The organism is Streptomyces sp. NPDC041968 (genome assembly GCF_055589025.1).
The window spans coordinates 1062255-1117440 of record NZ_JBVJCB010000001.1; the positions used below are offsets into that span (position 1 = coordinate 1062255).

Below are 55186 nucleotides of genomic sequence, written 5' to 3' on the forward strand. Positions count from 1 at the left end.
CTCGTCTCGTCCTCGCAGCACCTCTCCAGCCCTCATCGCCCCACCGCCGCCCGGCACGCGGTTGCTCCGCCGTGCCGTGCGACCCGACCCCTCCCCTGCGGGATCGCACGCTCCCCGCCCTACGGGATCCGGAGACCCCATTCATGACGATCGACGCAGCCCGTGCTGCCGAAGGCCGACAGGGCGGCGACTCGGCCGCGCTCGCGGCCGCCATCGGCGCCCGCTTCGAACGCCTGCCCCTGTGCCGCTGGCAGGTGATGGTCCGGCTCGTCGTCGGCGCCGTCACCTTCTTCGAGGCGTTCGACCAGCTCCTGATCGCCTACGCGCTCCCGGACCTGCGGGACGAGTGGAGCCTCGGCACGTCGCAGGTCACCGCCCTGATGACCGTCGGCTCGATCGGCATGCTGGTCGGCGCGCTGGCCTCGGGCAGGCTCGCCGACCGGATCGGGCGGGTGAAGGTCATCGCCGGCTGCATCGCGTTGTCCGGCGTGTGCAACGTGCTCCTGACGCTCTGCACCTCGCCCGAGCCGTTCATGGCGATCCGCTTCGTCCAGGGCATGGCGATCGGCGGCGAGGTGCCGATCGCCGCCACCTTCATCGCGGAGATCACCCGCGCCCACAAGCGGGGCCGCTTCGTCCTCCTGTACGAACTGGTCTTCCCGGCCGGCCTGACCGCGGGCGCGCTCCTGGCCGCCTGGCTGGTGCCGGTGCTCGGCTGGCGCTGGGTGTTCGCCCTGGCGGCGATCCCGGGCCTGCTCTGCTTCGCCCTCGCCCGCTGGGTGCCGGAGTCGCCGCGCTGGCTCGCCGACCACGGCCGGCACGAGGAGGCGCTGGCGACGATGGCCTCGATCGAGGAGAAGGTCGAGAAGATCACCGGGACGCCGCTGCCCGAGCCCGCCCCGGCGCGGCCGGCCCCGCCCGCCCCGGCCAAGAGCGGCCTGCGTGAACTGCTGAGCGGCCGGTACGGCAAGCGCACCCTCGTCATCGGCCTCCTGTGGTTCACGGGGTACTTCGCCAACTACGGCATCACGTCCTGGCTGCCGACCATCTACGAGGACCACTTCGACCTCGACCTGTCCACGGCACTCCTCTACTCGACGGTGACGAGCTGCGCGGGACTGGTCGGCTGCCTGGTCGTCGCCCTCACCGTCGACCGGGTCGGCCGCCGCAACACGGTGGTCTGGTGCATGGCGGCGGCCGCGCTCTGCCTGCTGCTCCTGGGCCTGGCGGGGGGTGACTCGGCGACGAGCATCCTGGCCTGGACGTCCCTGGCCGCGGTCTTCCTGTTCGGCTCCAACATCTGCCTCTACCTGTACACGCCGGAACTCTTCCCCACCCGGATCAGGGCGCTGGGCTCCAGCGTGGGCGGCGCGATGAACCGCATGGGCGTCATCCTCGGCCCGATCGTCGTGGGCGCCATCTACGCGGGCGGTGCCATGGGCACGGTGTTCGTGACCCTGGCGGCCGTCGCCCTCGTCGGTTCGTTGACGGCGGCGGCCTGGGCGGAGGAGACGAGCGGGCGCACGCTGGAGGAGGTGGCGCCGTAATACATGACGGAGGGTGTCATGGTGCGGCGCGAGGCTGACACCGGCGGCCACCACCGGCCCGCCGGAAGGAGCCCCAACCATGTCCGCACCCAACCTCTTCCTCGTCTACGTCAGCGACGTCGAGCGCGCGACCGCGTTCTACGCCGACCTCTTCGAGATCGAACCGGTCGTGACCACCCCCCGGTACGTGCCGTTCGAGGTCGCCCCCGGCGTGCTCTTCGCGGTCTGGGGCGGCCGGGCCGACCTGGTCAGCCCGCAGACGCCGCGCACCTCGGAGGTCGGCCTGATGGTCCCGGGCTCCTCGGCGGCCGTCGACGACCTCCACGCCGCGTGGGTCGCCAAGGGCGTCACCGTGGTCGAGGCCCCGCACGACGAGGTCTTCGGCCGCACCTTCGTCGCCGCGGACCCGGACGGCAACCTCATCCGGGTCTCCCCCGTCGACTAGCCGGCCCTCACGCCGGCCGTCTCTCACCCCAGGGCGCGGACCCCAGCTCGCACCAGACGTACTTGCCCCGGTCGCCCTCCCGCGACAGCGACACACCACACGGCACCGTCTTCGTCGACGCCGAAGCTCAACTGAGCCACTTCCGAACACTGTTTCGTAGGGTAGAAGAAGTGGCCTTCGAGCCCGAACGATCCCGTGAGTTCATTCACCGGTTGGCGAAGGAGCTGTGACCCCGATGACACGCGGCGCATGGAAGAAGTCGTCGTACTCCGGCGGCGGCGAGGGCAACGCCTGCGTAGAGGTCGCCCCCGGCCACCCCCGCACCGCCGTCCGTGACTCCAAGGCACCCGCCCGAGCCGTGCTCACCTTCCCCGCCCCCGCCTTCGCCGCCTTCCTCCGCACCCTCCGGAACCCCGCCGGGGAATAAGCGGAGACCCCCTCCTGTTACGTCGCGCAGCGAACCGCGAACGTCGTCACACCACACAGGAGGCACCTCACCATGGCCGCAGACGCCGCAGAGGAGATCCGGGGCCCCGCCCACGGCACCGCACCCGTCCCCCTCTCCGTACTGGACCTGGTGACCGTCGGCGCCGGCCGTACCGCCACCGACGCCCTGCGCACCAGCGTGGACATCGCGCGCCTCGCGGAGCACCGCGGCTTCCACCGGTACTGGGTCGCCGAGCACCACTCGATGCCCGGCGTCGCCTCCTCCTCCCCCGCGGTGATCCTCGCCCACCTCGCGGCCCACACCGACCGCATCCGCCTCGGCTCGGGCGGCGTCATGCTGCCGAACCACGCCCCCCTGGTCATCGCGGAGCAGTTCGGGACGCTGGAGGCGATGGCGCCCGGCCGCGTCGACCTCGGTCTCGGCCGTGCCCCCGGCACCGACGGGGCCACCGCCGCCGCCCTGCGCCGCACCGAGCGGCTGAACGAGGGCGCCGACGACTTCCCGCAGCAGCTCGCCGAGCTGATCCGGTTCCTGGACGACGACTTCCCGGACGGGCACCCCTACCGCCGTATCCACGCCGTGCCGGGCCCCGTGCAGGCCACGTCACCCGGGGGCGTGCAGTCGGCGCACCGGCCGCCGGTCTGGCTGCTCGGCTCCTCCGGCTTCAGTGCCCGGCTGGCCGGCACCCTCGGGCTGCCGTTCGCCTTCGCCCACCACTTCTCCGCGCAGAACACCGTCCCGGCGCTGGACCTGTACCGCGAGTCCTTCCGGCCGTCCGCGGTCCTCGACGCGCCCTACGCCCTCATCGGCGTCTCCGCGCTCGCGACCGACGACGAGAAGGAGGCCCGCCGGCAGGTGCTGGCCGCCGCGCTGAACATGGTCCGCCTGCGCACCGGGCGCCCCGGACTCGTGCCGACGCCCGAGGAGGCGGAGGCGTACGACTTCAGCCCGATGGAGGAGGAGTTCGTGCGGTCCTGGAACGCGAACGTCATCCACGGGACCGCCGACGAGGTCCGTGCCGGCCTGGACGACCTCCACAAGCGCACCGGCGCCGACGAGCTGATGCTGACCGCCAACGCCCACGGCGGCGACGTGCGCCTGCGCTCCTACGAGCTGATCGCCGACGCCTACGGTTTGCCGACGCCGGCCTGAACCCCGGCCGCCCCGGGCCCGGCGGAGCCCAGCAGCGCGGAGATACGATCCGGCGCCACCGGTCGGGAGTACAGCCACCCCTGACCGGTGTCGCAGCCGATGCGGCGCAGGCGGGTCGCCTGGTCGGAGGTCTCCACGCACTCGGCGGTGACGGTGAGACCGAGCCGGTGGGCGAGCTGGACCATCGCCTCGACGATGACCTCGTCGGCCGGGTTGGCCGCGGTCGCGTCCACGCCGGCGCCCGGTACCCCGGCGCCTTCGGCCCCGTCGTACTGGAAGCCCCGGACGAAGGCGCCGTCCAGTTTCAGGACGGACACCGGCAGCCGGCTGAGGTAGGCGAGGTTGGAGTACCCGGTGCCGAAGTCGTCGATGGCGATGTGGACGCCCATGTCGCTGAGCGCCTTGAGGGCCTGGAGGGGGCGGCCCGCCGACCCCATCACCGCGGACTCGGTCAGCTCCAGCTGGAGCAGGTGGGGGGCCAGGCCCGTCTCCTCCAGGGTCGCCGCGACGTCCGCCACCAGGTCGGAGTCCCAGACCTGGCGGACCGCGACGTTGACGCTGACGAAGATCGGCGGGTCGTCCGGGTGGGCCAGCTGCCAGCGGCGGGCCTGGTGGCAGGCGGTGCGCAGGATCCAGCGGCCGAGGGGAACGATCGAACCGTCCTCCTCCGCCAGTGCGATGAACCGATTCGGCGCCAGTACGCCGAACTGAGGATGATTCCAGCGGATGAGCGCCTCGACGCCCCGCACCCGGCCGTCCTCCATGCCGACCAGCGGCTGGTACTCCAGGGCGAACTCGCCGCGTTCGATGGCGGGCCGGAGGGTCGCGGCGAGGGCCTGGCGGGTCATGCGGCTGGCGTTGCGCTCGGGGTCGAAGAGCGTCCAGCGGGCCCGGCCGTCGGCCTTCGCCCAGTACAGGGTCGTGTCGGCGGCCTGCATCAGGGCGGTGGGCGTGGTGCCGGCCGTGTGGCGTTCGACGACGCCGACGGACGCGGTAACCGAGAGCCGCCGGTCGGAGACCTCGAAGGGCGCCTGGAGGGCCGCGAGGACCGACTCGGCCAGGTCGGCGAGCTGGTCGGTGCCCGTGGAGTCCTCCACGAGCAGGGCGAACTCGTCACCGCCGAGCCGGGCCACCAGCGGAGCGCCGGAGCGGGTGTGCGCGGCCTCCTCGGCGCAGCGGGTGAGGCGTTCGGCGACGGCGGCCAGCAGCCGGTCGCCGACGCGGTGGCCGAGCGTGTCGTTGACGGCCTTGAAGCCGTCCAGGTCCAGATAGCACACGCCGATCCGGCCGGTGCCGCCGTGTTCGTAGGAATCGACCTCCAGCGCGGCCGTCAGACGCTCGAAGAACAGGGCGCGGTTGGGCAGCCGGGTCACCGGGTCGTGCATCTGGAGGTGGCGCAGCCGTTCCTGGAGCTCGCGCCGGGCACTGATGTCGGCGACCGACAGCAGCAGGCCCGGCGCGTCGCCGGAGTCGGCCAGCGGTTCGACCGTCACCTGCGCCCAGAGCGAGCGTCCGTCGGCCCCTTTCAGGCGCCGGGTGCAGCGCAGCCGGGGCCGGTGCCCGCGCAGCACCTCGCGGTACGCGTGCCAGGTGCCGGCGTCGCAGGCGAGATCGACGAGGTCGGCCGCCGCACGGCCGGCCAGCGCGGCCGGATCGGTGCCGAGCAGGGTGCCCAGCGTGTCGTTGGCGCTGACGACCAGGCCCTCGGCGTCGACGACGGCCATGGCCAGGGGCGCCGCCGAGAACGCCGAGCGGTAGGCCGCGGGCTCCGTCTCCGCACCCGGCGTACGAGGAGCCAGATATTGATCACCCTCTGTGACGGCCGACCGGCCGAGGTCTGCCACGGGCGCCGGCCCTTCGGAGGTTCCGTTCACCGCTCGCTCCCGCAGTGCCTCGATCTCTGTTCGTGCTCTGTTCGTGCAGGAAAGTGTGCCGATCATAGAGGCTGCCACGGGGCCCTTCCAGCCGCCGCCCCACCTTCCCGACCGCCCGACCCCCCTGCCAGATCGTTTCTGCTCACACCTGGACGGGTTCTTCATGCCTCCGACCAGTTGTGACGTTCTGTAAGTGACTCGGGGGTGTCGGTCCGACGACTTCCGGCAGATTTCCGGGCGGCTCACCCATCCGGTGCAGGCGAACAGGTCGTAGTAGGACAATCATGCACAAGCTGGGTGCGGTGTCCCGTCGACCGCGCCCGGAGGTTCATGTGCCGCGCCAGCTCCCCCTGAGGCGACTTCCCCGGGAGGCCCTCGAGGCGCTCGGCGCGGGCCGCCGGGCGGCGGGGCCCCGGTCCCGGCTGCGCACTACGGCGGCGGTCTGCACGACGATGTCGGCGCTCGCCGCGACGTCCCTGATCACGGCCCCCTCGGTCGCCGAGCCCTTCTCGCCGGAGCCCTGCGCGCTCCAGCGCACGGAGGTGCACCACTCCGAGGGCCTGGACACCTGGAACACCGCCTATCCGCGGCCGGCCCGCGCGCTGGACGCGGTGATGGTGTTCCTGTCCTTCCCCGACTCCCAGCCGCTGACGGCGCCGGCCGAACTGGCCGCCGACCACTTCCCGGCCACCACCCGCTTCTTCCAGCACGCCTCCTACGGCAGGTTCACGCTGCGGCCCCATCCGCTGGGCGACTGGATCCCGATGCCGCACGCGTCGACGGCGTACGACATACGGCGCGACTGGAACCCGCGGCACCGGGCCGCCTACCTGCGCGACGCGATGGCGGTCGCCGACCGGCACGTCGACTTCTCCCGCTACGACATCGTCTACTTCGTCGCCGACCCGGACGCGCCCGGCGTGGACTCCGACGCCACGAAGGTCGTCAACCTGGACACCCCGATGCGGGCGGACGGCACCGACGTCCGGCGGATGGTCACGGTCTTCGAGAACCACCCGCCGGACCGGCTGGTCCTGGCCCACGAGACGGGGCACGTCTTCGACCTGCCCGACCTGTACCACCGGCCGGACGACGGCGAGGGCGACTGGGACACCCACGTCGGCGACTGGGACCTCATGGGCAGCCAGTTCGGACTGGCGCCGGACCTCTTCGGCTGGCACAAGTGGAAGCTGGGCTGGCTGGAGCCCCGGCAGGTGGCCTGCGTACGGGGCAGCGGGCCGACCCGGCTGACGCTGGAGCCGCTGGGGGCGGGACCGGGCATGGCGGTGGCGGGCGCCGCCGGGGCACCCGGCTTCGGGCTCGGCCGGGGCACCAAGCTGGCGGTGGTGCGCACCGGGGCGGACAGCGCGCTCGCCTTCGAGGCGCGGGGGCCGGTCGGCAACGACGTCGCCGCGTGCCGGGCGGGGGTGCTGGTGTACCGGGTGCGCAGCGGGGCGGAGTCGGGGGGCGGGCCGATCCAGGTGGTCGACGCCCATCCGGACACCGAGGCCTGCTGGGAGGACTCGGTCTACCCACCGCTGGCCGACGCCCCGGTGGGCCTCGGCGAGAGTTTCACGGTGCCGGGCGAGGGCGTACGGGTGGAGGTGGAGGGGCGGACGGCGTCGGGGGCGTGGACGGTGCAGGTCACGCCGGGGTGAGCGGCGCTCCGGGCCGCGCCGGCCGAGGGGGGTGCGGGTGGCGGAGCCCCCGCCTCGCGCGGCGGAGCCGCGCAGATACAACGATGGCGAGACCGGTTCGCGCTTCACGCGAACAAGCCTCGCCATCGACAACGTGCGCCGCCAGGGACTCGAACCCCGGACCCGCTGATTAAGAGTCAGCTGCTCTAACCAACTGAGCTAGCGGCGCCTGCTGACGTCGTAGACCTTAGCACCCTGGTCGGCGGAGGGAAAAACCGAAATCCGCACGGCGGCGCGGGCGGCCCGCACGGCCGCCCAGAGCAGGATCTCGGGACCCGGCAGCCACGGCTGCCGGGTGTCCGGAGCCACCAGCCAGCGGGAGCCGGAACGGGCGGGCGGGCCCACCGGCGCCGGCACGGTCACCGCGTCCCCGGCGCCGTGGCACAGCAGCGGCGGCACCGCGCCCGCACGTCCGCCCGAGCGGCCCCGCGCACTCCACTCCTCCCACTCCAGCAGCGACGGCAGCCGCTGGGCCGTACCCGGCGCGGTGAACAGCAGCATCCGGCCCCGGTACTCCGCGACCGGGCCGGATCCCGGGCCCTCGTCCCACATCCGGTCCAGCATCCGGCGCCCGAAGACCGCCGGGGCGCTCACCACGTCGAACACGGAGCCGCAGGGCAGGACGACCGGGGCCGCGGGCCGCTCCTCCCAGAACGCGAGCGTGCCGCGGGGGTACGCGGTGGCCGAGGCCAGCCAGGCGGCCCCGTCGGCGGTGACGTCCGAGGCGTGGGGGGTGGCGTTGAGGGTGACGTCGCGTGTGCTGCTCATGCCGACTACATCTACCGGGCGTGAGGAGGCCACTCCGCTGGGTTGCGGGAAACCGGGACAGAAGGGCGGGGCGAGGAGTATCTTGCTCACCCGCTTGGCATATGCGGCGGGACTGGGCCCCGGCTAGTCGGGGGCGTCGCCGCCGCGCAGCAGGTCCCGGCCGAACTCCACCATCTTCTTGGCGTAGTCCTCGGTCCATTCGGCGCGTTCGGCGATGTCCGCGGTCGTCAGCCGGTCGAAGCGGCGCGGGTCGGCGAGCTGGGCCGCCGCCGTCGCCTGGTACTCCATCGCCCGGTCGGCCGCCGCGCGGAACGCCTGGGTCAGTTCGGTCGCCCGCTCCAGCAGGACCCGGGGGTCGTCGATCGACTCGAGGTCGAAGAAGTGTTCCGGGTCGGCGGACGCCTCCGCCGGCTCGAAGAGCAGGGGCGCGGGGCGTAGCCGCGGTTCGTTCCGACGCGGCGTGGGCTCCGCCATGTCTTCTCCTCCTCGTACGTCACGACGGCCCTCCCCGCACGGGCGGGGGCACCCCGGTGGAGTGGGCCACCGTCCATTGTCCCGCCCCGTGCAAGTAGGCGTCCGGCCCGGCGGGTGCCGGACCGGACGCGGGGTGGGACGGTGCCGCCGTGCGCCGTTCGCTAGCCGGCGTAGGTCTCGAACTCGGCGACCCGGGGCGAGCCGCTGGAGGCGGTGATCTCCAGGGTGATCTTCTTCAGCGAGGTCGCGGCGAAGCTGCTGACGCCCGCACCGCTGCCGGAGGCCAGGACCGAGCCGGTGTCGTGGTTGATGATCCGCCAGGAGCGGATGCCGCCCTCGGAGCCCGCCGCCTCGCGGATGACGGCCTTGGCGACGGTGGTGGCGGAGCCCCACTTCACGGAGACGGAGCCGGTGGCGCCGGCCGGGGACCAGTAGGTGCTCGCGTTGCCGTCACGGACGTTGCCGTAGCTGGTCCCGGCGGCCTTGGAGGAGCCGTCGGCGCCGGCCCCGAGGCTGAGGTTGGTCCCGGTGGGCGGGTCGGTGGGGTCGGGGTCGGTCGGGTCCGGGTCCGGGTCGGTGGGTCCCGGGTCGGTCGGGCCCGGGTCCGTCGGGTCCGGGTTCTGCGGCGTACAGCTGCCGTCCGACACCTTCAGGCCCTTGTTCGCGCCCGCCGTCTGGCTCACCACGCTCGGCACGCAGTTGGCCGCGTCCAGGCTGTAGGCGTACGGGATGCTGACGCTGGTGTTGGACTGCGGGTTCGGCCCGGCGGGGTTGGTGTCCCCGCTCCGCTCGGACCAGGTCACGTTGTCGAAGATGTTGCCGCTGACCTGCCAGTAGCCTGCCGCGTCGGTGTAGAAGGTGCCGAGGACGTCCTTGGAGTCCTCGAAGTAGTTGTTGTCGACCTTGGCCTTGGCGCCCGCCCGGGAGTTGATGCCCGACTCGTTGAGGCTCACGTAGTGGTTGTTGTAGACGTGGGCGATGCCGCCGCGCAGCAGGGGTGCGCGGGAGTCGATGTTCTCGTACTTGTTGTGGTGGAAGGTGACGAAGCCGTTCGAGACGTCGCTCTCGCTGGAGCCGATGAGGCCGCCGCGGCCGGAGTTGCGCAGGACGCTGTAGGAGAGGGTGACGTACTTGGTGTCGTCCTTCATGTCGAAGAGGCCGTCGTAGCCCTCCGACTCCCCGCCCGAGGCCTCCAGGGTGGTGTGGTCGACCCAGACGTTGCGGACACCGCTCTCCATGCCGATGGCGTCGCCGCCGTTGGAGGTGGGCGAGCCCGACTTCTTGACGTTCCGGACGGTCACGTTCTGGATGACGATGTTGCTGGACTCCCGGATGTGGATGCCCAGTTGGTCGAAGACCGCGCCACTGCCCACGCCGACGATCGTGACGTTGCTGATCTGCTTGAGTTCGATCACGCCGGCGGCAGTACTGCAACTGTCGCCGGAGACCTTTGCGGTGTTGCCGTGGTTGATGGTCCCCTCGACCTGGATGACGATCGGGGTGCTGCTGCTGGCGCGGCCGCACAGGGCCTGGTGGATCGCGGTGCCGGTGGTGGCCCGGACCGTCTGCCCGCCCGCACCGCCGGTCGTACCGCCGTTCTGCGTGGCGTAGCCGGTCGCACCGGTGGCGGCCGACGCCTCCTGGGGCATCGACAGAACCACGCCGGTCGCGGCGGCCACGGCCAGGGTGGCCAGCGCCGCGTTGAGTCGCAGGGTGACTGCTCGGCTCATCCTCGGTATCCCCAATCGCCTTCACATGCCGGAACGAACAGCCTGTCGTGATCACGTCAACACAGCAGGCGGGAAAGCGCTTTCTCGGCGTGAATATAGGGGTCCCTCCAGGGGCTGACAAGAGATCTGACGCGTTCACGCTGACAACCGCTGTACAGCCGGATGAACGCGAGGTGCACTCGGCATCCCGCGAGAGAGCCTCGATGTGCATGTCCGCGGATGCTGCGGTACGATCATCCTGCAAGGTCACAGGGGGTCAAACCCCGGCGACCGGCAGTGCGTTGGTGGTCCAAGGAAAGACGCCCCACTTCCCGTGGGGAAATGCAGGTGCAAGGCCTGCCCAGCGCTCCACGAGAAGCCCGGTCCCGCTCCAGCGGGACCGGGCTTCTTCCGTGTCGGCCGGATCAGGCCTGGACCACCGGCTCCCGGGTGAACAGCGCGCCCAGCTCCGGCGCGTTGACCCTGCGGTCGGCCAGGCGCAGGCCCTCCCAGACGGTGACCTGGTTGGCCGTGAGGACCGGCTTGCCCAGCTCCTTCTCCAGGGCCGGGATGTGCGCGGCCGTGTGCAGGGCGGTGTCCGGCAGGAGGACCGCCTCCGCGTCCGGGCGGTCGGCGGCGCGGGCCAGGGCCAGCACCTGAGCCTCGGTCCAGGTGCCGACCTCCGCCGCCGTGATGACGCCGGAGCCGACGACGTCGACCGCCTCGATGCCGGCGGCGCTCAGGAAGTCCGCGAAGAGCCGCGCCACGTCGTCGGGGTAGGTCGCCCCGATCGCCACCCGCCGCGCCCCGATCTCCCGCGCCGCGTGCATGAAGGCGAAGGAGGTGGAGGAGGCCGGGAGGCCCGCCGCCCGGGCCAGGGTGCGCACCTGCTCGTGGGCGCCCTCCCAGCCGTGCACGAAGCTCCCGCTGGTGCAGGCCCACACCACGGCGTCGGCACCGGCCAGCCGCAGCTCCGCCACGCCCGCCTCCAGGCGCTGCGGTGAGCCCATCTCCAGCAGCGCGTCCACCCGGTGCGCGTCCTCGCCGATGTCCGTGTGCACCAGGTCCACCCGGATGTCGCTGCCCAGGAGCTGCTCGATGCGTGGGTAGTCCTCCTCGCCGGAGTGGCCCGGGTACAGGAATCCCAGTGCTGTCATGTCCACCCTTCCTGCTGCTGTTCCGTGTCCGGGCCGTCGCCGACGCCCGGCATGTCCGCCACTGCGGGACCGGCCGGCCCCGGCACCACGGGACCGCTGCGCGCCGACGGGTCGGTCAGCGCCTGATACGGCCCCACGGCACGGGTACCCAGCCGGCGCAGTGCCGCCCACATCGTCACTTGGTTGGCCGAGATCACCGGGATGCGCAGCTCGGCCTCCAGCTGCGGGATCACGTCGTAGGTCGGCAGGTTGGTGCAGGAGATGAACAGGGCGTCGGCGGCCCCCGGGCGCGGCACCGCCCGGCGGGCCATGGCGGCCACGTCGCGGTAGGGGACCTTCCAGATGTGCCGGGTCAGCCCCATGAAGGCGCAGCCGGTGACGGTGACACCGGCCTCGGCGACGTACTCCTCCAGCGCCCGGGTCACCGACACGGTGTACGGCGTCACCAGCGCGACCCGGCGCACGCCCAGCTCGGCCAGCGCGTCCAGTAACGCGCCCGAAGTGGTCACGGACGGGACCGCGCCCGCCCAGGTCATCGCCTCGCACATGGCGCGCTCGCCGGCCATGCCGCCGACGAAGCTGCCCGAGGTGCAGGCGTAGGCGACGACCTCGGGGGTTATGGCGTTCAGGGTGCGCACCGCCTCGCCCAGCGTCTCGTGCTCGCTCACCAGCCGGGCCAGGTCCAGGCTGACCTCGACGGGCACGAAGGGGGTCCGCGTCATGTGCAGCGAGACCTCGTCGGGCACCCAGCGCCACAGTTCGCGGTCGAGCGCGAAGTCGAACGGGGCGACCACGCCGACCCCGCGTTGCGGAGCCGGTCCGCCGAGAAAGGAGATGTCCATGGCACGCACCGACCTCACGCTGAGAGAGGGGAGGACAACGCACCGTACGCACGGCCGTGTTGACGAAGGTAGGTTCCGGTGCGAGCGTGGTCAATCCGCCCGCGTCACTCGCAGGTCAACAGCCGGTTAACTCCTGCGTCCACCGCCCGAAAGCGCTCCCGCGCGCACGTCCCGGAGACAGCCTGCCGATGAGCACGCCCACCCTTCTCGTCCTGGACGCCGAGCCCCTCCCCCGGCTCGGCCGGCTGACCGGCCGGGCCCGGATCGAGCACACCGACGAGGCGCACCTCGCCGCTCGGCTGCCGTTCGCCGACGTGCTGCTGGTCTGGGACTTCGCCTCGCACGCCGTGCGCCGGGCCTGGCCGGGCGACGGCCCGCGTCCACGCTGGGTGCACACGGCGAGCGCGGGCGTGGACCACCTGATGTGCCCCGAACTGGCCGCGTCGGACACGGTGGTGACCAACGCGCGCGGTGTCTTCGACCAGCCGATCGCCGAGTACGTCGCCGCGCTCGTCCTGGCGATGGCCAAGGACCTGCCGACGACGCTGCGGTTGCAGGGCGAACGGACCTGGCGGCACCGCGAGTCGCTGCGGGTGGCCGGGACGCGGGCGTGCGTGGTCGGCTCGGGGCCGATCGGCCGGGCGATCGCGCGGACGCTCAAGGCGCTCGGCGTCACGACCGCGCTGGTCGGCCGCACCGCCCGCACCGGTGTCCACGGACCGGAGGACCTGGACCGGCTGCTGGCCCGCGCCGACTGGGTGGTGGCGGCGGCGCCCCTCACGGACGACACCCGCGGCATGTTCGACGCCCGGCGGTTCGGGGTCATGCAGCCCTCCGCGCGGTTCGTGAACGTGGGCCGGGGCCAGCTGGTCGTCGAGGACGACCTGGCCGCCGCGCTGACCGGGCGCTGGATCGCGGGCGCCGCCCTGGACGTGCTGAGCCACGAGCCGCCGGCGGCCGACAGTCCGCTCTGGGAGGTCCCCGACCTGATCGTCTCGCCGCACATGAGCGGGGACACGGTCGGCTGGCGGGACGAACTGGGGGCCCAGTTCGTGGAGTTGTTCGAGAGCTGGGCGGCCGGCGGGCCGCTTTCGAACGTGGTCGACAAGAAGCGTGGATACGTGCCCGGACACTGACGTTCCTGGAAGCGGAGGGTGCATGACCGACCTCACCGAGCTGACCGCGGTCCAGCTCCTCGACGGTTACCGCAGGGGTGGGTTCAGCCCGGTCGAGGTGGCCCGGGCGGTCCTGGAGCGGGCCGAGCGGATCCAGCCGGCCGTCAACGCGTTCGTCCGGCTGACCGGCGAGGAGGCGCTCGACGCGGCCCGGCGGTCCGAGGAGCGGTGGCTGCGCGGGGAGCCGTGCGGGCGGCTGGACGGCGTGCCGGTGACGGTGAAGGACATCCTGCTGATGCGCGGGCACCCGACGCTGCGCGGCTCCCGGGCCGTCTCCCCGCAGGGGCCGTGGGACGAGGACGCGCCCTCGGTCGCCCGGTTGCGCGAGCACGGCGCCGTGTTCGTGGGCAAGACGACGACGCCCGAGTACGGCTGGAAGGGCGTCACCGACTCGCCCCTGTCGGGTGTCACCCGCAACCCGCACGACCCCGCGCGCACCGCGGGTGGTTCCAGCGGGGGCGCGGCGGCGGCCGTGGCGCTGGGCGCGGGGCCGCTGGCGCTCGGCACGGACGGCGGGGGCAGTGTGCGCATCCCGGCGTCCTTCTGCGGCGTCTTCGGCCTGAAACCGACGTACGGCCGGGTGCCGCTCTATCCGGCGAGCGCCTTCGGCACCCTCGCGCACGTCGGTCCGATGACCCGGGACGCGGCGGACGCGGCGCTGATGCTGGACGTCGTCGGCGTCCCGGACGCCCGGGACTGGTCGGCGCTGGGCCCGGCGCCGGGCTCGTACTCCGAGGCCCTGGCGGGCGGGGTGCGGGGCCTGCGGGTGGCGTACTCGCCCACGCTCGGCGGGCAGGTGGCGGTGCGCCCGGCGGTGGCGACGGCGGTGCGGCGCGGGGTGGAGCGGCTGGCGGAGCTGGGCGCGTACGTGACGGAGGCGGACCCGGACTTCGCGGACCCGGTGGAGGCCTTCCACACGCTGTGGTTCAGCGGGGCGGCGCGCGTGGTGCAGCACCTGCGGGCGGGGCAGCGGGAGGTGCTCGACCCGGGGCTGCGGGAGATCGTCGGCGCGGGCGCGCGGTACTCGGCGCTGGAGTACCTGGCCGCGGTGGACGTCCGGATGGAGCTGGGCCGGCGGATGGGCCGGTTCCACGAGGCGTACGACCTGCTGGTCACGCCGACGCTGCCGATCACGGCGTTCGAGGCGGGCGTCGAGGTGCCCAAGGGCTCGGGGCACCGTCGGTGGACCGGCTGGACGCCCTTCACCCACCCGTTCAACCTGACCCAGCAGCCGGCGGCGACCGTGCCGGTCGGCAGCGACGGGGACGGCCTGCCGATCGGCCTCCAGCTCGTGGCGGCCCGCCACCGGGACGACCTGGTCCTGCGGGCCGCGCACGCGCTGTACGGAACGGGCACCGGGTCCGCGGCGGTGGGGTAGGCCGGGGCGGCCCTAGGCCCGCCGGAAGCTGAGCGTCTCCCCCGCCGCTCCCGTGCGCCAGAGGTCGTTGCAGGCCTCGGCCATCGCGTCCAGGCCTACGGTGATCCGGCCCCAGACGGTGCCGGGGACCCAGCCGACGTCGCCGTTGAGCAGCAGGTTGTTGCGCTCGTAGAAGAGGGCGAGGTCGACGAGGGTGGTGTCCGGCCGCACCTCGCGGTCGTAGCCGTACGCCTTGGTGCCCAACTCGGCGCCCGCGAAGGCGAAATAGCACAGGTCGCCCGGAATGGGCGTCACGGTCGGATTCTCCAGCGGTGGTTCGGATGCCGCGAAGGGCGGGAAGAGGGCGTAGATCTCGTTGCGCGCGTATTTGGCGTGGTACACGTCGCCGCCGAGGGGGAGCGCGTTCCAGACGGCCGCGCAGGTGAGCGGGGCCCGGTCGTCGAGCAGTTGGGCCGTGCACGTGATTCCGCGTGTGACCAGCGAGACTTCGATGTAGCGATCAGCCATGCCCTCCATGGCAGTGCCCGGCGCGGCCCCGGTCAAGGGTGCCGTGCCGTCGTACCGGACCGAAAAACATCGGCATAGGACGGCCGGGTTCGGGTAGCTGCGCGCCCATGGCTCCACCACACAGAACCCCTCCATGGGGTATATCCGTCCCACGGTCCGGGTCAGCCGGGCCCACTCGCCGGTCGCTGCTCGCGGGGGTCGCGGCGCTCGGCGCACTGGGAGCCGCCGGCTGCTCCCGGGTGGCCACCGCCTCCGACGTGGAGGGCGGTGACCTCCTCGACCGGCTCAGGGCGCAGGGCGTGGCCCGGCTCGGCATCGCGGGCGAGGTTCCCTTCGGGTACATCGACCGGAACGGTGAGCTGACCGGCGAGGCGCCGGAACTGGCGAAGGTCATCTTCAAGCGGCTCGGGGTGGACCGGGTGCAGCCCGTGCCGACGGAGTTCGGCTCCCTCATCCCGGGGCTGGCGTCGCAGCAGTTCGACGTCGTCGCGGCGGGGATGTACATCAACCCGGACCGCTGCGCGCAGGTCATCTTCTCCGACCCGGACTACCAGATGCTCGACTCCTTCATCGTGCGCAGGGGCAACCCCCTGGACCTGCACGACTACAAGGACGTCGTGGCGAAGAAGGCCAAGTTCGCGACGGGCACCGGCTACGCCGAGATCGCCTACGCGGTGGAGGCCGGGTACAAGGAGAGCGACATCCTCATCGTCCCCGACCAGGTCGCCGGCCTGAACGCCGTCGAGGCCGGGCGGGTGGACGTGTTCGCGGGTACGGCGCTGACCGTCCGCGAGGTGGTCAAGAAGTCCGGGAAGACCGAGGCGACGCAGGCCTTCCAGCCGATCGTCGACGGGAAGCCGCACACCGACGGTGGTGGTTTCGCCTTCCGCCCGACCGAGACCAACCTGCGGGACGCCTTCAACGTCGAGCTGCAGAAGCTCAAGAAGAGCGGCGAGCTGCTCCGCATCCTCAAGCCCTTCGGTTTCACCGAGGACGAGATGACGGATCTGACCGCGAAGGAGCTGTGCGGCGGATGACCTCCGGACTGTGGGAACTGGTACTCCAGGGCGTCTGGGTCACGGTCCAGCTGCTCTTCTTCAGCTCGCTGCTGGCGACGGCCGTCTCCTTCGTGGTCGGCGTCGGGCGCACCCACCGGCTGTGGATCGTCCGCTTCCTGGCGGGCTTCTACACCGAGGTGTTCCGCGGCACCTCCGCGCTGGTGATGATCTTCTGGGTCTTCTTCGTGCTGCCGCCGGCCTTCGGCTGGCAGCTGGTGCCGATGTGGGCGGGCACCCTGGCGCTGGGCCTGACCTACGGGGCGTACGGCTCCGAGATCGTGCGCGGCGCGCTCGCCGCGGTCGACCCGGCGCAGAAGGAGGGCGGCATCGCGCTCAGCTTCACGCCCTGGCAGCGGATGCGGCTGATCCTGCTGCCGCAGGCGGTGCCGGAGATGATCCCGCCCTTCTCCAACCTGCTGATCGAGCTGCTCAAGGGCACCGCGCTGGTGTCGGTCATGGGCATGGGCGACCTGGCCTTCAGCGGCAACCTGGTGCGCCTGGCGCTCCAGGAGAGCGCGGAGATCTACACGTACATCCTGCTGATCTACTTCGTGATCGCGTTCCTGCTGACCCGGGTGATGCGCGGTCTGGAGAAGAAGCTGAAGGCGGGCGTCGGCAAGGCGGCACCCGAGCGGAAGGCCGCCGCCGCCGAGCCGGCCGGGATCGGGGGTGTCCGATGAACTGGGACTGGAGCGCGGTCTCCGACTTCATGCCGCACTTCTGGGACGGGCTGCTGGTCACCCTGCAGATCCTGGTCCTCGGCTCGCTGGTCTCCTTCGTGCTGGGCCTGGTGTGGGCGCTGCTGATGCGGGTGCCGAGCCGCTTCGTGACCTGGCCGGTCGGCGTGGTGACCGAGTTCGTGCGGAACACCCCGCTGCTGGTGCAGCTGTTCTTCCTCTTCTACGTGCTGCCCGAGTGGGGGGTGACCGCTTCGGCGCTCACCACCGGCGTGCTCGCCATCGGCCTGCACTACTCGACGTACACGATGCAGGTCTACCGGGCCGGCATCGAGGCGGTGCCGGTCGGCCAGTGGGAGGCCGCGACGGCGCTGAACCTGCCGGTGGGGCGGACCTGGACGGCCGTGATCCTGCCGCAGGCGATCCGCCGGGTGGTCCCCGCCCTCGGCAACTACGTGATCTCCATGCTGAAGGACACGCCGCTGCTGATGGCGATCACGGTGCTGGAGATGCTCGGCGAGGCACGGCTGTTCTCGCAGCAGAACTTCCAGTTCACCGAGCCCCTGACGGTGATCGGCGTGGCCTTCATCGTCATCTCCTACCTGGCCTCCCTTGCCCTGCGAGCCCTGGAGCGACGCCTTGCCCACTGACACCCTCCCCCATCCCGAGAAGAGCCCCGAGCGCAGCTCCGGCGAGCTGATACGCCTGGAGCAGGTGACCAAGCGGTTCGGGGACAACACCGTCCTGGACCACCTGGACTTCTCTGTCGACGCCGGCAAGCACGTCACCCTGATCGGCCCCTCCGGGTCGGGCAAGACGACGATCCTCAGGCTGCTGATGACGCTGCTCAAGCCCGACGAGGGCACGATCACCGTGGACGGGCAGAAGCTCTTCCCGGCGAGCGAGAAGGAGCGGCGGGAGGTCCGCAAGCAGATCGGGATGGTCTTCCAGCAGTTCAACCTGTTCCCGAACATGAGCGTGCTGCGCAACATCACCGAGGCGCCGGTCACGGTCCTCGGCCTGTCCAAGGACGAGGCGGTGGAGCGGGCCAAGGGCCTGCTCGACATGGTGGGCCTGGCCGACAAGTGCGACGCGCGCCCGGCCCAGCTCTCCGGCGGCCAGCAGCAGCGGGTGGCGATCGCCCGGGCGCTGGCGATGCGGCCCAAGGTGCTCCTCCTCGACGAGGTGACCTCCGCGCTCGACCCGGAGCTGGTCGCGGGCGTCCTCGACCTGCTGCGGGACATCGCCCGCAGCACCGACATCACCATGCTCTGCGTGACCCACGAGATGAACTTCGCCCGGGACATCTCGGACCAGGTCCTGATGTTCGACTCCGGCCGGGTCATCGAGTCCGGCCCGCCGGAGAAGATCTTCAGCGAGCCGGAGCACGACCGGACCCGGGAGTTCCTCAGCGCGGTGCTGTGACCCCACGGCGCTCCCGCCCCAACGCCCGAGGTCGGGGCGTTGGGGCTTTCCCGTGGCATGTGCCGGCGGGCCGGTGTCCTGGTCGAGGACGGTGGAAATGGGCCAACACCCCCTCGCTACCGGCCTCTTGGCGGCTATCGTGGAGGGGATCCACTGTCCGGATCGGGGGGCAGGGGCCAACGAGCTAGCGCAGGGGGAGACCACCGTGGCGCTGCAGCACCAGCCGACCGCGCCGCTCCACTCGGCCCAGGACGCCCTGCGCGTCCTGGAGACGGTGGCGCGGTACACCGCCGGAGTCACCGACATCCAACTCGCCCGCGACACCGGGCTCGACCGGGAGCGGCTGGCCGTCCTCCTGCGCATGCTGCGCCGCGAGAGCTACGTCGAGCAGACCACCGACGGCTCGTACGTCACCGGAGAGGCCCTGGACCGCCTGGGCGCCGCCCGCGGCCGCGAGGAGGCCGTGCGCGAGCAGCTCCAGCGCACCCTGGACCGGCTGCGCGACTCGGTGGGCGCCGCCGTCTACATCAGCCGCTACGTGGACGGCGAGGTCAGCGTCACCCAGTACGCCGACGGCCCGGCCACGCCCAAGGTGAACGAGTGGGTGGACTTCCGCGTCTCGGCGCACGCCACCGCGGTCGGCAAGAGCCTGCTCACCCAGCTGGACCACGCCGGGCGCCGCGACCACCTGGCCCGGCACAAGATGGCCCGCCTGACCTCGCGCACCATCACCAGCGACAAGCTGCTGCTGTCGCGGCTGGAGTCCCAGCCGCCCACCGTCCCGGTCCTCGACCTCCAGGAGTACGCGGTGGGCACGGTCTGCGCGGCCGTCCCGATCACGGCCGGTTCCGCCGTGGGCTGCCTCGCGCTGTCCCTCCCGGTCGAGCACGCCCACCGGCTGCGCCGTGCCGCCGACGAGCTGAACCGCAACGCCGCGGGGGTGCTGCTCTCGCTGGCGATCTAGCCCGTGGGGCGGCCGGTCCGGGGATGGTCGGGAGCACCCCCGGGGACCAGGTAGTATTTTCGTCGTCGCCGACCGCGGAAAGCGGAAGGCGGGAGTCATGCGCCGCTAGCTCAGTTGGTTAGAGCAGCTGACTCTTAATCAGCGGGTCCGGGGTTCGAGTCCCTGGCGGCGCACCTAAGGAAGGCCCCCTCGCCCAGGCGAGGGGGCCTTCCGCGTTGCCGGATCGTGCCGGACCGGCTCGGTCAGAAGGTCACGTCCGAGCACGCGTAGAACGCGTTGGCCGTGTCGGCGACCGTCCACACCGCGACGATCACGTGGCGCCCGCTCAGCCCGGACGGCAGCGTGCCGCTGTGGGAGAGGGTGGCCGGCGGCTGCTTGCCGCCGTAGGGCACCGTGAAGAACGGCGTGAGGTTGAGGTCGGACCGGGACAGGTTGTGGTTCTGGTTCCAGCCCGGCTTGGTGACGTAGTACCGGAAGTCGGTCGTGGCGTGCCGCGCGGTGAACTGCCAGCGGAAGCTGTAGCTCTGCCCGCCGTTCACCTTCGTGGCCGGCCACGCCTGACCGTTGGGCTGCTTGGGACTGTCGAGCGGGGCGAAGGGGCCGTTGCCCGCGGAACATATCTTGCCGTCGGCCGGCCCGCCCGCCGGGAACCCCTTGGGGCCCTCGACGCTCTGCGGCTCCCACTGGATGGAGCCACAGCCGCTGACGGTGCCGTTCTGGCACACCTTCTGCCGGCTGACCGGGAGGTCGGTGTACCCGTGGCCACTGGCGCCGCCCGACGAGAGCACTAGGGCTCCGGTGGTCGCCATGCCCACCGCGGCTGCGTACAACTTGGTCCTGGTGCGCATACTGCTGCTCCTGTGACGTGGGGGAGGATCAGTGAGCCTTGCAGGTCTAGACCAAGTCTCAGATTATGACCGCGAGTTGAACATGTCCATACCAATCGCGGAACCTGCTCGACAGCCGGTTCCCGGCCGCTTCAGGGCCGCGTGTCCCCCCGACCGGCGCAGAACGCCACCGTCAGGTCCTTCACCAGCGCCTTCCGCTCGTAGTCGTCCAGTTCGACCAGTCCCCGCACGGTGAGCCGGGTCACCGTGTCCTCCACCGAGTCCACGACCGAGGTGAGCACGCTCGCCCGCTGCGCCGCGTCCAGGGCCGCGATCCGGCGCCGGTGCATCGCGGCGGCGACCTCGGGGGCGTACTCCACCCGGACCGGCCGCACCGAGAAGACCTCCAGCCCGACCGGCGCCGCGTCCGCGGCCACCAGCCGGGTCAGCGTCTCGCCCGCCACGTCGGCCGCGCCGCGGACCGTGCCGAGCGGCTCCACCGGGACCCTGGCCAGCGCCGCCTCGACGCACTCCCGCAGATACGTCTCGTGGTCCTCGACGCCCAGCGTGGCCCGCGCGGTGTCCCGCACCTTCCACACCACCAGCGTCACGACCCTGAGCGCGACCCCGTTGCCGTCGGCCGCGGGCATCGGCTCGCTGCGCCAGTGCCGCAGCCGGACGTCGACCCGGCGCCGCAGCAGCAGCGGGTTGACCCACATCAGGCCGGTGCGCCGGACGGTCCCCCGGTAGCGGCCGAACAGGCCGAGCACCCAGGCCCGTCCGGTCCGGCCGCGGGCGAGCCCGCCGAAACCGAAGAGCCCCAGCGCCCCGCCGGCCGCGTACGCCGCCCACTGCGCGGGCCCGAGCCCGGCACCCGCGTACGCCGGCAGCGCCAGCGCCTCCGCCGCGAGCGGCGGGACGACCCCCGCCCACCAGGTGGTGACCCCGCAGCCCGCCGCCCCGCAGACCCCGGCGGCCACGCCCGCCGCACCGGGCAGCACCCGGGCCGGACGCTCCGTCAGCTCCGGATCGACGCTCGCCACCGGGCGCGGCCGCGCGGCGACGGGGCGCCGCGCCCCCGGCTGCTCCCCCCTGCCCTGCCGGCGGGCGACCACCGCGGGCCGCAACGCCACCGGCTCCGGATCGGGGTCGTCGCGGAACAGCAGGTGGACGGGGATCTCGGTGGTGGCCTCGTTGTGGATGAGCCGGGCGGGCCGGTGGCCGGTCTCCGCGGGCATCCCTTCGGCGGTCGGGGGCCCCGGGGGAGCCGACGGCCTGATGTCCGGGTTCGTGGAAGAGGTCGTACTCATGCGTGCTCCAGCCTCCGCGCCAGATGCGTCATGAACGGGTGATCATCGCGGGCGGACGGTCAGGAGAAGAGCCGCCGCCAGGTCTCCGGACCCGGGTAACCGTCCGCCGCCCCACCGCGCCACCCCTGGGCGCGCTGGAAGGCCTCGACTGCCCGCCGGTCCGCCTCGCCCCAGCGCGGTCCCGGTCCGGTCGTGTAGTGCCGGCCGAACCCCTTGGCCACCAGCTGCCTGCCGAGCCGGGTGACGTACGGGTTCTCGGCGCCCGGGCGGAACATCGCCCGGCCCGGATAGCCGGCCACCCCGTGCGAGGCGGGGCCGGCCGACGGGGCTCCGACGTCCTTGCCCCCGCCGGAGGTCAGCAGCCGCCAGGTGCCCGGGCCGGGCAGCCCGTCGGCGTCCCCGCCCCGCCAGCCCTGGGCGAGCTGGAACGCCTCGGTCGCCCTGCGGTCCGCCTCCGACCAGCGCGGCCCGGGCCCGGAGGTGTAGAAGCGGCCGGCACCACGGGCCGCGAGCATCCGGCCCAGCTCGGTGACGTGCCCGTTGTTCGCGCCGGGACCGAAGGCGGCCGCCCCCGGGTAGGCGGTGGCGGCCGGCGCCCCGCTCGCGGCGCTCGCCGTGACCCCCTTGTAGCGGTAGGGCAGGTACTTGGCCGAGTTGCTCCAGTAGGCGTAGGGCGTGGCGAGCTTCCGGGCGTGCGGCGGGGTCTGCTCGTAGGCCGTGTAGGCGGTGCGCGTGGAGTCCGTCCAGCCGCCGAAGATCACCACGTGGGAGCCTTTCTGCGGGTCCGCCGCGTTGTGGAAGAGCAGGATGTCACCGGGCTGGAGTTCTTCCTTGGTGATGCGGTCGGCGAACGTGCCGAGGCTCCCGGTCCATTCGTTCGTGGGCAGCTTCCAGGCCATCGAGACGTAGCCCGAGCAGTCCTGCCGGTAACCGTCGGACCAGTAGGCGGTCATGCTGTAGGGCACCTTCGCGGTGACCCAAGTCTTGGCCCGTTCGATGATCTCCGTACGGGTGATCGCGGCCGGTTCGGCGCCGGCCGGGGGGACCGCCGGCGTACCGGTCGGGCCGTGCAGCGGAGCCCTCGGGCCCTGCGGCGTGTCGGGCTCCTCACCTGCGAGGACACCCGGCAGGTGGGAGGCGTGGACGCTGGTAGGGGCCGCCGCGGCCTGACCTGCGCCCAGGGCGCCGGTGGCGGCGGCCGTGGCCACGATCAGCGTGCGGTGGGCGGCCGGAAGGGCCGGGGCGCGGCCGGCGGGGGAACGCGGCGGCACCCGGCGCCGGTGGCGGCAGCCGGGACAGTCGCAGTCGCGCGCGGGATCGACGTCCTCGAATACGGGAGTCTCCATGCGATTCCCCTCACACTCCCGGTGACAGTGTCCGCGGCGGTGCACTTCGGTACATGTCGGTCAGTTTCTCAACTGACCCCGCTGTGCGCATGTTGACGGTCCGAATGATGTACCCGGCCCCGGGCACGCCCCGCGGGCCGCCTTCCGGGCGGTCCGGAGCACCGGCCGGCATCGGGTAGAGTTGTGCAGGTCAGCAGGCGCCGCTAGCTCAGTTGGTTAGAGCAGCTGACTCTTAATCAGCGGGTCCGGGGTTCGAGTCCCTGGCGGCGCACCGACGGCCGAAGGCCCCTCGTAGCACACGGGGGGCCTTCGGCGTACCCGGACCGCGAGCATCTTGCGATCATGACGAACGGCGTAGAACCCTGGTCCGCTTGGGAGCCGGATGCCGCGGGGGGCATCATGCAACCGGTGGTCGCCATTCCATGTCTATATAAGGTGTGGATGCCGTGGTGACAGCGACCCACCACTGTGACGTCCGTGAAGGTCGAGGGGGACCGGGGCGGGCGAAGGAAGCGACGAAACACGCGTGACCCGCGTGTGGGGGGATGACTCATGACGTCGACGCCGACGGGCGCCGGGCAGGACCACGACCCGTCCCAGACCACGCAGCTCAGGGTGCCAGCGCATCGGACCTGGAACACCGGCTCGTTCCGGCGGATCAGGAAGACCCTGCCGAGGTACGACTACGAGCACTACAGCCGGCTCGCGGGCCCCCTCACCCAGCCCGACCCGCACAAGCCGTACAAGGTGCAGTACCGCTCGCTGATCTCGCAGGAGCCGCACCGCCTGCGGGTGGCGCTGATGCTGGCCGCGGCCCCGCTGCTGTCGGTGGTGCTGCTGGTCTGGCTGCTCCAGCCCTCGCACTGGACCGAACGCGACTACCCGGCCTTCGACTGGCTGCCCACGCTCGACATCGTGATGCTCGTGGCGATCGGCCTGATCGAGCTGTTCCGCTGCCTGAACGTACTCTCGAACGCGCACGCGACCCTGGTCGCCCGGGACCCGGTCCCGGTGGTGCCCGAGACCGGCACCCGGGTCGCCTTCCTCACCTCCTTCGTGCCCGGCAAGGAGCCGCTGGAGATGGTGACGAAGACCCTGGAGGCGGCCGTGAAGATCCGCCACCGCGGCCTGATGCACGTCTGGCTCCTCGACGAGGGCGACGACCCCGAGGTGAAGGCCGTCTGCGCGCGCCTGGGCGTGCACCACTTCTCCCGCAAGGGCGTCGCGAAGTGGAACATGCCCAAGGGCCCGCACCGCGCCAAGACCAAGCACGGCAACTACAACGCCTGGCTCGAGGCGCACGGCGACGACTACGACTTCTTCGCCTCGGTCGACACCGACCACGTGCCGCTGCCCAACTACCTGGAGCGGATGCTCGGCTTCTTCCGCGACCCGGACGTCGGCTTCGTCATCGGCCCGCAGGTCTACGGCAACTACGACAACCCGATCACCAAGGCCGCCGAGTCGCAGCAGTTCCTCTTCCACGCGCTGATCCAGCGCGCGGGCAACCGCTACGGCTCCCCCATGTTCGTGGGCACCTCCAACGCGGTGCGCATCAGGGCGCTGAAGCAGATCGGCGGCCTGTACGACTCGATCACCGAGGACATGGCGACCGGCTTCGAGATCCACCGCCACAAGAACCCGGCCACCGGCCGCAAGTGGCGCTCGGTCTACACCCCGGACGTGCTCGCCGTCGGCGAGGGCCCGAACGCCTGGACGGACTTCTTCACCCAGCAGATGCGCTGGTCGCGAGGGACCTACGAGACGATCCTCAAGCAGTACTGGAAGGGCTGGTACTCGCTCCCGCCGAGCAAGCTCTTCAACTACACGATGATGATCATCTTCTACCCGATGTCGGCCCTGAACTGGATCCTGGCGGCGCTGAGCTGCTGCCTGTTCCTGGGCCTGGGCGCCTCGGGCGTCAACATCGACCCGGCGGTCTGGCTGATGCTCTACGGCAACGCCTCCGCCCTCCAGATCGGCCTGTACGTCTGGAACCGCCGCCACAACGTCTCGCCGCACGAGCCGGAGGGCTCCGGCGGTGTGGCCGGCATGGTGATGTCCGCGCTGTCGGCGCCGCTGTACGCGAAGGCGCTCATCGACTCGGTGCTGCGACGCAAGAGCAAGTTCGTGGTGACGCCGAAGGGCGACTCGGCCAGCCCGGACACGTGGTTCGGGACCTTCCGGTACCACTGGTACTTCATCGCGATCTTCGCGGGCTCGATCACGGCCGGCTTCGTCTTCGGGCACGCGCACCCCGCGATGATCGTCTGGGCGACGTTCGCGATGCTGATCACGGCGTCGCCGATGTTCGCCTGGCGCCACGAGCTGCGGAAGGCGAAGAAGCGGCCGCCGGCCGTGGCGGCGGAGCCCGCGCCGTGGGTCCCGTCGCAGCAGTCGGCGTCCATGGACCCGGCGCCCGCTCAGGCGTACGCGCCGCACGCGCCGCAGCAGAAGCCCAGCTGGGCGGCCCCCGCCGACGGGGGCAACGACCAGACCATGCAGATCGCCCTTGGTGGACTTGGGGGACGTAAGGAATGAAAGACCGTGCCGGCCGCCGCCGCGCCCGTCGCTTCGCGATAGGTACGGCGGTGGTAGTCGCGCTGGCCGGGATGAACGGACCGTGGCTCTACCGCTTCGGAACCGAGAAATACCACCAGTACAAGATCAACCAGCCGGAGTACAAGGCCGCCAACGGCAAGTGGGAGATCATCGAGTTTCCCGAGAAGTACCGGCAGAACACCATCCACGCGGCGCTGCTGCGCACCGGCAAGGTGCTGCTCGTCGCGGGGTCGGGCAACAACCAGGACAACTTCGACGCGAAGAAGTTCGACACCCGGATCTGGGACCCGGTCAAGGGCTCCATCAAGACGGTGCCGACGCCGACCGACCTGTTCTGCACCGGCCACACCCAGCTCGCCAACGGCAACCTGCTGATCGCGGGCGGTACCAAGCGGTACGAGAAGCTCAAGGGTGACGTCACCAAGGCCGGCGGCCTGATGATCGTCCACAACGAGAACCCGGACAAGCCGATCACCCTGCCGGCGGGCACCAAGTTCACCGGCAAGGAGAACGGCAGGACGTTCGTCTCCAAGGACCCCGTGCTGGTGCCCCGCGCCGAGAAGGTCTTCGACCCGCAGACCGGCGCGTTCGTGCGCAACGACCCGGGCCTGGGCCGGATCTACGTCGAGGCGCAGAAGAGCGGCGCGAAGTACGAGACGGGCACCGAGGACAACTACCGCGTCCAGGGCCTGTCGGGCACCGACGCGCGCAACACGTACGGCATCGCGCAGAAACTCGCCCTGGACAAGAAGGACTTCCAGGGCATCCGCGATGCCTTCGAGTTCGACCCGGTCGCCGAGAAGTACATCAAGGTCGACCCGATGCACGAGGCCCGCTGGTACCCGACGCTCACCACCCTGAGCGACGGGAAGATCCTCAGCGTCTCCGGCCTCGACGGCATCGGCCAGCTGGTGCCGGGCAAGAACGAGGTCTACGACCCCGAGACGAAGAAGTGGACCTACACCGACAAGGTCCGCCAGTTCCCGACGTACCCGGCGCTGTTCCTGATGCAGAACGGCAAGGTCTTCTACTCGGGCGCCAACGCCGGGTACGGCCCCGACGACGTGGGCCGTGACCCGGGCGTCTGGGACGTGGAGACCAACAAGTTCACCAAGATCCCCGGCATGAGCGACGCGAACATGCTGGAGACCGCCAACTCGGTGCTGCTGCCGCCGGCGCAGGACGAGAAGTACATGGTGATCGGCGGTGGCGGGGTCGGTGAGTCCCGGCTGTCCAGCGAGAAGACCCGGATCGTCGACCTGAAGGCGGACGACCCGAGGTTCGTGGACGGGCCGTCGATGGAGAAGGGCACGCGCTACCCGCAGGCCTCGGTCCTGCCGGACGACAGCGTGCTGGTCTCCGGCGGCTCGGAGGACTACCGGGGGCGCGGCGACTCCAACGTCCTTGAGGCGCGGCTCTACCACCCGGAGAGCAACGCGTTCGAGCGGGTGGCCGATCCGCTGGTCGGCCGCAACTACCACTCGGGCTCGATCCTGCTGCCCGACGGGCGCCTGATGTTCTTCGGGTCGGACTCGCTCTACGCCGACAAGGCCAACACCAAGCCGGGCGAGTTCGAGCAGCGCATCGAGATCTACACGCCGCCCTATCTGTACCGGGACTCGCGGCCGGACCTCTCGGGCGGCCCGCAGACCATCGAGCGCGGGGAGTCGGGCACGTTCACCTCGCGGTCGGCGTCGACGGTGAAGAAGGTGCGGCTGATCCGGCCGAGCGCCTCGACGCACGTCACGGACGTGGACCAGCGGTCGATCGCGCTGGACTTCGAGGCGGACGGTCAGAAGCTCACGGTGACGGTGCCGGAGAACAAGAACCTCGTCCAGTCCGGGTGGTACATGATGTTCGTGACGGACGGGCAGGGCACGCCGTCCAAGGCACAGTGGGTGAAGGTGCCGTAGCCGTGCCGCCGGGTGCGGGAGCGCCGTGGCCGGTCGGTCAGGCGGCTGATCCGCCCGCGTTGCGGATCAGCCGCTGGAGCACCTTCACCGTGGTGACGTAGTCCGCGTCGTCGATGCCCTCGTGGAGGGCGGCTCGGATCGCGGGGGCGTTGCGCGCGAGGTCCACGCGGGCCCGCTCACCGGCCTCGGTGAGCCACAGGCGGTCCTCGGCGTCCCGGGCCGCCGGCCGCGTTCCAGGAGCACCGCGGCCTCCGCCGCCAGATCGTCCTCGGGCCGGAGGTAGGAGGCCATGGCCTGCCTCAGCTCGGACGGCGTCATCCCCGCACCGTCCGGCGAGATGTCGTTCCCGGACAGGTTGCGCAGCAGCCGGAACTGAGGCTGGGTGTAGCCCTTTTCGGCCTGCCGGGCCCGGGTGTACGCGATGAGCGCCTCGTAGGCGACACCGGTCCAGCACGCGGCGGGCTGTCCGGCGAGTTCGGCGTCGCTGGTCTGCTGGGTCGACATGGTCCCCTCCTGGCGCTTCGGTGCGGAGCCTGCACGCCGGCAGGTCCTGCGAGGACCGTAGAACCTCAAGCGCGGTCGAGGGCAAGCGGCTGACCAGGCCCCTGGGGCGTCCGCATCTGATCAGTGCCGCCGGTGCGTCTACCCTTGCGCCAGTTTCAAGGCGTAGTCGGACCACCACTCGCCGGCCTTCGGGCCGCCCTTGCACTCGCCGTCCGACTCCCCGGGGCGCTTGACCCACAGGTAGGCGTCCACGAGGGGGTCGGCCGTCTTCGTCGTCGGGGTCTCGCCCAGGGCGCGGCCGGGCGGGTTGCACCAGCGTTCGTCGGGGGCGCCCTCGGTGTAGGGGCCGTTGCCGTTGCGGCTGGTGTCGATGACGAAGTGCTTGCCGCCGACCTTGGCGGCGAGCTGCTTGCCGTAGGCGATGGAGTCCTCGGTGGTGTAGAAGTTCGACACGTTGACCGAGAAGCCGTCGGCCTGGTCGATGCCCGCCCACTTCAGCGGCTCGAAGATCTGGTCGGGGTGACCCCAGCCGGCGTTGCCCGCGTCCAGGTAGACCTTGGTGTTCTTCAGCCCGCCGAGCTTGGCGACGGCGCCCTTGAGGAGGTCGTAGCGCTCCTCGTGGAACTCCTCCGGCGTACAGCCGTCGACCAGGTGCAGCACCGCGTCCGGTTCCAGGATCACCGTGGCGGAGCGGTCGCCGATGCCCCGGGCGACGCCGTCGATGAAGGCGCGGTAGGCGTCGCCGTCGGCGGCGCCGCCGCCGGAGTACTGGCCGCAGTCGCGGTGCGGGATGTTGTAGAGCACGAGCAGCGCGGTGCGCCCGGCCTCGTCGGCGGCCTCGGTGAAGCCCCGGGCCTGTTCCTCGGGGTTCTCGGGGCTGATCCACTCGCCGGTCGGCTGCTGGGCGATCTTGCGGATCTGCTCGGCCTGGTCCTTCTTGTCGGACTGCTCCAGGGCCGCCAGCTGCTGGGCGGCGTTGCCGTCCGGGTTGACCCAGAACGGGCCGTCCTCCTCGGGCCGCTGCGTTATGCCCGCGCCCGCGTTCTTGTCCTTGCTCTCGTCCCCGCCGTCCCCGGACGAGGAGCAGCCCGCGAGCAGCAGTGCCGCCCCCAGCACCGCCGCGGACGCGCGCCTCGTGGACAGCGTCGCGGCCCCCCTGCTGCCGTACATCCAACCCCCCTGGTGCCTGTTCCGAGGCTCAATCCTGACATACGCCTCCGGCACCCAGGCGGTTCCCGGGTGCCGGTCCGACGTCTCCTAGGAGCCGGTACCCGTGAGGTAGGCGGAGACGACCACGTTGGCCGTGTAGCTGTCGGTGGCGGGGTCGAAGGTGCCGCCGCAGGTGATCAGGCGGAGTTCGGCGCGGCCCGTGTCCCGCGGACCGTAGGCCTGCTGGGCGTCGAAGCCGTCGCGGGTGAGGACCCGCACGTCGTCGACGGTGAACTCGGCGACCTCGCCGTCGTCGCGGACCACCCGGAGCGTCTCGCCGGGTTCCAGGGTGCTGACCGCGTGGAAGACGGCCGGCTCGGTCTCGGTGTCCACGTGGCCGACCAGCAGCGCGGTCCCGGCGGCGCCCGGCGATGTGCCGTCGGCGTACCAGCCGACGGCGTCGGGCCGGTCGAAGGGCGGTGGCTCGACGGCGCCCTCGGTGTCGAGGCCGCGGGCCAGGACGGGCGCCCGGATGCCGAGGCCGGGGATGTCGAGCCGCTGCGGCAGGGCGGCGCCGAGGGGGGTGCGGGCGGGCGGCAGCGGCAGGTCGGGGGGGCGGCCGGCCGCCGCCATGTCGCCGGTGGCCGGCCGGGAGGTGCCCTCGCGCGCGTCGGTGGCCTCGCGGCCCCAGAGCCACAGCCCGAGGAGCAGCACCACCCAGGCGGTGCCGGTCACCAGGCGGCCCGGGCCGACGGTGGGACGGTCCTGTTCCGACATGGTCAGCCCGTCCCGCGGCTCCGGCTGCGGACGCTGCGCAGCGCGACGGCGACGGCGGCGATGCCGGCGAGGACCAGGCCGGTCACGGTGTGCGCCGTGCCGGGGGGTTCGGGCCGGGCCTCTTCGCGGGTGTCGGCGGCGGCCAGCCGCGCGGTGCCGCCGCCGCCCGCGTCGACGGGGGCGACGGGAGAGGAGTGGGCGGCCGGGCGCCGTCTCTCGCCGACGGTGACGGTGCTCTCCCGCGCGGCGTCGCCGCACGTGATCCGTACGGCGTAGGCGCCTGCCTCCAGGGTGGAGCGGACCGAGCCCGCGCCCACCAGGGCGCCGTCGGAACGCGACAGGGAGAGCTTCACGTCCGAGACGAACGCCGCCGAGACGGCGACGGCCGTCTTCTCGGTGCAGTCGGACACGCGGAGCCTCACGTCGCCGCCCGGCACGGGCGCGGACGGTGACACCGAGACACCTCCCCCGTCCGCCGCGTGGGCGGCCGGCGCGATCGGTGCGAGTGCCGCGGCCACCGCGGCACCGGCACAGAGAGTGACTTTCAGTGAGCCCATCGTGTACCTCCAGTTATCTGGAGGCTGCCCCGCGGGACCGGCCCCCGCATCCTGCGCGGGGGCCGGACTACTCCGAACGGGTCGTGCCGGTGGGTGGCACGTTTACCGGGTTCAGACCCGTTCGACCAGGTCCGCGATCGAGTCGACCACCTGAGACGGACGGTAGGGGAAGCTGTCGACCTGCTCGGGGCGGGTCAGGCCGGTGAGCACGAGGAAGGTCTGCATGCCGGCCTCGATGCCGGCCAGCACGTCGGTGTCCATACGGTCGCCGATCATGGCGCTGCTCTCGGAGTGGGCGCCGATCGCGTTGAGCCCGGTGCGCATCATCAGCGGGTTGGGCTTGCCGGCGAAGTACGGCTGCCGGCCGGTCGCCTTGGTGATCAGGGCGGCCACGGCGCCGGTCGCCGGGAGCGGCCCCTCGGTGGAGGGGCCGGTCTCGTCGGGGTTGGTGCAGATGAAGCGGGCGCCCCCGTTGATGAGCCGGACCGCCTTCGTCATCGCCTCGAAGGAGTACGTGCGGGTCTCGCCGAGCACCACGTAGTCGGGGTCGTGGTCGGTGAGGATGTAGCCGATGTCGTGCAGGGCGGTGGTCAGGCCGGCCTCGCCGATGACGTAGGCCGAGCCACCGGGCCGCTGGTCGTCCAGGAACTGGGCGGTGGCCAGCGCCGAGGTCCAGATGGCCTCGACCGGGACCTCCAGGCCCATGCGGCGCAGCCGGGCGTGCAGGTCGCGCGGGGTGTAGATCGAGTTGTTGGTGAGCACCAGGAAGGGCTTGCCGGACTCGCGGAGCCTCTTGATGAAGGCGTCGGCGCCGGGGATCGGCACGCCCTCGTGGATGAGGACGCCGTCCATGTCGGTGAGCCACGACTCGATGGGCTTGCGATCTGCCATGTGCAACGAACTCCCTGGCGTGCGGTGGGACGAGGGCGGGGGCGCCGGAACCACGGCGTGCCGACGCCCCCAGCCTAATCAGGAGCCCGCCGGGTCAGTTGCCGGTGGCCGACTTCCAGGCGTCGATGTAGGAGGTCGGGTTCTTCTCGATGTCGGCCCAGTCGGGTTCGAAGAGGTAGTCCACGCAGGGCTGGTCGCAGTCGGGGGGACAGGGAGGCGGGGCTGGGTTCGCGTGCGTGCCGGGGGGCGGCGCGCTCGTGGGGCGCGGGTGAGGGGGAGTCAGCGGCGCCTGCGGGCGAGCAGGACGGTTCCGCATCCGGCGGCGACCAGCAGAGCGGCGGCCGCCGCGGCCATGCCCGTGCGGCCCGGTCCGGTGCCGGCCAGCTCCTCGGCGTACGGGGGGTCGGCGGCCCGCCCGTCCCGGGCCTCGTCGGCGCGGCCCTCCGGGGCGTCGGCGCGACGGCCCTCCGGGGGGTCGGCGCTCGGGGCGGCGTCCCTACCGCCCGTGTCCCGGCCGTCCGGGGTGGCGGCGCCGGAGGGGGACGCGGGGTCGGCGCTCCGGCCGGCGGTCGGCTCGTCGGCGGGCGCGTTCGACCTGATGCGGAAGCGGTAGTCGTTCGACTGGCCGATCCAGTCGCCGTCGTCGCCTCGCCGCTGGACCACGGCCGCGGTGGCGGTCACGTCGTTGGCGACGGCGTCCGAGGTGAGCGCCAGCCGCACCTTGACGGTGAGGGTCTTGCCGGGGTCGACGGTGAAGCCGGGGAAACGGGGAAGGGTGGCGCTGCCGCTCACTGAATCGCCCTCTGCATCGGACTCGCCCTCTGCCTCGGACTCACCTTCGGTCGCGTCTGCGTCTTCGTCCTCGGCCGCTTCCTCGCCGAACACGCCGATCAGCTCGTCCCGTTCGGTCGACTCGAACGCCACGGGACGCGCCTGCTCACCGTCGTAGAACTCCAGGCGGGGCTGCGACGGTTTCAGGGCCCGTTCCTCGTCGACGAGGACGACGACCGGGTGGATGCCCTCACAGATCCGGGAGGTGGTGTTGGTGAGGTCCAGGTACCAGGTGCCGTAGCCGCCCCCGGCCTCGAAGCCGGTGGGGCCGCCGTGGATGCGGGTGGTGAGGGGGAAGGTGTGGTCGTCCGGGGCCGTGCACGCGGGCAACGGCGCCTGCGGGTCCGCGTGCGCGGGGACGGCCGACGCGGCGGCGGCGAGCAGGGCGGCTGCCGCCACCAGGCAGGGGGACGTGGACGTGAACAGTCGCATAAGCACATGAGCGTGCCGGTGATGTCCGGCTTCGGGCACCGCCATTCGGGCCACGCCCCCCGGACGGAGCACCGACACCCTCCGATCGGCGGTCGCCCCCCCCCCCCCCGATCGGCGGTCGGCGGCCGGCACCCCTCGGCCCGCTTTCCGCCAGGCGGCACCAAAGTGGCGCGATCGCGCGTTGCCGCTCCACCCCGGCGGGCCGCAGCCTGAGGAGCGGGAGCGCTCCCACACCACCGGTGCCCCCAGCCCCTCACGCCACCCCCCGCCCCGCCTCCCCCCTCAGGAAGAGGCACAGGAAGAGCACCCGCCCCCTCCCCACAGGAAGAGAAGGACAAGAGGCCCATGGACCTGGCTTGTCATATACATGCTCTATTTCGCGCCACGGGACGACGTCCGGGACTCCCCTTCGCCACGCTCGCCCTGGTGATCCCGGCCCTCCTGCTGACCGCCCTCGCCCCGTCACCCGCCGCGGCGGCGCAGGCCGCGGCGCCCGTCCCCCTGCCGTCGCTCAGCGCGACCACGACCCAGGTCGCCTCCGGGCTGCGGCGGCCCACCGCCATCGCGGCCCCCGACGACGGCACGGACCGGCTGTTCATCACCGAGAAGTCCGGCCGGGTCCGCGTCTACCACCCGGACACCGGCCTGGCCGCCGCCCCGCTGCTCGACATCACCGCGGCCGTGGACGAGTCGGGCAACGAACGCGGGCTGCTCGGCATCGCGCTCCCGCCGGACTTCGCCGACAGCCAGGACCTCTATCTGGCGTACACGGCGCTGCCCGACGGGGCGGTCACACTGGCCCGCTACCGGCTCGACGCGTCCCGCCTGGAGGTCCTGCTCTCCCAGGAGCACGCCGAGTACAACAACCACAACGGCGGCCAGCTCGCCTTCGGCCCGGACGGCAAGCTGTACTGGAGCATCGGCGACGGCGGCGGCTCCGGGGACCCGTTCCGGTCCGGCCAGCGGCTGGACACCCTGCTGGGCAAGATCATGCGCATCGACGTCAGCCGCGCCTGCGCGCCGCTCGCCTACTGCGTCCCCGGCGACAACCCCTTCACCCGCACTCCCGGCGCCCGGGCGGAGATCTGGCTGTACGGGCTGCGCAACCCCTGGCGCTTCTCCTTCGACAGCGGTGACGGCTCGCTGTGGATCGGCGACGTCGGCCAGGGCCACTGGGAGGAGGTCGACCACATCCCCGCCGGGAAGGGCGGGCTGAACCTCGGCTGGTCCTGCTACGAGGGCCTGGAGGAGTTCGAGGGCGGCGACTGCGCGTCCGGCCAGGAGTACACCGAGCCGGTCTTCACCTACTCGCCGTACACCGGCGGCTGCTCGGTCATCGGCGGCCACGTCTACCGGGGCCGGGAGTACGCCGACCTGGTGGGCGGTACGTACATCGCCACCGACTACTGCTCGTCCACCGTCTGGGCGCTGCGCCCCGACGGGCGGGGCGGCTACGAGGAGGCCGAGATCGGGCAGATGCCCACCCAGGTCACGTCGATCGGCGTGACCGTCGACGGCGAGTTCTACGTGGTCAACGACCTGCCCGGCGGGCTGCACCGGGTGTCGTTCACCCGGGAGGAGCCCACCTGCCGGGTGGACCGCAAGGTGACCCGCTGGGGCACCGGCACCACGGTCGACCTCACCGTCACCAACACCGGCGACACCCCGGTGAACGGCTGGACCCTCGCGTTCCCGCTGTCCTTCGGGCAGACCGTCGTGTCCGACTGGAACACGGAGCTGGTCCAGCTCAGCAACACGATCGACGCGACCAACGCCCCGCACAACGCCACGATCGCGCCGGGCGCGAGCGTCACCCTCGGCTATCTCGCCGCGCACACCGGCGACGCGTCACCACCGCCCCGGTTCACGCTCAACGGGGACGCGTGCGCCGTCGGTTCGTGAACGCCGCCGGCACGCCGTGAACGACGGTCGGTCCGGCCCGGGCCCACACGGCCCGGACCGGACCGTCTCCGTCCCTGGTCCTGGTCCTGGGTGCCGCGTCCCTCGCCCCCCGTTCCGCGCCACGCCTCACACCTCACGCCCGAGCGCCGGGCGGCACGTCAGGCGTCCCCCCGCCCGAACAGCGGCGCGAGCAGCAGCTGCGCCGCGCCCTCCGCGACCCCGCGCACCCCGCCGGGCGCCATCCGCACCGGTACGGCGCCGCCGTGACCGCCCTCCCGCCGGGCGCGGGCGGCGAGGACGGCACCGACCCCGCCGACGAAGGCCTCCGGCGCGGCGGCGACGGTACGGCCGCCGAGCAGGACCAGGTCGATGTCCAGCAGCCCGGCGAGGTTCGCGGCGCCCGCTCCCAGCACCCGGGCCGCCTCCGTGACGTCACCGCGGGCGACGGCCCCGAGGCACAGCGCCTCTATGCAGCCGCGGGCGCCGCAGGTGCAGGGCGGCCCGTCCAGCTGGACGACCTGGTGCCCGAACTCCCCGGCACCCGTCCGGGCGCCCCGGTGCACCCCGCCGCCGATCACGAGCCCGGCGCCCAGTCCCGTACCGAGGTGCAGATAGGCGAAGGAGCCGCCTCCGCCGGGCCCCTCTCCACCGACCGCGAGGCCCAGGGCCGCCGCGTTGGTGTCCTTGTCGACGACGACCGGCACACCGAGCCGCCGCACCAGCGCGTCGCGCAGGGGGAAGCCGTCCCACTTCGGGAAACCGGTGACCCGGTGCAGCACGCCCCGGACGTGGTCGAGCGGCCCGGGGAGGGCGACACCGAGACCGAGGAGGGTGGGCGCGTGGGCGGCAGTCCCTTCGGGCGGCCCCAGGGTGTCCGCGACCAACGTGCGGACCGCCCCCGCCACGCCCTCCAGCACCGCTTCCGCCCCCGCGCCCAGGTCCAGCGGGGAACGCCGCTCCCCCAGCACGGTGCCGTCCAGATCGACCAGCACCGCCCGCAACTCGTCCCGGTCCAGGTGGACGCCGAGCGCGTGGCCGGCCTCCGGCACCAGGCGCAGTACCGTCCGCGGCTTGCCGCCCGTGGACGCACGACGCCCGGCCTCGGCGGCCAGGCCGTCCTCCCGGAGGCGTGCGGTGATCTTGCTGACCGCCTGCGGGGTGAGCCCGGTCCGCTCGGCGAGTTCCAGCCGGCTGATGCCCTCGGCGCCGGCGGTGCGCAGCAGGTCGAGCACCAGGGCGGCGTTGGGACTGCGCGGGGCGCGCGGCTGGGCCCCGCCCACCGCACCCCGCACGCCGCCCCCACCCGCGACGCCCACGCCACCACCACCGGTGACCCGCGCGCCGGCCCTCGCACCTCCACCGTTCGTCCTGTCCACGCCCCCATTGTCACCGGCGCTTGCACTTTGGCAACTCCGTTGCGAAAGTAGGAGGCATGACTGGTACTCCTCCCGGCAGGTCCCCGCTGCGCGTCGGCCTGGTCGGCTACGGCCTCGCGGGCTCCGTCTTCCACGCCCCGCTGATCGCCGCCACCGAGGGCCTGGCCCTGGACACGGTGGTCACCTCGAACCCGGACCGGCAGCAGCAGGCCCGCGCCGAGTTCCCGGACGTGCGGACCGTCGCCACGCCCGACGAGCTGTTCGACCGGGCCGGCGAGCTGGACCTGGTCGTCGTCGCGTCCCCGAACAAGACGCACGTACCGCTCGCGACGAGGGCCCTGGAGGCCGGTCTGCCGGTCGTGGTGGACAAGCCGGTGGCGGGCACGGCGGCCGAGGCGCGGGAGCTCGCGGCGCTGGCGGAGGAGCGCGGTCTGCTGCTCTCCGTCTTCCAGAACCGCCGCTGGGACAACGACTTCCTCACCCTGCGGCGGCTCATCGCCGAGGACGCGCTGGGCGACGTGTGGCGCTTCGAGTCCCGCTTCGAGCGCTGGCGGCCGAAGCCGAAGGGCGGCTGGCGCGAGTCCGGCGACCCGGCAGAGATCGGAGGTCTCCTCTACGACCTCGGCAGCCACGTCGTCGACCAGGCCCTCGTCCTCTTCGGCCCGGCCACGCAGGTCTACGCCGAGTCGATCGTCCGGCGCGTGGGCGCGGAGGCGGACGACGACACGTTCATCGCCCTCACGCACGCGAACGGCGTCCGCTCCCACCTGTACGTCTCCTCCACCGCCGCCCAGCTCGGCCCCCGCTTCAGCGTCCTGGGCTCCCAGGCCGGTTACGTCAAGCACGGCCTCGACCCGCAGGAGGCGGCGCTGCGCGAGGGCAAGCGGCCCGGCCCGGGCTGGGGCGAGGAGGACGAGTCGCTGTGGGGCCGCGTGGGCGCCGGGGAGTCCCCGACGACCGGCGGCGGAAACGTGACGGCGACCGTGCCGGGCGACTACCCCGCCTACTACGCGGCGGTGGCGAAGGCGCTGCTGGAGGGCGGCCCGAACCCGGTCGGCGCCCGCGAGGCGGCTGCCGCCCTGGACGTTCTGGAGGCGGCCCGCCGGTCCGCCCGCGAGGGAGTGGTGGTGGCGCTGTGAGTTCCGAGAAGCCCGTCCCGACGGTGGAGGAGCTGGAGGAGCAGGAACGCCTCCTGGTCTTCCGCCGGTTCACGCACGACGACGCCTGGGCGCTCGGCTCGCTCCTCGTCGAGCTGGCCCGCGAACGCGGGGCGCCGGTCGCCATCGACATCCACCGCGCCAGCCAGCAGCTCTTCCACGCGGCCCTGCCCGGCTCGACCCCCGACAACGACGCCTGGATCGCCCGCAAGCGACGGGTGGTGGAGCGGTACGGCTCCGCGTCCTACCTGGTCGGCTCTCGCTTCCGGGCCAAGGGCACGACGTTCGAGGAGTCCTCGCGGCTCGACGCCGACACGTACGCGGCGCACGGCGGCTCCTTCCCGATCACCGTGGCCGGCGTCGGTGTGATCGGCTCGGTCACGGTGTCCGGGTTGCCGCAGGTGGAGGACCACCGGATGGTGGTGGAGGCGCTGGAGCGGTTCCTGGGCGAGTAGCCCGCTCGGCCGCGGTCGGCCCCGGACGGCGTACTCCGGGAATCACCGATGGGTGCCTGTGGTTGGCAGGCAGGTACCCACGATGATCGCAGTGCTCACCGAAGGGATCGCGAACCGATGAACGAGGCGACGGCTTCTCTGAAGGAATCGGTCGGACGGTACGGCGCGTGGAGCGTGCAACTGCGCTCCGGGTCCGCGACGAGCGACGCCGAACGCACCGAGGCCGCCGCCGAGTTGGAGCAGCTCGGGTTCGGTGCCGTGTGGCTGGGCGGCAACACCTCCGCCGCGGACGCCGCCCCGCTGATCGAGGCGACCTCGCGGATCGTCCTCGGGACCAGCATCCAGAGCATCTGGGAGCACGATCCCTCCGCGACGGCGGCGAGCTTCGCGGAGCTGGAGGTGGCCCACCCCGGCCGCTTCCTGCTCGGCCTCGGGGTGAGCCACGGTCCCCGGGTCGAGGGCTACAACCGCCCCTACTCCAGGATGGTCGAGTACCTCGACGGCCTGGACCGGGCGGGCCTGCGGTCCGACCACCGGGTGCTGGCGGCGCTCGGCCCGAAGATGCTGGAGCTGTCCCGGGACCGGGCCGCGGGCGCGATCCCGTACCTGGTCACCCCCGAGCACACCGCGCAGGCCCGTGAACGGCTCGGCGAGGGGCCGCTGCTGGCGCCGGAGTTCAAGGTGGTCCTCTCCTCCGACCCGGCCGCCGCCCGCGCGACGGCGCGCGCGTACCTCGCCCGGTACCTGGAGCTGCCGAACTACACCAAGAACTTCCTCAACCTCGGCTTCACCGAGGCCGACGTCGCCGGCGGCGGCAGCGACCGCCTGATCGACGCCGTGTTCGCGTGGGGCGACGAGGACACGATCCGCGCCCGCATCGACGCCTTCCTCGACGCGGGCGCCGACCACGTGGCCCTCCAGGTGGTGGAGGACGACATGACGCTGATCCCTCGTGAGGGCTGGCGCCGCCTGGCTTCCCTACTGGCGTGAGGCAGGCGCCCCTCAGGGGCGCGGGGAACGGCGCGACCAGCCACACCCCACCCGCAGCCGACAACACACCGCACACCGCCAAGGGGCGCGGGGAACTGCGCGACCGGCCCACCTCAACCCGCGGCCGACAACGCACCGAGTCCCCCCGCCCCCAGCGGAGCGCCTACGCGTTCTTGAGCGACTGCCGCTGCCGCCCCAGCCCCTCGACCTCCAGCTCCACGACGTCCCCCGCCCGCAGGTACGGCTTGGGCTCGGGCTGCCCCATCGCCACCCCCGCCGGCGTCCCGGTGTTGATGACGTCACCGGGCCTGAGCACCATGAACTGGCTGACGTACCGCACGACCTCCCCCACCGGGAAGATCTGGTCCGCGGTCGTCCCGTCCTGCTTCAGCTCCCCGTTCACCCACAGCCGCAGCGACAGCCGCTGCGGGTCGGGCACCTCGTCGGCGGTCACCAGCCAGGGGCCCAGCGGGTTGAAGGTCTCGCAGTTCTTGCCCTTGTCCCAGGTCCCGCCCCGCTCGATCTGGAACTCCCGCTCGGACACGTCGTGCGCCACCGCGTACCCCGCGACACACGCGAGGCCCGCCTCGGCCGACTCCAGGTAGCGGGCCGTACGGCCGATCACGACCGCCAGCTCCACCTCCCAGTCGGTCTTGACGGAGCCGCGCGGCACGAGCACGGTGTCGTCCGGCCCGACCACCGTGTCCGGCGCCTTGAAGAAGACGACGGGTTCGGCGGGCGGCTGGGCCCCGGTCTCCTGAGCGTGGTCGTGGTAGTTGAGCCCGATGCACACGATCTTGCCGATGCGCCCCACGGGCGGTCCGACGCGCAGCCCGGTTCCGTCCAGGACGGGCAGCTCACCCGCTTCGGCGGCGGCCCGTACCCGGCCGAGCGCGGCGTCGTCGCCGAGCAGCGCCCCGTCGATGTCCGTCACCACGCCCGACAGGTCTCGCAGGGTCCCGTCGGCGTCGAGCAGCGCGGGTCGCTCCGACCCCGCCGTACCGACTCGCAACAGCTTCATGATCCCCAACTCCTCGGTCTCGGGCAGCCCGCCGACGAGGTGCGACCTGGGTGCGGCAGTGACGCGACAACCATCGGAGGACTGGTCGATCGTCCAAGGTCGGGGTCCACTCCGCAATACCCCGTTCACGTACTGGACCGTAGCCAGGCCGTGCGCCCCTGCCGCACCCGTACGCCTCACCGGTACAGGAAGGCCCGCTCGACGGCGCTCCACGTCGTGCTGGTGACGACGTACAGCGCGGCGGCCAGCGGCACCACGGCCACGGTGACGAGCGTGAAGAAGGACAGGAACGGCATGACCCTGGTGATCGCGCCGACCCCCGGCACCGCCTCCCCGTCCCCGGCGGGCAGCAGCGGCCGGTCGGCCATCGTCCGCTTGGTGAGCCGGTAGCTGAAGGTGGCGACGGCGGCGACGACCGCGAACAGCACGACGTACACGAGCCCGGCGCCGCCGGTCATCCCGCCGTCACCGAGCGCGTCGGCCCACCGCCCGCCCAGCGGGGCGGCGAGGAGTCGGTGCGAGAGCAGTTCGTTGGCCTGTCCGCCGACCGAGGAGCTGGAGAACAGGTGGTAGAGCAGGAAAAAGGCGGGCACCTGGCACAGGCTCGGCAGGCAGCCCGACAGCGGCGACACCTTCTCCTCGGCGTGCAGTTCGAGTACGGCCCGCTGCAGCTTCTCGGGGTTCTTCGCGTGCTTGCGGCGCAGTTCGGCGACCTTCGGCTGCAGCGCGGTACGCGCCTTCTGTCCGCGCGCGGCGGCCCGGGACAGCGGATGGACGAGGAGCCGTACGAGCGCGGTGAACAGGACGATGGCGGCGGCCGCGGCGGAGGCGCCGAACAGCGGCTGGAGCAGGTCGGCCAGGTGATCGACCAGGCTGGCGAAGACGGACATGGGTGAGCCCTCCGGGGGTCTCGTCGTGCCGGGGTGGGAAGACGGCATGACGACACGACCCGCGCGGGGTTGCCTCGTGTGGAAGGGGTGCCCTACGCGGCGGTCGCCGGGAGGGCGCGCCCGGGCGCTCGGGGCCGGCGGCGGCCGGGGGCGTCGGGGTCGCGTTGGGGCAGGAAGGCCGTACGCAGGTCCCGGTCCCTGAGGGCCGTGCGGACCCGGGTGCGCGGCACGGCGGGCGCGCAGCGGGCGGCGATGACGGCGCAGACGGCGAGCGCGGACCCGACCGCGGCGGTCGCGGCGAGCGCGACGGTGACGGAGAGGCTGCCGACGTCGACGAGGGCGACGGGGAGGAGCACGAGCAGCAGCACGAGCAGGGGGCGCAGGACGGCCCGGTTCCGGGTCATCGGCCACCCCTTCCTCTCCCACGCATGGGGCCCAGTCGTCCCCAGTTATACAGGACCTACCGCGGCGCCCGCTCCTGCGCCGGAGCGGTCCGCGAGGGCTGCTCGACCTCGATCGGCCGGAGCAGCCGCCGCCGTCCGAGCAGCGCCCGGCTGACCGGGTCCGCCGGGTCCGGGTCGAGACCGGGGCCGGGCTCCATGTCGATGTCGCGGACGGCGACGGTGGTCCCGCAGGCCGGGCAGACACCGTGCGGGTCGAGTTCGGTGCCGCAGTCGGCGTGCCAGAACGTGCGCATGGGCTCGCCGCCGAGCTGCTCGCGCCCCCAGATCCCGAGCGCGCGCAGGGCGGGCCACAGGGCGATGCCGCGCTCGGTGACGACGTACTCGTCCCGCGGCGGCGACTGCTGGTAGCGGCGCTTCTCCAGGATGCCCTCGGCGGTGAGCGTCTGGAGGCGGTTGGCCAGGACGGCGCGCGGGATGCCGAGGTGGACCAGGAAGTCGTTGTAGCGCCGGACGCCGTAGAGCGCGTCGCGGATCACGAGCAGGGTCCACCGCTCGCCGACCACCTTCAGCGCGCGGGCGATCGAGCACTCCTGCGCCGCATAGTCCTTGCCCAGTGCCATGCGTCCTCCGCGGGCGGCCTGTTCATGGGCCTCTCGGTGATCGGTCTCTTCAGCTATCTGCCGGCGCTGCTCCAGCGGGCGCTCGGGCTGTCCCCGATGGACACCGCCTGGCTGTTCCTGCTCTGGTCCGGCCTCTCCTTCACGGTGGCGCTCCAGGCCCGCCGGCTCGCCCACCGTCTCCCCCCACGGGGGCAACTGGCCGTCGGCTTCGCCCTGCACGCGGCGGGTGCCCTGGCGATGCTCGGCGCGGTCGACGCGGGCTCCTGGGGCCGGATGCTGCCCGGCCTGGTCCTGGCCGGCGTCGGGAGCGGCCTGCTGAACGCGGCGCTGCCCCTGCTCGCGGTGGAGTCGGTACCGGCGGCGCGGGCCGCGATGGGCTCGGGCGCCCAGCAGACGTTCCGTTACATCGGCTCGTGCGCCGGGGTCGCGCTGACCATCGCCCTGGTGACGTCGACGGGGAGCCCCGGCCGCGGCACCGACGTGGCGCTGTGGGTGTCGGCGGGGTTGGCGGTGGCGGCGGGCATACTCGTGGCGGTGCTGCGGGAACGGGGCTGAGCGGGCGGCACCTTGCGGTCCCGGACGTGAGCGGATCCGGACCTGTCACCGGCCCCCGGGTGGGGCGTCCGCACGGCCGCGCTGCCTGCCCGAGCCCCTGGCCTGCGGATACCTCACCTTCGTCACCTCTCGGCAGTACGGTGTCATCCATGCGCCCCGACACGCCCGCCGAAAACGTCGACCACACCGCCGAGGCGGCCCGCCTGGAACGGACCGCCGGCCTCTACCCCGAGGACGCCGAAGCACTGCTCCTGCGCGCCGCGGCCCACCTGGAACTGTCCGGCGACCGCCCCGCCGCCACCAAGCTCTACGACCGCCTGCTGGCCTCCGCCTCCGGGGCCTCCGCGCTGGAGAACCCGTCCCTGATCCGTGCCCTCAAGGCCTCGAACCTGTGGGAGTACGACCACGAGGCCGAGGCGAGGGCGATCATCGACGGCGTCCGCACGGCGGCGCCGCGCGACCCCGCCCCCTGGGTGATCGTGGCCGAGGCCCTGGAGGCCCACGACGAGCTGGAGGCGGCCCACGAGACGTTCACGGAGGGCGCCCGCCTGCTCCTGACGGACGTGGCGGAGCCCCCGTACTCGACACACCCCCTCCTCTACGGCCGCCACCGCGTCCGCCGCATGCTGGGCCTGGCCCACGACGAGTGGGACGCCCTGGCCGACACCCTCCACACCATGCCGGTCTCCCTGGACGAGCTGCACGACCCGAAGCGCGTCTGGTCGCTGGGCTCGGACAACCCGGCGGACCTCCAGGCGGAGATCTCCCGCCTGCGCGCCGAACTCGGCGCCTACCGCGAGGCCCTCTCCCGCCCCTTCCCGGTCGCGATGCTCCACTGGCCGGCGGACGAACTGACGGAACTCGTCGAGGCGTACCCGCCCCTGGCCGCCGAGTACCCGTCCTACGAGGAGCACCTGTCGACGATAGAGGCGGCCCTGCGCGAACTGGCCTCGTCCGGCACCCCCAACCTGGGCGTGGTCCGCGGCACCGTCCCGTCCTACGAGGCCTTCGCGGCGTCGGAGGGCGCGGCCCCGTCCGACCCGTCCCTCCTCCCCCAGTACGCGACGACCCTGGCGGCCCGCGGCCGCGCGGTGGCGTGGCCGCCGCAGCGCGGGGCGGCGTGCTGGTGCGGCTCCCAGCGGCCGTACGCCCAGTGCCACGGAGGGGACACCGCCACGGACCGATGAGAATCCGCGCCGGCGGACGTCTACCGGAGCACCAGCCCTACGGAACACGCGGGGCGTCGACCCGAGGAGACCGGACGACATGAGCACCGAGCAGACCTCCACCCCGGCGAGCGGCTTCACCTACACCCTGACCCGCACCCTGGACGCCCCCGCGGCGCGGGTCTGGCAGGCCTGGACCACCCCCGACCAGTACGCCCAGTGGGCCCACGCCGCCCCCGGCTCCGTCGCCATGGACGTCCGGCCGGGCGGCGCCTGGAAGTCCACGGTGATCACCCCCGACGGCGCCGAGTTCCCCCTCACCGGCACCTACGCCGAGGTCACCGAGAACCGCCGCCTCGTCACCGGCATGGACATCCCCGGCCGACCCGACCCGACCCTGATGACCATGACCCTCACGGAAGAGGGCCCCCGCAACACGGTCATCACCCTCACCCAGACCTGCGAGACGGCAGAGGAGCGGGACATGGCGGAACAGGGCAGCGGGATGCTGCTGGACGGGTTGGAGGGGTTCCTGGGGGACGGGTCGCGGGGCTGAGCAGCGCGAGCGCATACGACGCGGCCCGACCGCCGAAGTGCCGACCAGGGAGGAGCGTGAACACTTGCCGGACAAGTGTTCACGCTCTGCTCATCCGCTGTGCCCCACACCGCGAGCACCCCGGCCCGTCACCAAAGGCGTAGCTGGCTGTCAGTGCCTCCTGTTAGAACTGAACCACGTCGGCATGATGATCGAGGGGGCGTGGTGGGAGAAGCGGGGGTACCGGGGCAACCGGTCGCGGGGGTCTACGAGCAGCTCATCACGGACAGCGTGCACGGCGAGCTGGAGCGGCTAGAGGCCGCTGGCTGGAAGGCCGTCGACGCAGAGGTCAGCGCGGAGTCCTCGCCCCATGTGCTGGCTCGGCACATCGGTGACATGGTGACCCGTCGCCTCAGCCAACTCCCGGCCGCCCAGCGGGTTCCCTTCGCGAACCGCATACTCGAGTCGCTGGCCGCAGGTACGGGCGAGCAGAGTGGCCTCGAGCCCGTCAGCTCCATCGTCGAGGGACCTCGTCAGTTGCTGGCCTTGGCGGAGCAGGAGGCTCCCGGGGCCTACGCGATCCGTCCGCTCACGCCGCTCTCTGACACGTCCTTGCTCACCAACTCGCCGGAGGACCTCAGCCTCGGATCGGAGCTGAGGGCCGAGTTGGCCACCGCAGACCGTATCGACCTGCTCTGCGCGTTCGTGAAGTGGTACGGCATCCGGGTTCTGGAGGACTCCCTGCGCGCCGCAAAGGAACGCGGTGTGTCGATCCGGGTCATCACCACCACGTACATGGGCGCCACAGACCGCCACGCGCTCGACCGGCTCGTTCGCGAATTCGGCGCCACCGTGAAGGTCAACTACGAGATCCGCTCAACCCGGCTGCACGCCAAGGCTTGGCTCTTCCGTCGCAGGACAGGGTTCGACACCGCGTACATCGGCAGCTCCAACCTCTCCCGTGCGGCGCTGCTCGATGGCCTGGAGTGGAACGTCCGCCTGTCGTCGGTGGCCACACCTGCGGTACTGGACAAGTTCGAGGCGACCTTCGACGCGTACTGGAATGACGCGGCCTTCGAGACGTACGACCCGGACCGCCACGGTCAGCGCCTCGACGGGGCACTGGCCCAGGCGCGCGGGACCACATCGCCCAGCGACCTGAAGATCAACCTCTCCGGCCTTGAGGTACGTCCCTTCCCTCACCAGCGGGACATGCTGGAGCGACTCCACATCGAGCGCAACCTCCGTGGACGGCACCGCAACTTGTTGGTAGCGGCTACCGGTACCGGAAAGACGGTGATGGCCGCGCTCGACTACCGACGCCTGAACCGGGAATCGACGGGCCCTCGGCCGAGGTTGCTGTTCGTGGCCCACCGCAAGGAGATCCTCAGGCAGTCCTTGCGTACCTACCGCGAGGTGCTGGACGACGCCTCGTTCGGTGAGCTGCTGCACGGCGGCGCGGACCCGCGAGAGTGGAACCACGTCTTCGCCAGCGTCCAGTCGCTCAACGTCCAGAGACTGGAGCAGTTGGCTCCCGACCACTTCGACATCATCGTCATCGACGAGTTCCACCATGCGACGGCCTCCACCTATCGGCGGGTGATAGACCACTTCACGCCGAAGGAACTGTTGGGCCTTACCGCCACTCCGGAGCGGATGGACGGTCGTAACGTCCAGGACGAGTTCTTCGAGGGGCGTATCGCCGCCGAAATGAGACTCTGGGAGGCACTGGAGAACGACCTGCTGTGCCCCTTCCACTACTTCGGAATCCCTGACGGCACGGACCTGACCGGCCTCCATTGGCAAAAGGGCTCCTATGCGGATCAAGAGCTCGGCAACCTCTTCACGGGCAACGACGCCCGGGCCCGGATCGTCGTCAAACAGATCCGGGACAAGGTCTCCGACCCGGGCACCATGCGGGCGCTCGGATTCTGCGTCACCAAGGCGCACGCCCACTTCATGGCGGACTTCTTCCGCAAGGCCAACTTCCAGGCCGTCGCGCTCGACAGCGACTCGCCTGCCGACGTACGGGCCGGGGCGCTGTCCGACCTGCGCAGCGGCAAGCTGCAAGTGATTTTTTCAGTGGACCTGTTCAACGAAGGGCTCGACATCCCGGACGTCGACACCCTGCTTCTGTTGCGGCCCACGAACAGTGCGACGGTCTTCCTCCAGCAGCTGGGGCGAGGGCTGCGGCGAACCCAGACGAAGCCAGTGCTTACCGTCCTCGACTTCATCGGGCAGCACCGAGCCGAGTTCCGCTTCGAGGAGCAGTTCCGGGCTCTGACCAACCTGTCGCGGAACCGGCTGGTCGACAACATCGAACGCGACTTTCCGCAGTTGCCGTCCGGCTGTCAGATTCTCCTGGAGGGCAAGGCGAAGGATCTGATCCTCGACAACATCAGGACCCAGCTGGGGGCCACGGTGAAGACGCTGGCGAAGGAGGTCAAGGAATACAGCACCCCACGTCTCGCCGACTACCTCCGGGAAAGCCGCCGAGAGATCAAGGAGCTGTACAAGAGTGACAACTCCTGGACGAGCGTCCTCCGTCGAGCAGGGCTGCCCACCGAACCCGCTTCGCCGGGTGAGACGGCACTACTGAGGCGGGTCCACGCCTTTCTGCACGTCGACGACCCCCAGCGTGCACAGAGCTACTCGCGTCTCCTGGAAGACGATGCCCCACCGTACGAGGCACTCGGAGCGACCGACCAGGCCTACGCCCGCATGCTGTTCTTCAATCTGTGGGACAACGCCGGCGGTTTCACGAGTTTCCAGGAGGGCCTCGCCGCCCTACGCCCACAGCGAGCGCTTCGGGATGAACTCCGACAGGTGCTGTCGTACGTGATCGAGCAGGCGGACCACTTTCCGATCCCGCTGTCCGGCCATTTCAGTCAGGTCCCGCTGAAGGTCCACAGTGCGTACAACCGGTCGGAGATCCTGGCCGCGCTCGGCGTCGCACGCTTCGGTGGACAGATGCCGAGGTCCTTCGCGCAGGGCGTGCAGTGGGTCGAGGAGCTCCAGACGGACGCGCTCCTCGTCACCCTCGAGAAGAACGAAAAGGACTTCTCCCCCACTATTCGCTACAAGGACTACGCGGTGAGCCCGACGCTCTTCCACTGGGAGTCCCAGAACGCGACGTCAGCCGACTCGCTCACGGGGCTGCGCTACCAGCAGCACGCGCGTCGCGGCAGCCATGTCCTGCTATTCATGCGCCGCTATAAGAACACAGACATAGGAAAATCCCAGCCGTGGACGCTCCTCGGCCCGGCGACCTACGTGCAGCACACCGGCAGCAAGCCGATGGCGATCACCTGGCACCTCGAACACCCACTACCGGCCGACGTGTGGATGTACTCGGCCATCGCAGCCAGCTAATCAGCCGCCGAAAGTGACCGATCCAGGAGGTCTCGGAGTTCACCGAGAGAGTCTCTGACCGCATCCCACCTAGCCCAAGCATCCCCCACGGACATCTGCTGGTAGATCGGGCTAGGAAGACTCTGGAACGGGTACTTACCGGCAGTCGTCGACCTGTGGGCGGCCTCTCCCCGTCCAGCGGCCAGACTTCGGAGCGCGGAGACGAGATTCGCACATTCCTCGCGCACCAACACCTTACTGAATCCCAACGGCTCAAGAAGACGGCAAAGATCCATGTCAGAGATTCCGTGGCTGGCACCCACGACATCATCTCTGTACCAGTTACTAACTCGCCCGATCAGAGTCTTTCGGTTCAATATTGGAACGTCGTACAGGTCCGCCTGTTTAGCTTTGGCTCCCACTGGCTTCATCTTCCTCACCTGGGCAGGCGAGGCATAGAAGTCAACGAAATATCCTTGCCCTTCCAACAGATTACCGATATTCCGACGGAAATGGATCGTGAGCGCGTGCAGGCAGTGATGCTGCATCATACTGTTGTCGTCGCGAGCCCATCGAGCCAGATACTCCAAGCACTGAGACTCGACAAACTCCTCCAGCTCTGAACTACACAGGATCAGGAACGCCCGCACGCGCACGCGGACGTCGTCGAAGTACTCGTCCGTCATCTCGACCGGATCGTCCGCAAGAGCACCTTCGTCTGTCAGCATGCGCAGCTCGCGGGCGACAGCGAGAACATTGGCCTCAAGGGGGGCGACAGCTTCCCACTCAGCCATGTTCAGGACACCTCAGGCAGCACGATCACGCTACGCGGCAGATTTGCCTCAAGGCCTGACAGGGCGTGTAGTCGCTGCCCCCACGCACCAAATCGCGTCCTGACCGCAAGCGGTGTCTTGGTCGTACTGCTGACCGCGTCGACGAACGCTCGGTCCTCTTCGCACAGAAGCTGGAAAGCCGCCTTAACGTCGTCCCCGTGCTCCAACTGCCACTGCCGCAACTCCGCATCGACCATGAAGTGCATCTGGACGTCGAAGATGGCCCTGTTGAACGACCGCTCGAAGCGACCACGCGAGTACTTACGACAGGCGTCATCACCAAAAACCTCACGCGTTGCTTCGATTGCGACGTCCAACGCATCAGCGGCGCGTCGGACACCTTCGCCCGAATCCGCACTCCAAGATTTGGTCAGGATTCTCGCCGTACCGTCGAGGAAGTTCTTCAGGTTGCCTTCGTAGGGCTGAACTCCACAGTGGAAGGCAAGAAATCGGAGCAGCAGTTCCGCATCGACCATACGACGATCAGGTTTGCTCTTGTTCAAGAGCGCGCGGAGTGCAACGCTAGACCCAGAACGCTCATCGACGAAGTCCATGAAGTCGCCTGGAAAAAGCGCCTGCCGCAGTTCCTGCGGAGACAATTTCAGACTTCCCGAGTTAAGTCGATAGAACACTGTGTAAAGGAAGTCCTGACTGTGCCACTTACGCAGCAGGACGGCTCTGATAGTGGCGTTCTCAAACCGAACGGATTCGACCGGAAAATCTTCCTGCATCACGTCATAAGTTATGCCATTAAGTTGCTTCGTTTCCGTCAGTCCAGTGAGCTTCAGACGTTCGGCCAGCCAATCGGCGTCTCTAGGATCGGCCGGGTCCGCGCAGAACTGACGGATCGCAAGGAGGCGTTGCTTACCATCAATCACCATGTACCGACCCGGCGTCGTTTGATCCTCCGCCAGGACAATCTGCGGCACTGGGTAACGCTGAACCAACGACTCTATGTATCTGGACTTGGCGACCTTCGTCCATGCGTCACGGCGCTGGAAGCTCGGGTTGAGGTCGATGCGACCCTTGCGCATCTGGCTCACGACTGTTTCGACTGTCCAGTCGACCGTCGTCGTCGCGGCCTCGTCATCGTCCCAAGCCGAGAGGTCCTGCTCGTCCTCGCCAGACTCGTCAACATATTCGTCCAGGTCAGTCATGCCTCGGAGTGTATCGATCAAAGGCCCGTTGGAGTCCACAAGCGCCAAATGATCTGCCTACTAGTCGTACCTACACTGCTCGACTCAACAAGCCCATGCGGGCGCTTAGCTAGCTGGAGGTGACGCCCTCGGTGTCACCACGCACCACTCGGTACCCTGCCCCCATGATTCGCGCAGTGGTCTTCGACGTCGGTGAGTGTCTCGTGGACGAGACCCGGGAGTACGGGACGTGGGCGGACTGGCTCGGGGTGCCGCGGCACACCTTCCACGCGATGTTCGGCGCCGTGATCGCTCAGGGCCGCGACTACCGCGACGTCTTCCAGGAGTTTCGACCTGGGTTCGACCTCTACGAAGAGCGAGAGAAGAGGGCCGCCGCCGGGCAGGCGGAGACCTTCGGCGAGGACGACCTGTACGACGACGTCCGAGCGTGCCTTCGGCGACTTCGCGCTGATGGGCTGTGGCTTGGTATCGCGGGAAACCAGACCGTCCGCGCAGGGCGGATCCTGCGCGACCTCTTCTGCGCAGACGTCGACCTGATCGGCACGTCCGACGACTGGGGCGCCAGTAAGCCCGACCCCGAGTTCTTCAAGCGAGTCGCCGACGCGGCACCTTTCGACGTCGGTGAGATCCTCTACGTCGGCGATCGCTGTGACAACGACGTCCGGCCGGCCCGCGAAGCGGGACTGCACACCGCACTCGTGCGCCGTGGTCCTTGGGCCACCATCCAGTGGCACAGCGCCGAGGCACGGGAGCTGCCGACCTTCCGCATCGAGAGTCTCGCTGGACTCAGCGACGCGATCGCCCTCTTCAACGGCTCAGAGCGCTGACCGTCGTCGACCAGTCGTACAGTCGGTCGTCCAGGTCGCGGACGCAGCGCTCATGTTGGTGAGAGGTGAGCGCGCGACGGACTTCGCGTACGCGATCCATGCCCGTCGCGTACCACGTGATGGCCAGTTGATCGAGAGCCTTTCCAGCGTATGAGCAGGCCTGCTCAGGGTTTCCGGCCGCGACCTCGACCGACGCCAAGTCGCCATATACGACGGTCCGTTGTTTGGCATCGCTTGGTGTCATGGCCTCAAGGGCCCCCAGCAGGGCCTCGCGGGCCTGCGGGAGGTGGCCCGCGAGCAGGTGGGTGTTGCCCTTGAAGGCCGCGAGTCTGGCCGGGGAGAACCAGTCCATCCACTCGGGTGATGGGTGTTCGTTACCGTCCTTCAGGACGTCCTCCGCATGGCGGATCAGATGCAGGGCGGTGCGAGTGTCACCGCACCTGGTCTCACACTCGGCCTCGACGGCGTCCAACCAGGCCAGGAACTCGGCCGACGCCGCGGCTCGCCGTGCGTAGGTGCGTGCCGCGATCATGCGGTCCAGGGCTGCGTCGCGGTCTCCGGCCCAACCGGGGATGAAGGCCATGTGCGCGATGATCGCCGACCCAAGCATCGGGTCGTCGGCTTCGCCCGCCGCTTGGAGGGCGAGGAGAAGAGTCTCGTGTGCCATGCTCGGCTCGCGCATGTCGAAGAATTCGATCCGACCCGCCAGGAGATACGTCTCCGCCAGCGCTGCCGCGATCACAGCGCGTGTGGGACTCGCCGTCTCCGGGAGCAGGGCGCAGCCCAGCGTCGCGTGCGCCAGGACGGCAGGGTGCAGTGTGGCCGGCGCGACCGACCAGTAGAGCCGACGATGAGACCTGGTCACCGCCTGGAAGTCGGTTCCGACGGTGGTCGGTTGAAAAGCCGCACCTCCTCGACCGGGTGTCACCGCCCGTCCCAGGAACGTGGCTCCCCCGACGTCCAGCGTGCGACGCACAGGGTCGGGCTTCGGGCCGTTTGCTCCCCACGGCGGAGCGAATCCGAGTGCCTCCAAGCTCTGACCCAACAGGTGCACCAGGACGCGCTGGCAGTCCGGCTGCGGCCACGGAGGGTTGTCCGACTCCCAGCGACGGACCTGTCGTACGCCGATGGACAAGCCGCGGATGCCCATGCTCTGCGCATGTTCCGTAAGGGCGTCGGCCAGGCCCTGCTGTGAGTTGAACCCGGCGGCTACGCGTGCGGCCTTGAGCCGAATGTTTCCTGTCGGCCTGGACACGGGACCTCCTGCTGACGACTACGCCGAGCTTCCCACATAAGTCCGGTAGGAGACGTCCCGTCACCCTCAGGTTGTCATCGACGTCCTGTCAAGGCCCCCTCAGAGGCCTCTAGAAGCCCTAGTTCCGGAACCGTCCGGTGAGGAGTCTTAGACGCTGTACCTCACCGTGACGGAGTCCAGGAGGCCCCGGTGTACACACAGGACGCTCTCGATCGAGTCATCTCCGAGTGGCTCGCCCGTAGTGACCCAGATCCGGAACGGGCGCGGCGGGAGTGGGCGACCCAGAGCGTCGCGCTACTGCCCCTGGGCGAGCGGTTCGGGGCTGTGCGCTTGCCCGCCCGCGTGGTTCACGCCGCTGTCCGGTCTCAGAACAGGAACCGCGTGGCGGTGACTCTGGGCGAGTTGCTCGGCGGGTCGATCATTTACGACCGCCGAGTGGCAGGCGGAACGTACTACGCGCTGATCCAGGCGCACGCCGCTCTCGTATGGGCGTACGAGGACATCGCGGTCTGTCTCGGTCACGGCACCTACCTGGGGGTTCCGCGCATCGACCGCCAGCAGCCACCTGGCACGTACTGGGTCGTCCCGCCACGGTACGAAGGCGATCTGTGCGCCCCGCGAGCAATCACCGCCCTGGTGCGTGACGGGCGGGCACGTCTGGGCGCACCGACGATCACCGACGCGTTCGCCGACATTCTGAGCGCGGAAGGATGTGGCACAGCATGACGATGCCCGCCGACCTCGACAACGACGCCGCCGCGCTGCGGCACGCGATGGTGAGGGCCTTCGCTGAAACCGGGACTCCGCTCGCGCCTGCCTGGCAGGCGGTCGCAGAAGGGGTGCCCCGCCACGCCTTCGTACCCGGCTTCTACCTGCCTGCTGTCGCACGCGATGAGCAGGGACTGACGGTGTGGGATCCGGTCACCCCCGACCTCGACTACGGGCGCTGGCTGGCGAGCTCGTACTCGGACACCACGTTGATCACCCAGATCGACGGCGAGAAGACCGATTGGAAGAACCCCACCGTCCGGCGTGGAGGAACACCTACCTTCTCGTCCACGCTGCCTTCCCTGGCGCTGCATATGTGGTCGGACGCCGACGTCGCCGAGGGACACACGGTCCTGGAGGTCGGGACGGGGGCCGGGTACTCGACGGCGCTCGCCTGTGAACGGCTTGGGTCGTCCCACGTGACCAGCGTCGAAATCGATCCCGACAGGCTGGAGACGGCGGCCGACGCGCTGTACGGCTGTGGCTACACGCCGACTCTGGCACGGGCGGACGGGCTGTACGGGTACTGGCCCGAAGCCTGGTTCGACCGGATCGTGGCCGCCTGCTCCGTCCGCGCCGTTCCCTCCGCCCTACTGAGGCAGACGCGGCCAGGCGGAAAGATCCTGCTCCCCTTGTCGGGGTGGCTGTACGGCAGTGCTCGCGTCCTTCTCACCGTCGCCGCGGACGGCACCGCCGAGGGTCCCCTGCTGCCAGGCACCATCTCCTTCACGGCCGCGCGGACACACGCGGCACCGGCGTACGGAAATCCGGCTGACTGGGCCGCGGGTCTACCCGAAGCGCCCCGGTCGGCGCGGCACGCCCCGGAGCGGCTCACGGCTGCGACCGAAGAGGCTTTTCATCTGCGGTTTCTCACCCAAAGCGCGGTGCCGGACGCTCAGCTGGTCACCATCGACGGGATCCTGCATCTGGTCGACGTCGTCTCCGGCTCCTCCGCCGCGCTCACGATGGACGGTGACACATGGGAGGTGCGGGAGGGCGGGCCGCTGCGGTTGTGGGAGCGGATCGAGCAGGTCGTCGACGCTTTCGACGCCGCGGGCCGTCCTGGGCCGGACGCCTTCACCCTACGAGTGGACAGCAAGGGACAGCAGTTGTTGCACCCGGGCATGCCTCCACTCCCGTTGATCGCGTCGTGAGGACTGTCCAGGGGAGGGAGGGAACGCCGTAGCACGGGCGCCTGACGCGACGGTGTCCCACCGCACGGATGGGGCAGACCGGCTCGGCTCCCTTTCAACGCGTGCCGCGGTGTCCGCGCCGAGTTTCTCCGCCGTACCCCTCCCGTTGGCCACGCCCGGCTACCTTCGCCTCGCCCGGCTCGGTCCAGGAGAGGCGTGTCCCATGAGCACCCCGGCCCACCGCACCCCGGCACGGCCGTCCGCAGCCGTCCTGGTCTCGGCCCGGCAGCGGCAGGAGCGGAGCCGGGCCGGGGGTACGTCCGCGACCTCGGCCGAGCATGCCCTGCTGGAGTTGCAGGCCGGCGTCGGTAACCGGGCCGCGACCGCGGCGGTGCAGCGGGCCAGGGGCGCGGCGGCGGGTGGGAAGGCGTCGGAGGGGGATGCCGCGGCCGCGCGGGCGAAGAGGAACTACCGGGACGTCATCGCCGGGTACCTCGACCGGTTCAAGAAGAATCTCGAACCCATCGACACCTTCATCAAGGGCGTCCAGGTGCCCACCAACGCGGGTTTCACCCAGCAGGCCGCCGCCACGGTCAACGACGGGCTCAAGCACTCCGCCGCCGCCTCGGGGACCTCCGCCGCGTCGGGCAACTTCCTCACCGAGGCCGCCGGGACCGTGGTCAGCGGTATGGACGCGGTCAAGTCGAGGAAGGAGGCCAAGGGACACGAGCCGGGGGCCGACCACCACAGGACCGACCGGAGGTCCAGGATGAAGGGCGCCGACGCGGTCGTCGGCGCCGCCAGTTCGGGTAGCTACGTCGTCGCGGGCGCCAAGGAGGCGACCAAGCTCCACAGGGCCGCGGGGGCCGCGCTGGCGTCCGAGGCGAGTGGAGTCGCCAGCGGGGTCGTCGGCCTGGTGAAGGGCGCCCGTGCGGCGGTCCGCGTCGGGAGGACGTCCGGCAAGTACAAGGATTTGAAGAACCTCGGGGACCCGAACCTGGTCCACGAGACGTCGCTGGCCCGGCTGGACGAGGAGCGCCAGGCGGCCAACTGGGCCGCGGCCAGGGCGTACGTAGCGCTGGACGCGTACTGGGACCGGGGTCGCGAGGACGGGCTCGACGGCGTCTCCGAGGCGCTCGACGCGGCCTCGGAGGCGATGGACGGCGCCCGGGACGCCGCCCAGAGGCTTCAGCACGCCGAGGAGGACGTGGAGACCCTGAACACGGTGCACGGGTACGCGACCAAGAAGCAGCGCTACAAGATGGGCAAGGACGCCGTGACCGCGGTGGCCGAGCCCACCAAGGCCGCGGCCGGCATCGTGACGGCGGTCGCCGCCACGGCGGGAGGGGCCGGGCTGGCGAGCAACCCGGTCGGCTGGGGCCTCGCCGCCGCCGGGGCCGGCCTCCTCCTCGGCGTCACCGCCTACAAGGCCGGCCGCGCGGGTACGAAGCGCTACGAAGAGGCCCGCCACCCCGACCGCTGGACGCCGCGCGGCGAGGACCCCGCGGAGGCCGCGTCCCGCACCGACTCGCTGAAACACGCCCTGAAGTTCTGGAAGAAGGTGTCGAAGGGCGAGCGGCAGGCCATGGCACGCAGGATCTACGACCTGGCGGCGGGCCCCGCCGTCCCCGGGAGCCACGCCACCACGGCCGAGATGCGGGAGTCCGCCAGGGCCCTCCTCGTCGCGCTGAAGGCGGGCCCCGCCCACCACAAGCTGGAGCCGGAGGCGTGGGCGGAGAGCCTCGACGACCCGGCGAAGACGGCCTCCTGGATCGCGGAGATCGCGGAGCAACTGGCCTCGGGGTGACGGGGAGGCGCGGCGCACCGCGTCAGGGCTTGCGCGCCACCCCGCAGTACGCGTCGACGGCGACCGCTTCCGGGGTGTCCGGGTCCGGGCGCCACTCCGTGACCCGTACGACGCCCGGGGCGAGCAGGTCGAGGCCCTCGAAGAAGGCGGCGATGTCCTCGACGTCCCGGACGTAGTAGGGCGTCGCGCCGCTGGCGTTGTACGCGGCGGAGGCGGCGATCATGCCCTCGCTCGTCGCGGTGCTGTCGCTGATGACGAGGTGGCTGCCCGACGGGAGGCCGGCCACCAGGTGGCGGACCAGGTCGCGTGCCTGGTCGTGGTCGGCGACATGGCCGAGGGTGTTGAGGATGATCAGGGCGATCGGCCGGGAGAAGTCGAGGGTGCCGGCGGCGGCTTCCAGGACGGTCTCGGGGTCGTAGAGGTCGGCGTCCAGGTAGGCGGTCCTGCCCTCGGGGGTGCTGGTGAGCAGCGCGCCCGCGTGGGCCAGCACGATCGGGTCGTTGTCGACGTACACGATCCGGGCGTCGGGGGCCACGCGCTGGGCCACCTCGTGGGTGTTGTCGGCGGTGGGCAGGCCGGTGCCGATGT

Annotated in this window: 49 protein-coding genes, 3 tRNA genes and 3 pseudogenes (1 of these 55 running past the window's edge); 29 read left to right on the forward strand and 26 right to left on the reverse strand. The window is 71.2% G+C overall.

From position 1 onward, the window contains the following. Positions 1–143 precede the first annotated feature (143 nt). The 5 genes and pseudogenes from ACZ6EG_RS04765 to ACZ6EG_RS04785 all read left to right on the forward strand — a co-directional run bounded on the left by ACZ6EG_RS04765 (position 144) and on the right by ACZ6EG_RS04785 (position 3592). Positions 144–1547, forward strand: coding sequence for an MFS transporter (locus ACZ6EG_RS04765; protein WP_391968140.1), 1404 nt, complete (start codon positions 144–146; stop codon positions 1545–1547). A gap of 79 nt (positions 1548–1626) precedes the next feature. Continuing rightward, positions 1627–1992, forward strand: coding sequence for a VOC family protein (locus tag ACZ6EG_RS04770; RefSeq protein WP_391968141.1), 366 nt, complete (start codon positions 1627–1629; stop codon positions 1990–1992). An 89-nt stretch (positions 1993–2081) separates the two neighbouring features. Next, positions 2082–2222, forward strand: a pseudogene (locus ACZ6EG_RS04775) (Scr1 family TA system antitoxin-like transcriptional regulator); the annotation flags it as partial. A gap of 5 nt (positions 2223–2227) precedes the next feature. Beyond that, a complete protein-coding gene (locus ACZ6EG_RS04780) occupies positions 2228–2419 on the forward strand; it encodes a DUF397 domain-containing protein (RefSeq protein WP_469601506.1) in 192 nt (63 codons plus the stop codon). A gap of 72 nt (positions 2420–2491) precedes the next feature. Then, positions 2492–3592 carry an LLM class flavin-dependent oxidoreductase gene (locus ACZ6EG_RS04785; RefSeq protein WP_391968145.1) on the forward strand — a complete coding sequence of 367 codons (1101 nt, stop codon included), beginning with the start codon at positions 2492–2494 and terminating at the stop codon, positions 3590–3592. On the opposite strand, the gene ACZ6EG_RS04790 is transcribed toward ACZ6EG_RS04785, so the two are convergent. Beyond that, on the reverse strand, positions 3568–5466 hold the full coding sequence (locus ACZ6EG_RS04790; RefSeq protein WP_469601510.1) for a putative bifunctional diguanylate cyclase/phosphodiesterase: 1899 nt from the start codon (positions 5464–5466) through the stop codon (positions 3568–3570). The genes ACZ6EG_RS04785 and ACZ6EG_RS04790 overlap by 25 nt on opposite strands. A gap of 284 nt (positions 5467–5750) precedes the next feature. Between ACZ6EG_RS04790 and ACZ6EG_RS04795 the strand changes: the two genes are divergently transcribed. Beyond that, complete coding sequence (locus tag ACZ6EG_RS04795; RefSeq protein WP_469601513.1) at positions 5751–7124, forward strand: M6 family metalloprotease domain-containing protein; 1374 nt, start codon at positions 5751–5753, stop codon at positions 7122–7124. Between the two features lie 134 nt (positions 7125–7258). On the opposite strand, the gene ACZ6EG_RS04800 is transcribed toward ACZ6EG_RS04795, so the two are convergent. The 6 genes from ACZ6EG_RS04800 to ACZ6EG_RS04825 form a co-directional block, all read right to left on the reverse strand. Then, positions 7259–7332 (reverse strand) — tRNA-Lys (locus ACZ6EG_RS04800). After that, entirely contained in the window at positions 7323–7931 is a 609-nt protein-coding gene (locus ACZ6EG_RS04805) for a bifunctional DNA primase/polymerase (RefSeq protein ID WP_469601515.1), read from the reverse strand. Before ACZ6EG_RS04805 ends, ACZ6EG_RS04800 begins: the two co-directional genes overlap by 10 nt. 123 nt (positions 7932–8054) lie before the next feature. Further along, on the reverse strand, positions 8055–8405 hold the full coding sequence (locus tag ACZ6EG_RS04810) for a hypothetical protein (protein ID WP_356603750.1): 351 nt from the start codon (positions 8403–8405) through the stop codon (positions 8055–8057). Between the two features lie 161 nt (positions 8406–8566). Then, positions 8567–10135 (reverse strand): pectate lyase family protein, encoded by a 1569-nt coding sequence (locus ACZ6EG_RS04815; protein ID WP_469601519.1) that lies wholly within the window; start codon positions 10133–10135, stop codon positions 8567–8569. Positions 10136–10539: 404 nt separating this feature from the next. Continuing rightward, positions 10540–11271, reverse strand: coding sequence for a maleate cis-trans isomerase family protein (locus ACZ6EG_RS04820; RefSeq protein ID WP_391968150.1), 732 nt, complete (start codon positions 11269–11271; stop codon positions 10540–10542). Then, on the reverse strand, positions 11268–12113 hold the full coding sequence (locus ACZ6EG_RS04825; protein ID WP_469601524.1) for a maleate cis-trans isomerase family protein: 846 nt from the start codon (positions 12111–12113) through the stop codon (positions 11268–11270). The genes ACZ6EG_RS04820 and ACZ6EG_RS04825 overlap by 4 nt, the downstream gene beginning before the upstream one ends. A 188-nt stretch (positions 12114–12301) precedes the next feature. Here ACZ6EG_RS04825 and ACZ6EG_RS04830 point away from each other — a divergent pair, with 188 nt between their 5' ends. Further along, a complete protein-coding gene (locus ACZ6EG_RS04830; RefSeq protein ID WP_391968152.1) occupies positions 12302–13249 on the forward strand; it encodes a D-2-hydroxyacid dehydrogenase in 948 nt (315 codons plus the stop codon). Positions 13250–13271: 22 nt separating this feature from the next. Then, the gene (locus tag ACZ6EG_RS04835) at positions 13272–14666 is read left to right on the forward strand and encodes an amidase (RefSeq protein ID WP_469601527.1); all 1395 of its coding nucleotides are present in this window, start codon (positions 13272–13274) and stop codon (positions 14664–14666) included. A 12-nt stretch (positions 14667–14678) separates the two neighbouring features. Here ACZ6EG_RS04835 and ACZ6EG_RS04840 read toward each other — a convergent pair whose 3' ends face one another. Then, positions 14679–15173 carry a DUF3830 family protein gene (locus ACZ6EG_RS04840; protein WP_391968154.1) on the reverse strand — a complete coding sequence of 165 codons (495 nt, stop codon included), beginning with the start codon at positions 15171–15173 and terminating at the stop codon, positions 14679–14681. A 107-nt stretch (positions 15174–15280) separates the two neighbouring features. On the opposite strand from ACZ6EG_RS04840, the gene ehuB reads away from it, so the two are divergent. The 6 genes from ehuB to ACZ6EG_RS04870 all read left to right on the forward strand — a co-directional run bounded on the left by ehuB (position 15281) and on the right by ACZ6EG_RS04870 (position 19470). After that, positions 15281–16210, forward strand: a complete 930-nt coding sequence (ehuB, locus tag ACZ6EG_RS04845; protein WP_391968155.1) for an ectoine/hydroxyectoine ABC transporter substrate-binding protein EhuB — start codon at positions 15281–15283, stop codon at positions 16208–16210. Beyond that, on the forward strand, positions 16207–16911 hold the full coding sequence (gene ehuC / locus ACZ6EG_RS04850) for an ectoine/hydroxyectoine ABC transporter permease subunit EhuC (RefSeq protein WP_391968156.1): 705 nt from the start codon (positions 16207–16209) through the stop codon (positions 16909–16911). The genes ehuB and ehuC overlap by 4 nt, the downstream gene beginning before the upstream one ends. Beyond that, a complete protein-coding gene (gene ehuD, locus ACZ6EG_RS04855) occupies positions 16908–17558 on the forward strand; it encodes an ectoine/hydroxyectoine ABC transporter permease subunit EhuD (protein ID WP_384688957.1) in 651 nt (216 codons plus the stop codon). The genes ehuC and ehuD overlap by 4 nt, the downstream gene beginning before the upstream one ends. Next, complete coding sequence (gene ehuA, locus ACZ6EG_RS04860) at positions 17548–18333, forward strand: ectoine/hydroxyectoine ABC transporter ATP-binding protein EhuA (protein WP_361010951.1); 786 nt, start codon at positions 17548–17550, stop codon at positions 18331–18333. The genes ehuD and ehuA overlap by 11 nt, the downstream gene beginning before the upstream one ends. Before the next feature lie 205 nt (positions 18334–18538). Further along, positions 18539–19297 (forward strand): IclR family transcriptional regulator, encoded by a 759-nt coding sequence (locus tag ACZ6EG_RS04865; protein WP_356603771.1) that lies wholly within the window; start codon positions 18539–18541, stop codon positions 19295–19297. Between the two features lie 99 nt (positions 19298–19396). Continuing rightward, a tRNA-Lys gene (locus ACZ6EG_RS04870) sits at positions 19397–19470 on the forward strand. A gap of 69 nt (positions 19471–19539) precedes the next feature. On the opposite strand, the gene ACZ6EG_RS04875 is transcribed toward ACZ6EG_RS04870, so the two are convergent. The 3 genes from ACZ6EG_RS04875 to ACZ6EG_RS04885 all read right to left on the reverse strand — a co-directional run bounded on the left by ACZ6EG_RS04875 (position 19540) and on the right by ACZ6EG_RS04885 (position 22780). Further along, the gene (locus tag ACZ6EG_RS04875; protein WP_391968157.1) at positions 19540–20145 is read right to left on the reverse strand and encodes a lytic polysaccharide monooxygenase auxiliary activity family 9 protein; all 606 of its coding nucleotides are present in this window, start codon (positions 20143–20145) and stop codon (positions 19540–19542) included. A 131-nt stretch (positions 20146–20276) separates the two neighbouring features. Beyond that, positions 20277–21434, reverse strand: coding sequence for an SPFH domain-containing protein (locus ACZ6EG_RS04880; protein WP_391968158.1), 1158 nt, complete (start codon positions 21432–21434; stop codon positions 20277–20279). Positions 21435–21493: 59 nt separating this feature from the next. Beyond that, entirely contained in the window at positions 21494–22780 is a 1287-nt protein-coding gene (locus ACZ6EG_RS04885; protein ID WP_391968159.1) for a peptidoglycan-binding protein, read from the reverse strand. 197 nt (positions 22781–22977) lie between these two features. Here ACZ6EG_RS04885 and ACZ6EG_RS04890 point away from each other — a divergent pair. From ACZ6EG_RS04890 to glxA, 3 genes are all read left to right on the forward strand, one after another. Next, a tRNA-Lys gene (locus tag ACZ6EG_RS04890) sits at positions 22978–23051 on the forward strand. A 281-nt stretch (positions 23052–23332) separates the two neighbouring features. Further along, positions 23333–25321 (forward strand): glycosyltransferase family 2 protein, encoded by a 1989-nt coding sequence (locus tag ACZ6EG_RS04895; RefSeq protein WP_469601541.1) that lies wholly within the window; start codon positions 23333–23335, stop codon positions 25319–25321. After that, positions 25318–27255 (forward strand): radical copper oxidase GlxA, encoded by a 1938-nt coding sequence (glxA, locus tag ACZ6EG_RS04900; RefSeq protein ID WP_469601544.1) that lies wholly within the window; start codon positions 25318–25320, stop codon positions 27253–27255. Before ACZ6EG_RS04895 ends, glxA begins: the two co-directional genes overlap by 4 nt. 37 nt (positions 27256–27292) lie before the next feature. On the opposite strand, the pseudogene ACZ6EG_RS04905 reads toward glxA, so the two are convergent. The 6 genes and pseudogenes from ACZ6EG_RS04905 to ACZ6EG_RS04930 form a co-directional block, all read right to left on the reverse strand. Further along, positions 27293–27759 (reverse strand): annotated as a pseudogene (locus ACZ6EG_RS04905) (MarR family transcriptional regulator). A gap of 138 nt (positions 27760–27897) precedes the next feature. Then, the gene (locus ACZ6EG_RS04910; RefSeq protein ID WP_391968162.1) at positions 27898–28929 is read right to left on the reverse strand and encodes a glycoside hydrolase family 6 protein; all 1032 of its coding nucleotides are present in this window, start codon (positions 28927–28929) and stop codon (positions 27898–27900) included. Between the two features lie 87 nt (positions 28930–29016). Then, positions 29017–29685: a class F sortase gene (locus ACZ6EG_RS04915; RefSeq protein WP_391968163.1), complete on the reverse strand. Its 669-nt coding sequence runs from the start codon at positions 29683–29685 to the stop codon at positions 29017–29019. A 2-nt stretch (positions 29686–29687) separates the two neighbouring features. Beyond that, positions 29688–30242: a hypothetical protein gene (locus ACZ6EG_RS04920; RefSeq protein ID WP_391968164.1), complete on the reverse strand. Its 555-nt coding sequence runs from the start codon at positions 30240–30242 to the stop codon at positions 29688–29690. A 111-nt stretch (positions 30243–30353) separates the two neighbouring features. After that, a complete protein-coding gene (locus ACZ6EG_RS04925; protein WP_356603790.1) occupies positions 30354–31133 on the reverse strand; it encodes an HAD-IIA family hydrolase in 780 nt (259 codons plus the stop codon). 279 nt (positions 31134–31412) lie between these two features. Then, positions 31413–32396, reverse strand: a complete 984-nt coding sequence (locus ACZ6EG_RS04930) for a hypothetical protein (RefSeq protein ID WP_469601550.1) — start codon at positions 32394–32396, stop codon at positions 31413–31415. A 426-nt stretch (positions 32397–32822) separates the two neighbouring features. On the opposite strand from ACZ6EG_RS04930, the gene ACZ6EG_RS04935 reads away from it, so the two are divergent. Further along, complete coding sequence (locus ACZ6EG_RS04935) at positions 32823–34298, forward strand: PQQ-dependent sugar dehydrogenase (protein ID WP_469601553.1); 1476 nt, start codon at positions 32823–32825, stop codon at positions 34296–34298. A gap of 158 nt (positions 34299–34456) precedes the next feature. Here ACZ6EG_RS04935 and ACZ6EG_RS04940 read toward each other — a convergent pair whose 3' ends face one another. Next, a complete protein-coding gene (locus tag ACZ6EG_RS04940) occupies positions 34457–35614 on the reverse strand; it encodes an ROK family transcriptional regulator (RefSeq protein ID WP_469601688.1) in 1158 nt (385 codons plus the stop codon). Between the two features lie 116 nt (positions 35615–35730). Between ACZ6EG_RS04940 and ACZ6EG_RS04945 the strand changes: the two genes are divergently transcribed. From ACZ6EG_RS04945 to ACZ6EG_RS04955, 3 genes are all read left to right on the forward strand, one after another. Beyond that, on the forward strand, positions 35731–36813 hold the full coding sequence (locus ACZ6EG_RS04945; RefSeq protein ID WP_469601556.1) for a Gfo/Idh/MocA family oxidoreductase: 1083 nt from the start codon (positions 35731–35733) through the stop codon (positions 36811–36813). Next, positions 36810–37286 carry a heme-degrading domain-containing protein gene (locus ACZ6EG_RS04950; RefSeq protein WP_469601559.1) on the forward strand — a complete coding sequence of 159 codons (477 nt, stop codon included), beginning with the start codon at positions 36810–36812 and terminating at the stop codon, positions 37284–37286. The genes ACZ6EG_RS04945 and ACZ6EG_RS04950 overlap by 4 nt, the downstream gene beginning before the upstream one ends. Before the next feature lie 117 nt (positions 37287–37403). After that, a complete protein-coding gene (locus tag ACZ6EG_RS04955; RefSeq protein WP_469601561.1) occupies positions 37404–38276 on the forward strand; it encodes an LLM class F420-dependent oxidoreductase in 873 nt (290 codons plus the stop codon). Positions 38277–38439: 163 nt separating this feature from the next. Here the strand turns inward: ACZ6EG_RS04955 and ACZ6EG_RS04960 are convergent, their stop codons facing one another. The 4 genes from ACZ6EG_RS04960 to ACZ6EG_RS04975 form a co-directional block, all read right to left on the reverse strand. Continuing rightward, on the reverse strand, positions 38440–39297 hold the full coding sequence (locus ACZ6EG_RS04960; protein ID WP_391968170.1) for a fumarylacetoacetate hydrolase family protein: 858 nt from the start codon (positions 39295–39297) through the stop codon (positions 38440–38442). A gap of 176 nt (positions 39298–39473) precedes the next feature. After that, positions 39474–40187: a YidC/Oxa1 family membrane protein insertase gene (locus tag ACZ6EG_RS04965; protein WP_391968171.1), complete on the reverse strand. Its 714-nt coding sequence runs from the start codon at positions 40185–40187 to the stop codon at positions 39474–39476. Between the two features lie 92 nt (positions 40188–40279). Continuing rightward, positions 40280–40591, reverse strand: coding sequence for a DUF6412 domain-containing protein (locus ACZ6EG_RS04970; protein ID WP_391968172.1), 312 nt, complete (start codon positions 40589–40591; stop codon positions 40280–40282). A gap of 56 nt (positions 40592–40647) precedes the next feature. After that, positions 40648–41211 (reverse strand): winged helix-turn-helix transcriptional regulator, encoded by a 564-nt coding sequence (locus ACZ6EG_RS04975; protein WP_469601566.1) that lies wholly within the window; start codon positions 41209–41211, stop codon positions 40648–40650. On the opposite strand from ACZ6EG_RS04975, the pseudogene ACZ6EG_RS04980 reads away from it, so the two are divergent. From ACZ6EG_RS04980 to ACZ6EG_RS04995, 4 genes and pseudogenes are all read left to right on the forward strand, one after another. Beyond that, positions 41170–41766 (forward strand): annotated as a pseudogene (locus tag ACZ6EG_RS04980) (MFS transporter); the annotation flags it as partial. The gene ACZ6EG_RS04975 and the pseudogene ACZ6EG_RS04980 overlap by 42 nt on opposite strands. Positions 41767–41915: 149 nt before the next feature. Beyond that, the gene (locus ACZ6EG_RS04985) at positions 41916–42953 is read left to right on the forward strand and encodes an SEC-C domain-containing protein (RefSeq protein WP_391968175.1); all 1038 of its coding nucleotides are present in this window, start codon (positions 41916–41918) and stop codon (positions 42951–42953) included. A gap of 79 nt (positions 42954–43032) precedes the next feature. Further along, positions 43033–43488, forward strand: a complete 456-nt coding sequence (locus ACZ6EG_RS04990) for an SRPBCC family protein (protein WP_391968176.1) — start codon at positions 43033–43035, stop codon at positions 43486–43488. Positions 43489–43692: 204 nt separating this feature from the next. Then, complete coding sequence (locus ACZ6EG_RS04995) at positions 43693–46839, forward strand: DEAD/DEAH box helicase (protein ID WP_469601691.1); 3147 nt, start codon at positions 43693–43695, stop codon at positions 46837–46839. Here the strand turns inward: ACZ6EG_RS04995 and ACZ6EG_RS05000 are convergent. Continuing rightward, positions 46836–47612, reverse strand: coding sequence for a hypothetical protein (locus tag ACZ6EG_RS05000; RefSeq protein WP_469601571.1), 777 nt, complete (start codon positions 47610–47612; stop codon positions 46836–46838). The two genes, ACZ6EG_RS04995 and ACZ6EG_RS05000, sit on opposite strands and share 4 nt — an antisense overlap. A 2-nt stretch (positions 47613–47614) precedes the next feature. Next, the gene (locus ACZ6EG_RS05005) at positions 47615–48808 is read right to left on the reverse strand and encodes a GmrSD restriction endonuclease domain-containing protein (RefSeq protein WP_469601573.1); all 1194 of its coding nucleotides are present in this window, start codon (positions 48806–48808) and stop codon (positions 47615–47617) included. A 164-nt stretch (positions 48809–48972) separates the two neighbouring features. Between ACZ6EG_RS05005 and ACZ6EG_RS05010 the strand changes: the two genes are divergently transcribed. Next, complete coding sequence (locus tag ACZ6EG_RS05010; protein ID WP_469601576.1) at positions 48973–49635, forward strand: HAD family hydrolase; 663 nt, start codon at positions 48973–48975, stop codon at positions 49633–49635. On the opposite strand, the gene ACZ6EG_RS05015 is transcribed toward ACZ6EG_RS05010, so the two are convergent. After that, on the reverse strand, positions 49616–50890 hold the full coding sequence (locus tag ACZ6EG_RS05015; RefSeq protein WP_469601579.1) for a transcriptional regulator: 1275 nt from the start codon (positions 50888–50890) through the stop codon (positions 49616–49618). The two genes, ACZ6EG_RS05010 and ACZ6EG_RS05015, sit on opposite strands and share 20 nt — an antisense overlap. 189 nt (positions 50891–51079) lie before the next feature. On the opposite strand from ACZ6EG_RS05015, the gene ACZ6EG_RS05020 reads away from it, so the two are divergent. From ACZ6EG_RS05020 to ACZ6EG_RS05030, 3 genes are all read left to right on the forward strand, one after another. Then, positions 51080–51616 carry a hypothetical protein gene (locus ACZ6EG_RS05020; protein WP_469601581.1) on the forward strand — a complete coding sequence of 179 codons (537 nt, stop codon included), beginning with the start codon at positions 51080–51082 and terminating at the stop codon, positions 51614–51616. After that, positions 51613–52812 carry an ATP-grasp peptide maturase system methyltransferase gene (tgmC, locus tag ACZ6EG_RS05025; protein WP_469601584.1) on the forward strand — a complete coding sequence of 400 codons (1200 nt, stop codon included), beginning with the start codon at positions 51613–51615 and terminating at the stop codon, positions 52810–52812. Before ACZ6EG_RS05020 ends, tgmC begins: the two co-directional genes overlap by 4 nt. Positions 52813–53014: 202 nt before the next feature. Continuing rightward, positions 53015–54598, forward strand: a complete 1584-nt coding sequence (locus ACZ6EG_RS05030; protein ID WP_469601587.1) for a hypothetical protein — start codon at positions 53015–53017, stop codon at positions 54596–54598. 22 nt (positions 54599–54620) lie between these two features. Here ACZ6EG_RS05030 and ACZ6EG_RS05035 read toward each other — a convergent pair whose 3' ends face one another. Next, positions 54621–55186, reverse strand: the 3' portion of a protein-coding gene (locus ACZ6EG_RS05035; RefSeq protein ID WP_391968183.1) for an SAM-dependent methyltransferase. Its footprint extends 253 nt past the window's final position; 566 of the gene's 819 nt are visible here — the last part of the coding sequence; the start codon falls outside the window, past its right edge; its stop codon occupies positions 54621–54623.

Bases quoted from the DNA above. Each gene is read 5' to 3' on its own strand.
- ACZ6EG_RS04765 (WP_391968140.1), top strand. From the start codon at position 144: ATGACGATCGACGCAGCCCGTGCTGCCGAAGGCCGACAGGGCGGCGAC.
- ACZ6EG_RS04770 (WP_391968141.1), top strand. From the start codon at position 1,627: ATGTCCGCACCCAACCTCTTCCTCGTCTACGTCAGCGACGTCGAGCGC.
- ACZ6EG_RS04780 (WP_469601506.1), top strand. From the start codon at position 2,228: ATGACACGCGGCGCATGGAAGAAGTCGTCGTACTCCGGCGGCGGCGAG.
- ACZ6EG_RS04785 (WP_391968145.1), top strand. From the start codon at position 2,492: ATGGCCGCAGACGCCGCAGAGGAGATCCGGGGCCCCGCCCACGGCACC.
- ACZ6EG_RS04795 (WP_469601513.1), top strand. From the start codon at position 5,751: ATGCACAAGCTGGGTGCGGTGTCCCGTCGACCGCGCCCGGAGGTTCAT.
- ACZ6EG_RS04805 (WP_469601515.1), bottom strand. From the start codon at position 7,931: ATGAGCAGCACACGCGACGTCACCCTCAACGCCACCCCCCACGCCTCG.
- ACZ6EG_RS04810 (WP_356603750.1), bottom strand. From the start codon at position 8,405: ATGGCGGAGCCCACGCCGCGTCGGAACGAACCGCGGCTACGCCCCGCG.
- ACZ6EG_RS04815 (WP_469601519.1), bottom strand. From the start codon at position 10,135: ATGAGCCGAGCAGTCACCCTGCGACTCAACGCGGCGCTGGCCACCCTG.
- ACZ6EG_RS04820 (WP_391968150.1), bottom strand. From the start codon at position 11,271: ATGACAGCACTGGGATTCCTGTACCCGGGCCACTCCGGCGAGGAGGAC.
- ACZ6EG_RS04825 (WP_469601524.1), bottom strand. From the start codon at position 12,113: ATGGACATCTCCTTTCTCGGCGGACCGGCTCCGCAACGCGGGGTCGGC.
- ACZ6EG_RS04830 (WP_391968152.1), top strand. From the start codon at position 12,302: ATGAGCACGCCCACCCTTCTCGTCCTGGACGCCGAGCCCCTCCCCCGG.
- ACZ6EG_RS04835 (WP_469601527.1), top strand. From the start codon at position 13,272: ATGACCGACCTCACCGAGCTGACCGCGGTCCAGCTCCTCGACGGTTAC.
- ACZ6EG_RS04840 (WP_391968154.1), bottom strand. From the start codon at position 15,173: ATGGCTGATCGCTACATCGAAGTCTCGCTGGTCACACGCGGAATCACG.
- ehuB (WP_391968155.1), top strand. From the start codon at position 15,281: ATGGCTCCACCACACAGAACCCCTCCATGGGGTATATCCGTCCCACGG.
- ehuC (WP_391968156.1), top strand. From the start codon at position 16,207: ATGACCTCCGGACTGTGGGAACTGGTACTCCAGGGCGTCTGGGTCACG.
- ehuD (WP_384688957.1), top strand. From the start codon at position 16,908: ATGAACTGGGACTGGAGCGCGGTCTCCGACTTCATGCCGCACTTCTGG.
- ACZ6EG_RS04875 (WP_391968157.1), bottom strand. From the start codon at position 20,145: ATGCGCACCAGGACCAAGTTGTACGCAGCCGCGGTGGGCATGGCGACC.
- ACZ6EG_RS04880 (WP_391968158.1), bottom strand. From the start codon at position 21,434: ATGAGTACGACCTCTTCCACGAACCCGGACATCAGGCCGTCGGCTCCC.
- ACZ6EG_RS04885 (WP_391968159.1), bottom strand. From the start codon at position 22,780: ATGGAGACTCCCGTATTCGAGGACGTCGATCCCGCGCGCGACTGCGAC.
- ACZ6EG_RS04895 (WP_469601541.1), top strand. From the start codon at position 23,333: ATGACGTCGACGCCGACGGGCGCCGGGCAGGACCACGACCCGTCCCAG.
- glxA (WP_469601544.1), top strand. From the start codon at position 25,318: ATGAAAGACCGTGCCGGCCGCCGCCGCGCCCGTCGCTTCGCGATAGGT.
- ACZ6EG_RS04910 (WP_391968162.1), bottom strand. From the start codon at position 28,929: ATGTACGGCAGCAGGGGGGCCGCGACGCTGTCCACGAGGCGCGCGTCC.
- ACZ6EG_RS04915 (WP_391968163.1), bottom strand. From the start codon at position 29,685: ATGTCGGAACAGGACCGTCCCACCGTCGGCCCGGGCCGCCTGGTGACC.
- ACZ6EG_RS04920 (WP_391968164.1), bottom strand. From the start codon at position 30,242: ATGGGCTCACTGAAAGTCACTCTCTGTGCCGGTGCCGCGGTGGCCGCG.
- ACZ6EG_RS04925 (WP_356603790.1), bottom strand. From the start codon at position 31,133: ATGGCAGATCGCAAGCCCATCGAGTCGTGGCTCACCGACATGGACGGC.
- ACZ6EG_RS04930 (WP_469601550.1), bottom strand. From the start codon at position 32,396: ATGCGACTGTTCACGTCCACGTCCCCCTGCCTGGTGGCGGCAGCCGCC.
- ACZ6EG_RS04945 (WP_469601556.1), top strand. From the start codon at position 35,731: ATGACTGGTACTCCTCCCGGCAGGTCCCCGCTGCGCGTCGGCCTGGTC.
- ACZ6EG_RS04955 (WP_469601561.1), top strand. From the start codon at position 37,404: ATGAACGAGGCGACGGCTTCTCTGAAGGAATCGGTCGGACGGTACGGC.
- ACZ6EG_RS04960 (WP_391968170.1), bottom strand. From the start codon at position 39,297: ATGAAGCTGTTGCGAGTCGGTACGGCGGGGTCGGAGCGACCCGCGCTG.
- ACZ6EG_RS04965 (WP_391968171.1), bottom strand. From the start codon at position 40,187: ATGTCCGTCTTCGCCAGCCTGGTCGATCACCTGGCCGACCTGCTCCAG.
- ACZ6EG_RS04970 (WP_391968172.1), bottom strand. From the start codon at position 40,591: ATGACCCGGAACCGGGCCGTCCTGCGCCCCCTGCTCGTGCTGCTGCTC.
- ACZ6EG_RS04975 (WP_469601566.1), bottom strand. From the start codon at position 41,211: ATGGCACTGGGCAAGGACTATGCGGCGCAGGAGTGCTCGATCGCCCGC.
- ACZ6EG_RS04985 (WP_391968175.1), top strand. From the start codon at position 41,916: ATGCGCCCCGACACGCCCGCCGAAAACGTCGACCACACCGCCGAGGCG.
- ACZ6EG_RS04990 (WP_391968176.1), top strand. From the start codon at position 43,033: ATGAGCACCGAGCAGACCTCCACCCCGGCGAGCGGCTTCACCTACACC.
- ACZ6EG_RS05000 (WP_469601571.1), bottom strand. From the start codon at position 47,612: ATGGCTGAGTGGGAAGCTGTCGCCCCCCTTGAGGCCAATGTTCTCGCT.
- ACZ6EG_RS05005 (WP_469601573.1), bottom strand. From the start codon at position 48,808: ATGACTGACCTGGACGAATATGTTGACGAGTCTGGCGAGGACGAGCAG.
- ACZ6EG_RS05010 (WP_469601576.1), top strand. From the start codon at position 48,973: ATGATTCGCGCAGTGGTCTTCGACGTCGGTGAGTGTCTCGTGGACGAG.
- tgmC (WP_469601584.1), top strand. From the start codon at position 51,613: ATGACGATGCCCGCCGACCTCGACAACGACGCCGCCGCGCTGCGGCAC.
- ACZ6EG_RS05030 (WP_469601587.1), top strand. From the start codon at position 53,015: ATGAGCACCCCGGCCCACCGCACCCCGGCACGGCCGTCCGCAGCCGTC.